Origin of the sequence: Pseudomonas sp. P135, from assembly GCF_020312125.1 — a bacterium.
Taxonomy (GTDB): Bacteria; Pseudomonadota; Gammaproteobacteria; order Pseudomonadales; family Pseudomonadaceae; genus Aquipseudomonas; species Aquipseudomonas fragariae.
Window position 1 is genome coordinate 1 of the sequence record NZ_JAGPYR010000013.1, and the last position, 57,671, is coordinate 57,671.

The 57,671-nt window shown below is 60.1% G+C and carries 46 protein-coding genes, 1 tRNA gene, 1 pseudogene and 1 riboswitch (1 of these 49 running past the window's edge); of the genes and pseudogenes, 21 read left to right on the forward strand and 27 right to left on the reverse strand.

The window, feature by feature from the left end:
• Window positions 1-268 precede the first annotated feature (268 nt).
• The 6 genes from KBY08_RS18295 to KBY08_RS18320 form a co-directional block, all read right to left on the reverse strand.
• Window positions 269-1,744 (reverse strand): TolC family outer membrane protein, encoded by a 1,476-nt coding sequence (locus KBY08_RS18295; protein ID WP_225651234.1) that lies wholly within the window; start codon window positions 1,742-1,744, stop codon window positions 269-271.
• A 469-nt stretch (window positions 1,745-2,213) separates the two neighbouring features.
• Window positions 2,214-3,455 (reverse strand): M20/M25/M40 family metallo-hydrolase, encoded by a 1,242-nt coding sequence (locus KBY08_RS18300; protein WP_003407399.1) that lies wholly within the window; start codon window positions 3,453-3,455, stop codon window positions 2,214-2,216.
• A gap of 73 nt (window positions 3,456-3,528) precedes the next feature.
• On the reverse strand, window positions 3,529-6,600 hold the full coding sequence (locus KBY08_RS18305; protein WP_111522759.1) for an efflux RND transporter permease subunit: 3,072 nt from the start codon (window positions 6,598-6,600) through the stop codon (window positions 3,529-3,531).
• Window positions 6,597-7,730: an efflux RND transporter periplasmic adaptor subunit gene (locus KBY08_RS18310; protein ID WP_111522760.1), complete on the reverse strand. Its 1,134-nt coding sequence runs from the start codon at window positions 7,728-7,730 to the stop codon at window positions 6,597-6,599. The genes KBY08_RS18305 and KBY08_RS18310 overlap by 4 nt, the downstream gene beginning before the upstream one ends.
• Before the next feature lie 16 nt (window positions 7,731-7,746).
• Entirely contained in the window at window positions 7,747-8,595 is an 849-nt protein-coding gene (locus KBY08_RS18315; RefSeq protein ID WP_111522761.1) for a MipA/OmpV family protein, read from the reverse strand.
• Between the two features lie 19 nt (window positions 8,596-8,614).
• Window positions 8,615-10,087: an efflux transporter outer membrane subunit gene (locus KBY08_RS18320; protein ID WP_110392542.1), complete on the reverse strand. Its 1,473-nt coding sequence runs from the start codon at window positions 10,085-10,087 to the stop codon at window positions 8,615-8,617.
• 98 nt (window positions 10,088-10,185) lie between these two features.
• Here KBY08_RS18320 and KBY08_RS18325 point away from each other — a divergent pair, with 98 nt between their 5' ends.
• Together KBY08_RS18325 and KBY08_RS18330 are read left to right on the forward strand one after the other, a co-directional pair.
• On the forward strand, window positions 10,186-10,875 hold the full coding sequence (locus KBY08_RS18325) for a response regulator (RefSeq protein ID WP_003435879.1): 690 nt from the start codon (window positions 10,186-10,188) through the stop codon (window positions 10,873-10,875).
• Between the two features lie 5 nt (window positions 10,876-10,880).
• Complete coding sequence (locus tag KBY08_RS18330; RefSeq protein WP_110392543.1) at window positions 10,881-12,056, forward strand: sensor histidine kinase; 1,176 nt, start codon at window positions 10,881-10,883, stop codon at window positions 12,054-12,056.
• 23 nt (window positions 12,057-12,079) lie between these two features.
• On the opposite strand, the gene KBY08_RS18335 is transcribed toward KBY08_RS18330, so the two are convergent.
• Window positions 12,080-13,567, reverse strand: a complete 1,488-nt coding sequence (locus tag KBY08_RS18335) for a SulP family inorganic anion transporter (protein WP_024641967.1) — start codon at window positions 13,565-13,567, stop codon at window positions 12,080-12,082.
• A 427-nt stretch (window positions 13,568-13,994) separates the two neighbouring features.
• Here KBY08_RS18335 and mapR point away from each other — a divergent pair, with 427 nt between their 5' ends.
• Window positions 13,995-15,404 (forward strand): GntR family transcriptional regulator MpaR, encoded by a 1,410-nt coding sequence (gene mapR, locus KBY08_RS18340; RefSeq protein WP_003407421.1) that lies wholly within the window; start codon window positions 13,995-13,997, stop codon window positions 15,402-15,404.
• A gap of 371 nt (window positions 15,405-15,775) precedes the next feature.
• Here mapR and KBY08_RS18345 read toward each other — a convergent pair.
• The 4 genes from KBY08_RS18345 to KBY08_RS18360 all read right to left on the reverse strand — a co-directional run bounded on the left by KBY08_RS18345 (window position 15,776) and on the right by KBY08_RS18360 (window position 18,317).
• A tRNA-Asn gene (locus KBY08_RS18345) sits at window positions 15,776-15,851 on the reverse strand.
• Between the two features lie 206 nt (window positions 15,852-16,057).
• A complete protein-coding gene (locus tag KBY08_RS18350; RefSeq protein ID WP_058823058.1) occupies window positions 16,058-16,732 on the reverse strand; it encodes a response regulator transcription factor in 675 nt (224 codons plus the stop codon).
• Between the two features lie 20 nt (window positions 16,733-16,752).
• Window positions 16,753-17,655, reverse strand: coding sequence for a phosphatase PAP2 family protein (locus tag KBY08_RS18355; protein WP_058823059.1), 903 nt, complete (start codon window positions 17,653-17,655; stop codon window positions 16,753-16,755).
• Window positions 17,622-18,317 carry a histidine phosphatase family protein gene (locus KBY08_RS18360; protein WP_011268213.1) on the reverse strand — a complete coding sequence of 232 codons (696 nt, stop codon included), beginning with the start codon at window positions 18,315-18,317 and terminating at the stop codon, window positions 17,622-17,624. Before KBY08_RS18360 ends, KBY08_RS18355 begins: the two co-directional genes overlap by 34 nt.
• A gap of 316 nt (window positions 18,318-18,633) precedes the next feature.
• Window positions 18,634-18,833, forward strand: a riboswitch (cobalamin riboswitch).
• Window positions 18,834-18,962: 129 nt separating this feature from the next.
• Here KBY08_RS18360 and KBY08_RS18365 point away from each other — a divergent pair.
• From KBY08_RS18365 to KBY08_RS18380, 4 genes are all read left to right on the forward strand, one after another.
• On the forward strand, window positions 18,963-19,976 hold the full coding sequence (locus KBY08_RS18365; protein ID WP_024639623.1) for an ABC transporter substrate-binding protein: 1,014 nt from the start codon (window positions 18,963-18,965) through the stop codon (window positions 19,974-19,976).
• Window positions 19,973-20,995, forward strand: coding sequence for a FecCD family ABC transporter permease (locus KBY08_RS18370; protein ID WP_024641701.1), 1,023 nt, complete (start codon window positions 19,973-19,975; stop codon window positions 20,993-20,995). Before KBY08_RS18365 ends, KBY08_RS18370 begins: the two co-directional genes overlap by 4 nt.
• The gene (locus KBY08_RS18375) at window positions 20,992-21,783 is read left to right on the forward strand and encodes an ABC transporter ATP-binding protein (RefSeq protein WP_060406429.1); all 792 of its coding nucleotides are present in this window, start codon (window positions 20,992-20,994) and stop codon (window positions 21,781-21,783) included. Before KBY08_RS18370 ends, KBY08_RS18375 begins: the two co-directional genes overlap by 4 nt.
• 106 nt (window positions 21,784-21,889) lie before the next feature.
• On the forward strand, window positions 21,890-23,896 hold the full coding sequence (locus KBY08_RS18380; RefSeq protein ID WP_011268217.1) for a peptidase U32 family protein: 2,007 nt from the start codon (window positions 21,890-21,892) through the stop codon (window positions 23,894-23,896).
• 57 nt (window positions 23,897-23,953) lie between these two features.
• On the opposite strand, the gene KBY08_RS18385 is transcribed toward KBY08_RS18380, so the two are convergent.
• Both KBY08_RS18385 and KBY08_RS18390 read right to left on the reverse strand, forming a co-directional pair.
• On the reverse strand, window positions 23,954-24,448 hold the full coding sequence (locus tag KBY08_RS18385; RefSeq protein ID WP_032657184.1) for a GNAT family N-acetyltransferase: 495 nt from the start codon (window positions 24,446-24,448) through the stop codon (window positions 23,954-23,956).
• A 230-nt stretch (window positions 24,449-24,678) separates the two neighbouring features.
• Window positions 24,679-24,831, reverse strand: a complete 153-nt coding sequence (locus KBY08_RS18390) for a hypothetical protein (protein ID WP_158527660.1) — start codon at window positions 24,829-24,831, stop codon at window positions 24,679-24,681.
• Between the two features lie 216 nt (window positions 24,832-25,047).
• Here KBY08_RS18390 and nirB point away from each other — a divergent pair, with 216 nt between their 5' ends.
• Complete coding sequence (gene nirB, locus KBY08_RS18395) at window positions 25,048-27,609, forward strand: nitrite reductase large subunit NirB (RefSeq protein WP_060409101.1); 2,562 nt, start codon at window positions 25,048-25,050, stop codon at window positions 27,607-27,609.
• Window positions 27,609-27,995 carry a nitrite reductase small subunit NirD gene (gene nirD / locus KBY08_RS18400; protein WP_003407457.1) on the forward strand — a complete coding sequence of 129 codons (387 nt, stop codon included), beginning with the start codon at window positions 27,609-27,611 and terminating at the stop codon, window positions 27,993-27,995. The genes nirB and nirD overlap by 1 nt, the downstream gene beginning before the upstream one ends.
• Before the next feature lie 68 nt (window positions 27,996-28,063).
• On the opposite strand, the gene KBY08_RS18405 is transcribed toward nirD, so the two are convergent.
• A complete protein-coding gene (locus tag KBY08_RS18405; RefSeq protein ID WP_024642827.1) occupies window positions 28,064-29,062 on the reverse strand; it encodes an alpha/beta fold hydrolase in 999 nt (332 codons plus the stop codon).
• A gap of 247 nt (window positions 29,063-29,309) precedes the next feature.
• On the opposite strand from KBY08_RS18405, the gene KBY08_RS18410 reads away from it, so the two are divergent.
• The gene (locus KBY08_RS18410; protein ID WP_011268222.1) at window positions 29,310-30,239 is read left to right on the forward strand and encodes a LysR family transcriptional regulator; all 930 of its coding nucleotides are present in this window, start codon (window positions 29,310-29,312) and stop codon (window positions 30,237-30,239) included.
• Here the strand turns inward: KBY08_RS18410 and pstB are convergent, their stop codons facing one another.
• The 4 genes from pstB to pstS all read right to left on the reverse strand — a co-directional run bounded on the left by pstB (window position 30,240) and on the right by pstS (window position 33,996).
• On the reverse strand, window positions 30,240-31,019 hold the full coding sequence (gene pstB / locus KBY08_RS18415; RefSeq protein ID WP_002553918.1) for a phosphate ABC transporter ATP-binding protein PstB: 780 nt from the start codon (window positions 31,017-31,019) through the stop codon (window positions 30,240-30,242). It abuts the gene before it with no gap.
• Entirely contained in the window at window positions 31,019-31,903 is an 885-nt protein-coding gene (gene pstA, locus KBY08_RS18420; RefSeq protein ID WP_003407464.1) for a phosphate ABC transporter permease PstA, read from the reverse strand. The genes pstB and pstA overlap by 1 nt, the downstream gene beginning before the upstream one ends.
• Window positions 31,900-32,895: a phosphate ABC transporter permease subunit PstC gene (gene pstC, locus KBY08_RS18425; protein ID WP_003371940.1), complete on the reverse strand. Its 996-nt coding sequence runs from the start codon at window positions 32,893-32,895 to the stop codon at window positions 31,900-31,902. The genes pstA and pstC overlap by 4 nt, the downstream gene beginning before the upstream one ends.
• An 81-nt stretch (window positions 32,896-32,976) precedes the next feature.
• Window positions 32,977-33,996, reverse strand: a complete 1,020-nt coding sequence (gene pstS / locus KBY08_RS18430) for a phosphate ABC transporter substrate-binding protein PstS (RefSeq protein WP_003407468.1) — start codon at window positions 33,994-33,996, stop codon at window positions 32,977-32,979.
• Between the two features lie 518 nt (window positions 33,997-34,514).
• Here pstS and KBY08_RS18435 point away from each other — a divergent pair.
• Together KBY08_RS18435 and KBY08_RS18440 are read left to right on the forward strand one after the other, a co-directional pair.
• Entirely contained in the window at window positions 34,515-34,799 is a 285-nt protein-coding gene (locus KBY08_RS18435) for a hypothetical protein (RefSeq protein ID WP_003407470.1), read from the forward strand.
• Between the two features lie 93 nt (window positions 34,800-34,892).
• Window positions 34,893-35,195 carry a hypothetical protein gene (locus tag KBY08_RS18440; RefSeq protein WP_011268223.1) on the forward strand — a complete coding sequence of 101 codons (303 nt, stop codon included), beginning with the start codon at window positions 34,893-34,895 and terminating at the stop codon, window positions 35,193-35,195.
• Here the strand turns inward: KBY08_RS18440 and KBY08_RS18445 are convergent.
• Window positions 35,171-36,874, reverse strand: coding sequence for a VRR-NUC domain-containing protein (locus KBY08_RS18445; protein ID WP_011268224.1), 1,704 nt, complete (start codon window positions 36,872-36,874; stop codon window positions 35,171-35,173). The two genes, KBY08_RS18440 and KBY08_RS18445, sit on opposite strands and share 25 nt — an antisense overlap.
• A 168-nt stretch (window positions 36,875-37,042) precedes the next feature.
• Between KBY08_RS18445 and KBY08_RS18450 the strand changes: the two genes are divergently transcribed.
• Entirely contained in the window at window positions 37,043-37,561 is a 519-nt protein-coding gene (locus KBY08_RS18450; RefSeq protein WP_003407474.1) for a nucleoside 2-deoxyribosyltransferase, read from the forward strand.
• Between the two features lie 10 nt (window positions 37,562-37,571).
• Here the strand turns inward: KBY08_RS18450 and KBY08_RS18455 are convergent, their stop codons facing one another.
• Window positions 37,572-38,474, reverse strand: coding sequence for a LysR family transcriptional regulator (locus KBY08_RS18455; protein ID WP_003407478.1), 903 nt, complete (start codon window positions 38,472-38,474; stop codon window positions 37,572-37,574).
• Between the two features lie 106 nt (window positions 38,475-38,580).
• Here KBY08_RS18455 and KBY08_RS18460 point away from each other — a divergent pair, with 106 nt between their 5' ends.
• The gene (locus KBY08_RS18460; RefSeq protein WP_024639633.1) at window positions 38,581-39,669 is read left to right on the forward strand and encodes an AbrB family transcriptional regulator; all 1,089 of its coding nucleotides are present in this window, start codon (window positions 38,581-38,583) and stop codon (window positions 39,667-39,669) included.
• Window positions 39,670-39,702: 33 nt separating this feature from the next.
• On the opposite strand, the gene KBY08_RS18465 is transcribed toward KBY08_RS18460, so the two are convergent.
• The 5 genes and pseudogenes from KBY08_RS18465 to KBY08_RS18480 all read right to left on the reverse strand — a co-directional run bounded on the left by KBY08_RS18465 (window position 39,703) and on the right by KBY08_RS18480 (window position 45,213).
• Window positions 39,703-40,947, reverse strand: a complete 1,245-nt coding sequence (locus KBY08_RS18465) for an AGE family epimerase/isomerase (protein ID WP_111522762.1) — start codon at window positions 40,945-40,947, stop codon at window positions 39,703-39,705.
• A 125-nt stretch (window positions 40,948-41,072) separates the two neighbouring features.
• Entirely contained in the window at window positions 41,073-41,939 is an 867-nt protein-coding gene (locus tag KBY08_RS26870; protein ID WP_412548562.1) for a methyl-accepting chemotaxis protein, read from the reverse strand.
• Window positions 41,928-42,698 (reverse strand): annotated as a pseudogene (locus tag KBY08_RS26875) (HAMP domain-containing protein); the annotation flags it as partial. The pseudogene KBY08_RS26875 and the gene KBY08_RS26870, both read right to left, overlap by 12 nt.
• Before the next feature lie 172 nt (window positions 42,699-42,870).
• A complete protein-coding gene (locus tag KBY08_RS18475; RefSeq protein WP_032657193.1) occupies window positions 42,871-44,010 on the reverse strand; it encodes a glycerate kinase in 1,140 nt (379 codons plus the stop codon).
• Between the two features lie 111 nt (window positions 44,011-44,121).
• Window positions 44,122-45,213 (reverse strand): sugar diacid recognition domain-containing protein, encoded by a 1,092-nt coding sequence (locus tag KBY08_RS18480; protein ID WP_060400265.1) that lies wholly within the window; start codon window positions 45,211-45,213, stop codon window positions 44,122-44,124.
• Between the two features lie 230 nt (window positions 45,214-45,443).
• On the opposite strand from KBY08_RS18480, the gene KBY08_RS18485 reads away from it, so the two are divergent.
• Window positions 45,444-46,535 carry an alpha/beta hydrolase gene (locus KBY08_RS18485; protein WP_024651521.1) on the forward strand — a complete coding sequence of 364 codons (1,092 nt, stop codon included), beginning with the start codon at window positions 45,444-45,446 and terminating at the stop codon, window positions 46,533-46,535.
• A gap of 1,084 nt (window positions 46,536-47,619) precedes the next feature.
• Here the strand turns inward: KBY08_RS18485 and KBY08_RS18490 are convergent.
• Window positions 47,620-48,333 (reverse strand): FadR/GntR family transcriptional regulator, encoded by a 714-nt coding sequence (locus KBY08_RS18490; protein ID WP_003411521.1) that lies wholly within the window; start codon window positions 48,331-48,333, stop codon window positions 47,620-47,622.
• A gap of 459 nt (window positions 48,334-48,792) precedes the next feature.
• Between KBY08_RS18490 and KBY08_RS18495 the strand changes: the two genes are divergently transcribed.
• The 5 genes from KBY08_RS18495 (at window position 48,793) to KBY08_RS18515 (ending at window position 54,904) form a co-directional block, all read left to right on the forward strand.
• Window positions 48,793-50,118, forward strand: a complete 1,326-nt coding sequence (locus tag KBY08_RS18495; protein WP_024642089.1) for an MFS transporter — start codon at window positions 48,793-48,795, stop codon at window positions 50,116-50,118.
• Window positions 50,119-50,182: 64 nt separating this feature from the next.
• Window positions 50,183-51,535 (forward strand): glucarate dehydratase, encoded by a 1,353-nt coding sequence (gene gudD / locus KBY08_RS18500; RefSeq protein ID WP_003404971.1) that lies wholly within the window; start codon window positions 50,183-50,185, stop codon window positions 51,533-51,535.
• Window positions 51,536-51,687: 152 nt separating this feature from the next.
• Window positions 51,688-52,341 carry a DUF1345 domain-containing protein gene (locus KBY08_RS18505; protein ID WP_003404973.1) on the forward strand — a complete coding sequence of 218 codons (654 nt, stop codon included), beginning with the start codon at window positions 51,688-51,690 and terminating at the stop codon, window positions 52,339-52,341.
• Between the two features lie 42 nt (window positions 52,342-52,383).
• Window positions 52,384-53,340 carry a D-2-hydroxyacid dehydrogenase family protein gene (locus KBY08_RS18510; RefSeq protein WP_024660430.1) on the forward strand — a complete coding sequence of 319 codons (957 nt, stop codon included), beginning with the start codon at window positions 52,384-52,386 and terminating at the stop codon, window positions 53,338-53,340.
• A 421-nt stretch (window positions 53,341-53,761) separates the two neighbouring features.
• Window positions 53,762-54,904 carry a cellulase family glycosylhydrolase gene (locus KBY08_RS18515; protein WP_032620435.1) on the forward strand — a complete coding sequence of 381 codons (1,143 nt, stop codon included), beginning with the start codon at window positions 53,762-53,764 and terminating at the stop codon, window positions 54,902-54,904.
• Between the two features lie 110 nt (window positions 54,905-55,014).
• Here the strand turns inward: KBY08_RS18515 and KBY08_RS18520 are convergent, their stop codons facing one another.
• Complete coding sequence (locus tag KBY08_RS18520) at window positions 55,015-57,141, reverse strand: TonB-dependent siderophore receptor (RefSeq protein WP_024652436.1); 2,127 nt, start codon at window positions 57,139-57,141, stop codon at window positions 55,015-55,017.
• A gap of 192 nt (window positions 57,142-57,333) precedes the next feature.
• Between KBY08_RS18520 and pncA the strand changes: the two genes are divergently transcribed.
• Window positions 57,334-57,671, forward strand: the 5' portion of a protein-coding gene (pncA, locus tag KBY08_RS18525; protein ID WP_011268238.1) for a bifunctional nicotinamidase/pyrazinamidase. 307 nt of this gene lie beyond the right edge of the window; 338 of the gene's 645 nt are visible here — the first part of the coding sequence; the start codon lies at window positions 57,334-57,336; its stop codon lies off the right edge, out of view.

The window sequence follows — 57,671 nt, forward strand, 5'->3', positions numbered from 1 at the left end:
ATGGGCAAGTTGCTCTGGCGAAGCCGCCACCTGATGAAAGCGCGCAAGCATGACCAGCGAGGCAAGGCCGGTGTCCAGGCGAGGGGCATTGTCAGGCATTTGAGTGCCCATTTCCGAATCATTCATAGCGCGTCCCTGCCGATCTGCCACTGATGGGCAAATCTGATCAATTTACTAATTAGCTGTAAGCATTCACTTTATTGGATATGCGATTTGCATAACCGACGGGTTCAGTTCGCTACTGCGTTAACTACCGATGTGACGAATATCAGACTCCTGGCGGCAGAAAATCGCGAGCAGGGTCGTAGTCTTGCTTGAGATATAACGCAAGTGCTTTCAGGTCATCAGGACTGAGGATGCCAGCAGACTGTTTGAGCTTGAGGTTATCGAGAATGTAGTCATACCGGGCATCGTTATAATCGCGCACGGCAGCGTACAACTGACGCTGAGCATTGAGTACATCGGCAATATTGCGAGAGCCAACGTCCACGCCCACCTGATTGGCTTCCACGGATTTCTGACCGGAAATGATGCTTTGGCGTCGGGCTGCAATCTGCTCTATGCCCGTATTGATGCCGCGAAACGCATTGCGTGTATTGAGCACCACTTCGCGGCGGCGGTCTTCCTGTTCGTCCTGGCTCTGATACAGACGCTCGGTGGACTCCTTGATCTGGGAGTTGGTCATTCCGCCCGAGTAAAGAGGGATATTGAGCTCAATGCCAATGCTGCTTTGCGCGACCTGGTCGCGATAACCGTTACTGCCGAAGTCAGTCGGGTTACTGTAGCCAAAGCTGTCGTTATCACCTTTGCGATAAGAAGCAACAGCGTCAACAGTGGGGGCATGCCCGGCTTTACGCTGATTAAGCGTTTGCTCGGCAGCACTGACTGCACGCTCGCTGGCTTGCAGCTCAAGATTTTGCCGCAGGGCAATATCGACCCAGGCACGGGCATCATTGGGTATGGGCGCCTCTACCGGCATCTGGTGTCTTATGCCTGCAATTGACGTGTAGCTGTGCTTGGTCAGGCGCTCCAGCGCTTCATAGGCATCATCTACTTTTCGCTGCACCAGTTGCCGGTTGGCCCGGGCATTGTCATAGGCCGCCTGGGCGTCATGCACGTCCGTGATGCTTGAAGCACCATCCTCCAGACGCCCTTGAGCCTGGTCGCGCTGACGCAATAGCGCAGCTTCTTCAGCCTGGGCGGCTGCGAACGCGTCCAGTTGGCGCAGTGTTTCAAAGTAGGCCTGGGCAGCGGTCAGCAGCAAGTTTTGCTCTTTGGCCGACAGCTCAAGCCCGGCTTGATCCAGGCTCGATTGCGCAGCCTTCAATTGAAACCAGCGATCAATGCGGAACAACGGCTGACTGAGGTTGGCACGAAACGTTGTGCCACTTCGCTCTCGGCTTAGGGAAGGCTCGTCTCGCTCCAGACGGGTTACTTCTGACGTTGCCCCGGCGGTCAGATTCGGCAGCAGGCCTGCACGCGCCTGAGGCACGCCTTCGCGTTGTGCCCTGTAAGCATGACGCGCTGCGGACAATCGCGCATCGTTGAAAAAGGCGGCTTTATAAACATCTAAAAGATCCGCGTGGCGCTTTAGCAGATCCCGGCGGTCATGAACAACGCCCTGATCGCCTGGCAAATTGACGGTGGCAGGCGCTGCAAACGAGGGAGCCAACGCGATGGTGAGCAGGAACAGCAAAGCCAGTTTGAGGGCATGAGGATACACGGCGCGTCCTTGCGGTAGCATATTGATATCAAAAAGGTGGGCAATACTAGAACGCCATTATGGCGGCGTCAATTATTTGTATCGACCTTGTATCCGATTTGTTGAACTTTTTTTGAGTTTAATTTTGGGGCTACTGACCTCTAGCCCGTGCCCAAGGCTCATCTGCTTAGTATTGATAGGGGGCAGCGTATCTTTTCGATATAGCATTAAGGTCATAATTAAATATATGCAGAAATGCTAATCGGCTATTACGCAAAAACCGGCTCGGCTCAAGGCCGCAGACACACTAATAAAATGACTATGGGTTAAGGAAACAGGCGAAATCATGCTGACCTTCCAGGGCTCTGGATCCGCGACGACGGTCCGTTTTGCATGGCCAGGGTGTAAAACAGAGTCAGCAGGTTCGGGGGGGGGGGGCAGCCCTGTATTTGTTTAAAAGCGAGTCATCGACTCTACAGCCTCCCGCGCCACGCACGGGAGGCCTGTCGAATCACTGTTGCCCGGACAACTTCATGATCATTCGCGACAGCAAGTAGATCCGCGGCGCCACGCTGCCCACTTCGGCATACTCTTCAGGCGTATGGATATTGCCGCCGACAATACCGAAGCCGTCCAGCGTCGGTGTGCCCACGCTGGCAGACAGACTTGAATCAGCCGCCCCGCCGCTGCCCTCGATGGTCAGGGTGCGGCCCAGTTCGCCGTAGATGCCTTGTGCCATCGCGACCAATGCATCGGACTGCGCGGTCTGCGGCATCGGTGGCAGGCCACGGACCAGACTGGTCTTGACCTCGGTATCAGGCACCAACCTGTTGGCCGACACCCTGGCCAGATCCTGCTCGACGCGGTCAAACTCCTCCGGTACGGCAGCACGCACATCGGCCTTGGCGCTGGCCTGATCAGGAATCACGTTGGTGCGGTCTCCCGCCTTGAGCACGGTGAAGTTGATGGTGGTTTTCTTCTCCTCGTCACCCAGCTTGCCGAGTTGCAGGATCTGATGGGCAACTTCGGTCGCGGCGTTACGTCCCAACTCAGGCGCAACGCCTGCATGCGAGGCCTTGCCCTTGACTTCGACCAGTGCGGTTGCCGAGCCTTTGCGCCACACCACCAGACCGTCGGCCGGACGTCCCGGCTCCAGGTTGAGCGTGACGTCATGCTCCTTCGCGGTTTTCTTGATCAGCTCGGTAGCGACGCCTGAGCCAGTCTCCTCACTGGCGTCGAGCAGCACCGTGATCTGCGCGTAGTCGGTGAACTTCAGGTTGTGCAAGACTTTCAGCGCATAGATAGCCGCAACGATGCCGCCCTTGTCATCCATCACGCCTGGGCCGTAGGCACGCCCGTCCTTGATATGAAATGGACGCTCGGCCGCGGAGCCTTCCTTGAACACGGTGTCCATGTGCGCCATCAGCAGAATCTTCGCCTTGCCGGTGCCTTTCAGGGTGGCGATGACGTGGTTGCTGGCTTCTGGCGTATTTGGAACGAGCTCGATAGTGGCACCGAGCTTTTTCAGTTCTTCGATCGCGATGTCGCTGACCTTGGTCAGGCCCGGTACATACCCGGAACCCGAGTCGATGTTCACCAGACGCTCCAGCAACTTCAAGGCTTCGTCCTTGTATTGCTCGGCATCGGCCTGGATGGCCTTGTGCGGTTCGGCCATGGCCGCCGGTGCCAGAGCTGTCAACGCAAGCGCCAGAGCGAGATGAGCAGCCAGTGGCGAGCGGGAAAATGAGCGCATGTGTTCCATCCTTGTGTTCGGTTCGTCGAGGTTTTTCAGGACCATACCTTACACAGGCACCGGCCGTCATGGCTCACCTCGCCTTGCGCCAGCGCTCGAAGCGGTCGAAAAGCAGCGCGTAGAGGATCGGAATCAGGCCCAGTGTCACCAGCGTGCCCAATGCAAGGCCACCCATGATGGTGATCGCCATGCCCTCCCAGAGCGGACCGGCAAACAGCATCAGCGGCACCAGCCCGATGATGCAGGTCAGTTTGGTCATCACGATCGGCCGCAAGCGCTTGATCGCGGCATGGACCACTGCGTCACGCACCGCCAGGCCTTGCTCGCGCTCAGCCTCGATACGTTCGAGCAGCAGCACGGCATTGTTGACGATGATGCCGGCCAGCGACAGCAGCCCGAAGGTGGCCATGAAGCCGAACGGATAGCCAGTGAGCACCAATGCCAGCGCCACGCCGATCAGCACGAAGGGCACGCTGGAGATGACGATCAGCAGCTTGCGGAACGAATTGAACTGCCAGACGAACAACAACAGCATCGCGACCAGCGCGTGTGGCATGTACTGCAGCAGCGCCTGATTGGCCTCGGCCGAGTCTTCTATTTCGCCACCCGGTTCGATGTGGTAACCCGCCGGCAGGCTGATTGCAGCCATCTGCGGGGCCAACTGCTCGACGATCGAGGTCGCTGTCATTGACGGATTGTGTCCGACCACCGTGATCGCGCGTTGCAGATTACGCCGCTGGATGGTCGATGCCTCGGCCCTGGGCTCGACAGTGGCAATGGCCGACAACATCAACGGCGCGCCCCCGGAAGCCGGGTAAATCAATGTGCTGTCCAGATCATTGCCCGGTTTGCTCAGCGTGCTCTGCTCGCGCGCCACAACGGCGACAGCAGTATCGCCATCCTGCAGCGACGACACGGACAGCCCGCTGTTTCTCAGTTGCAGGGCCTGGGCGATGTCCTGAGTGGCAACACCGGCCTGCAAGGCCTTGTACGGATCGACGACAACGTCGTAACGCAGCAATCGGGTCCGCCAGTCATCGTGGACGTCCAGGGTTCCGGGCAACGCCGATAACGCCTGCTCGATCTGCCGGCTAATACCGCGCAGCACGTTCTCGTCAGGACCGATGACCCGGTAGACCGCAATCCCCGCCTCGGTGGTGCCCATCGAGAATCGTTTGGGCTGCGCTTCGATTTCGGGGTGCTGCGCGAGGATGAAATGCCGTGTGCGCTCGATCACCGCATCGAGATTCGCGCCTTCGCGCACGCTGACAGTGAAGTACGCGATATTCGGCGCGGGCAACGGGGGATTGAGGCCAAGCACGATACGCGGCCCGCCACTGGCGACATAGCCAATGCTGTGTTCCACATCCTGATCGCTGCTCAGCCACTGGCTGATATCACGCACCGCCTGCGACGTGTCACGCGAGCTGCTGCCGGGCTCCAGCACCAGCGGGATCTGGAACTGCATGCGGTCCGACTTCGGCAGAAAATCGTACGGCACCCGGGTCAGCACCACGACCGCCAACGCCAGCAACCCCATCATGCAGGCAATGAAGAGCAGCGAGTGATTCAGCAACCCCTCGATGACCTTGCGATAGCCACGGTAGAACACCGAGGCATACTCATCAGCCTCATCAGCCTCATCAGCCTCATCCGCCGACGCCGTGACGGCCGGCACCCTGGCGAAATAGAAGCACAACAGAGGCGTCACCGTGACGCTGAGCAGCCAGGAGCTGATCAGCGTCGTGGCGAGCACAACCGCCAGCGACCGCAGGTATTCGTTGGTGCTGGTCTGCCCCAGAAAGAAGGGCGAAAACGCCAGCACGATGACCAGTGAAGAGGTCAGCAGAGGGACCATCAAGGTGCGCCCTGCCTCCTCACAGGCGCGCCGTCGATCCTCTCCCGCATGCAGGCGTCGCTCGATGTCTTCGGCGATGACAATGCCGTTATCCACCAGCAACCCCAGGGCCAGGATGATCGCGGCAATCGACACCGTCTGCAGCTCGATCCCCAGGGCGCGCATGACCAGCAGCGTACTGAGGATGGTCAAGGGCACAATTACCCCGACCACCAGCCCGGTGCGCCAGCCCAGAAACAGCATGACCACGCACATCACGATCACCACCGTCTCGGCCATGACGTGATACATCTTGTTCATCTCGTGCTCGACCACGCTGGACTGGAAGGTCACCACGTGTAAGGTAAAGCCCGTCGGAAGTTGCTGCTCCAGCTCACCGAGTCGCTTGCGCAAGGCATCACCGAACGTTTGCACATTGAGGCCTGGCTGCATCGAAACGGCCAATACCACGGCGTCCTGTCCCTGATAGATCGCTTCGGTTTCAGGCGGGTCGACAGGGCTCACCGATACCCTGCTCAGGTTCTGCAACACGACCTTCTGACCACTGGGCAACTGCACCGGGAACTGCCGAAGTTGCTCCGGCGAAAGCACCTCGCCACTGATCGAAAGCGTGGTGCTCTGCTGGCCGATGACCGGGTTGCCTCCCGTTGCGATCAGGTTGCGGGCCTGCAGTTGCTGAAGCAGCTGTTGCGGGGAAAGTCCGGCGGCGGCCAGCGTCTGGTGATTGAAGTCGAGGTAAATGCGTTCATCCTGCAGCCCATACAGCTGGACCTGATCGACGCCCTTGAGCGCATACAGCTGATCGCGCAAGCGTTTGATCGGCCCGCGCATCTCGCTCATGGTGAAACCCGGCGCGGTCAGCGCGACCGAAGCCACGGCGACGCGACCGAAATCATCATCGACGAAAGGCCCTTGGGTGCCAGGCGGAAAACCACCGCTCGTTTCGCTCACCTTCGCCCGGAGCCGTTGCCACAGCAGCCCGAGATCCTTGACGTTGTCATACGCCGTGACCTGCACGATCACTCGGCCAGGCTGGACCGTGGTGAGCACGTTCTTGATCTCGGCCAGTTCACGGATACGCTCTTCGAGCGGCCTGGCGAGCAGTTCCTCGGTGCGCTCTGCGGACAGCCCTTCCAGAGATACGCTGACCAGTGCGTCGCGAACGGTCACCGACGGCTCTTCCTGAGAAGGAAAGCTCAAAAAAGTCGCGACACCGGCCAGCAAAATCAGCAAGGCGGCAAACAGGGTCAGGCGGCTTGCGCCCATGGCGCGGGAAGTAAGGTTCATTGCGCGGCACCGCTCAGGCGAGTGTCTGAGTGAAACAGCGTGACGGGCTGACCGTCCTGCAGAAAGGCGGCGCCGGCAGTGACCACCTGCTCACCTGCGACCAGCCCGCTGACGATCAGTGCACGGCCTTCTCTGACTGTACCCAGCGTGACAGAGCGGACGGCGACTGTTCCTCCCGACTGGTAGACGAAGACTTCGGCAAGGTGGCTGCTGGTCCCCATCCATAACGCTTGCAGCGGAACCGACAGCGCCTGTGCGTCGGCAGCGGGATGCATTTGCACAAGCAGCGTGACGCCACTGGGCAGCCTGCCGGCAGGCCGCAGCACTCGGAACACGGCCGTTCTGACCAGCCCGTCATCGGCTCGGGGCGAAATGCCTTCCAGGGCGAGATCAAACCCTGCCGTACCGTCTGCACTATTCGAGGCCATGGCGAGGTCGCCAGGCTGAAGCGAATCGGCAAGTGCCAGCGGAACAGCTGCCACCACTTGTTGCTCTGCAGCGGATTCGACATCCAGCAGCACCTGCCCGGCGGGTAACAAGTTCTGCGGTTGTGCATGGCGGGCCACCACGCGCCCGGCAAAGGGGGCGATCAAGCGGGTGCGATCCAGTTCGCGACGGGCCAGGTCCAGCTCGGCTTGCGTGCGGATCAGCTCGGCGCTGGCTTGTTCACTGGACGACTGGGCCGACTCGACCACGCTCTGGGCGACACTGCCCGCTGCGAGCAGGTTTTGCTGACGCTGGTAGTTACGCTGGCGCTCCAGCGCCTGAGCCCGAGCCAGCCGCAAAGCGGCCTGCGCCTCCTGCAGACGCAATTGCGCAGGCTGCGGATCAAGGCGGGCGAGCACCTGGCCCGGCTTGACGCTATCGCCAATGTCGACCCGCAGCTCTGTCAGGGTGCCTGCCGATTCAAACGCCAGACTGGCGCGCTCCTGCTCTCGAACAGTGCCGATGAAGCGCAGCGCAGCGCCCTCTCCTGCCCGCACCGTCTCAACCTTGACCGCCCGGACAGGCGGAGCACTGGCCGTCTGTTTATCACCGCAACCACTGATCATCAGAGTGATCAGCACCACGCCGCAAGCGCGTGACACACACCGCCGTAGAGCCAGAAACGCATCAGGATTCAATCGCATGGCAGGCTTCAACCCTTCAGAAAGCGTAATTCAAGACAATCAGGCCACTGCCTTCGGCATCGGTCTCGACCAACGGGCTGCCCCGGGTCTGGTCGGTGTAGTGCGTCACCCCGACGCTTGCGACGGTTGACCAGTGGGCGTCGAAGGTATGCTGCCAGGCGAGCGCCGCCGAGTACGCGTAAATGCCGCTGTCTGCGTTGAAACGGGAGAAGCCGGTGCGCTGACTCTGAATCGGACTCACGCCGAAATAGGTCTGGTTGTAACGACCGTCACCGGCGTGCGCATCAATGTCGAGGGTCACCGTGTCGGTCTGGCTGTGATAAGCGATGCCCTCGAAGCCCAACCGATAGCGATTGCCACGTTGTTCGCCAGCCACCCGCAGTTCGGCCTCGGCACTGACGGACAGCCACGGCATGAGTTGCTGAGAAACCATGAAGTCGCCAACGGTCGCGCCCTTGACGGTACCCATCCCTATCAGCTCGTTGGAACCAGGCCGATTCGTACTGTTTTTCTCGGTACGACCGAAATCGTAATTGAGTGCAGCGCTGGCACCGAACCCGGAATCCGACTGCCATTGCAGCCCCAGACCGCGCGTGGTGTCGGCGAAGAAGATGCCACGCTGGACCGTCAGCATGGGCACCACCTGACTGCGGTATTCATCAGCCCCCATGTAGCGCGGCAGCACGGCCATGCCGAGTCCGAAATTGACGTTGAACCTGTCACCCAGCATCGATTGGCCTTGAGCAGTGCTGTCCTGCGCGCAGGCCTGACCGGCCAGGGTCATGGCCGCAGAGGTGATCAACACGGTCAGCACAGGTTTAAGCAGCGCAGAGCGCAGGTGAGTACGAGAGATTGCAGGGCTCATGGGGATACTCCGGTTTCATTCAGGATTGGGGTGGGGTTGTCGGTTCTGCTCCGTGCAGCACTCGAAACACATCGATGCGGTTTTGCTGCAGCGCATCGAGGGACTTGCGAGCGGCTGCGTCGGCTTCGGCAATACGGAGAGTGGAAACCAGCAATGCCGTGCGCTCGACGGCGCCCGCATTGAGTTCAAAGGACAGGCGCCGCACTTTTTCCTGGACCAGCGCCACCCGCTCGACCTCGTTGCGGACCTGGTTCAGGGCCTGCTGACGGCGGGTCAGCACGGCGGACATTTCACGGAAGGCGTTCTGCACGGCCTTTTCATACTCGGCCACCGCGATCTGCTGACGCACCTTGGCAAGATCCAGGTTGGCCTGATTACGCCCGCCGTCGAACAGCGGCAGATTCAATTGCGGGGTGAACAGCCAGGCACCGCTGCCGTTGCTGAACAAGGTGCGCAGGCTGTCGCTCTGCAAGCCCACGCCGGTACTGAGTTTTATCGACGGAAAGAACGCCGCACGGGCAGCACCAATGTTGGCATTGCTGGCCTTGAGCGCTTCTTCGCGCTGGCGGATGTCAAAACGCTCCAGCAGACGCTGAGACGGCAGATTCGACAGCCAGGCCGGCGTCTCTACCAGCGCGGCGGTCAGCGCAGGGGTATCTGGCTTAGTCGCGGGCAACGCTGTCGAATAGCCGGTAAGCAACAACAAGGCCTGCGACGCGTTGGCGTGATCGCTTGCCGCATCCTGTACCTGCTGTTGCGCGGTCAGAGTGTCGAGGCGCTGAACCATCAGATCGTCCAGCGAAAGTGCACCTTGACGCTGCTGCTCTTCGGCCGCCTTGACCAGCATCAGCCGCGCCTCGTGAACCGCCTGCGCATCCTGCTGCACGGCGGCGGCCAGACGCTCGGCCAGCCAGGCGCGGGCGACTTCCGCAACCAGCGCACTGCGTGCCGCCTGCTGGCCGTAGGTGCTGGCCAGATAATCGTGCCGCGCCGCCTCTGACAGGCTGCGCACGCGCCCGAAAAAATCCAGTTCGAAGTCAGAGACGCCCACCGACGCGATGGAAATGTCCTGACCATAACGCTCGTCGGCGGCCGCATTATCGAAGTGCTGACGATCGCGCTCGACACCTGCAGCAAGGGTCGGAACGCGATCGGCGCGGGTAATGCCGCGCATTGCCCTGGCCTCCTCCACACGCAGCACCGCCACACGAAAATCGCGATTGAACGCCAGCGCCGATTGCAGCAGCCCGCGCAGCTCGACCTTTGGCGACAACTCGGCAGCGAGCGCTTCTTCGTCGGCAGTGAGCGTCAGGTCGGCGGAAGTACTCGAGGCCGGGACAACAGCAGACACCTGATCGACAGGGACCGGCAACGCTGGACGCTGATAGGCCGGTATCAACGAGCAGCCCGAAAGAACCAGGCTCGCCAGCATGGCCAGGCAATACCGGCGGCGGTTGCGGATACGCTTGGACAGCGGTGTACTCATCGGCATAGGATCTGTCCGCGACAGTGGGCTCTGGGCAGCATCCTGAACGTCGACTTTCAACAAACCGTTCGTGAATTATCAAGATTTGATCAAGAGGCGCGCTCGTGTCAGGAAAACGCATTCTTATCGTTGAAGACGATGCCGACAGTGCCAGCATTCTTGAGGCTTACCTGCGTCGTGACGGCTTCAACGTCGGGCTGGCCGAAAACGGTCAGCGCGGTATCGATATGCACCGTCAGTGGAAACCCGACCTGATTCTGCTGGACGTCATGCTGCCGCTTGTCAGTGGCACGGACGTGCTTTCAGCAGTCCGGCGCTGCAGCGACACGCCGGTGATCATGGTCACCGCCATGGGCGACGAACCGGAAAAGCTCGGTGCCTTGCGCTATGGGGCCGACGATTATGTGGTCAAGCCCTACAATCCGCGGGAAGTGGTGGCCCGCGTGCACGCGGTTCTGCGGCGCTCCCAGCAGAACGGCAATAACGAGCGTCATTTGCGCTACCAGAACCTGCTGGTGGAGCTGGATGCGGTCACCGCGATCATTGAAGGTCAGGATGGCGCAGAGACCGTACTCGACCTGACACCTACCGAGTTCAAGATCCTTTCAACGCTGCTGAAAACGCCGTCCAAGGCCTTCACTCGCGAAGAACTGCTGGAAATCTGCCTGCCCGACAGCGAGGCGCTGGCCAGGGTTGTCGATGCGCATGTGCATAACCTGCGGCGCAAGCTGGAGATCCATGGCGTGGAAAACGTGCTGGTCACCGTCCGTTCGGTCGGCTATCGATTCAGGTAATCCTCATGCGACATTTTTTCAGGCACAGACAAAAACCGTTGTGGCACTGGGTCGGCATGCGCATGAGCATGCTCGCCGTCGGTGCGGTCATCGTCATCGCGTTTTGCATGTGGCTGCACGTCACGGTCTCTGACTGGCTCACCCTGCAGGCAATGCCGGCCGACGTGCGCATGGAATTCCTGCGACTGCAGGCCGAGCCCACCCTGGACATGGCCAAGCTGCGCGAACTGTTCGTCGAGTATTACCCGATCGAAAACCTGCTGCCGGGCATTGCCAACAAGGAATGGTGGGTACTGGCAGCGCTGGTGTCGATCGCGATCCCGATCATCATATTCTTCGGCTTTCTGTTTTCCCGTCCGCTTTCAAGCCAGTTTTCCTCGATTGCCAGAGGCGCACGTCAGGTCGCCCAGGGTGATTTCAAGACACGCCTGCCGATGAGCACCAACGGCCCGGACGAACTACAGGCACTGGTCAGCGACTTCAACACCATGACCACCCAGCTCGGCCGTTACGAACTGGAAGTCAGCGAATCCAGCGCCATGATTGCCCACGAGCTGCGTACGCCTCTGAATGCCGCCATGGGGCGCATACAAGGCATGATCGACGAGGTGTTCCCGCGTGACCTGGCACAACTGGAAATGGTCCACCGCCAGCTCGGCCAGTTGAACAAACTGGTGAGTGATCTGCACCTGCTCTCGCTCGCCAGCGCGGGTCAGCTGACCCTGGACAAGACGGAGTTTTCCCTTGAGAAACTGGTGGTCGAACGGCTGGGCTGGTTTGCCGCACCGCTCGATGAGGCCGGTGTCGTCGTGACGATCGATATCCCGCGGAAATTGACCGTCAACGCCGACCGTGACCGGATCGGTCAGGTGGTGAATATTCTCGTCGATAATGCGCTGCGCTATTCGGCAATGGGCGGAGAACTGCTGATTGTCGGCAGAGCCAGCGCAGGGCGCATGGAACTGAGCGTCTCGGACCGCGGCCCCGGTTTCGGCCCGGAGAACCTCGAACAGGTGTTCGACCGTTTCTGGCGTGCCGAACGTTCGCGGGCGCGCTATTCGGGAGGCAGCGGCCTTGGCCTGTCCATCGCCAGAGCCATTTGCCTCGAGCATGGCGGCACTATCGAGGTCCGCAACAGACCAGGCGGAGGATCCGTCATCCGCTTGGAGATTCCGGGCTGAGCCTGTCTGCCCGGCCCCGCAGATCAGTGCCCCATCAACGAGTCGATACCGTCCGGCTTGTCATGCACACCAAACCGGTCCACCAGCGTGGCGGTGGCGCGGTTCATGCCGATAACGTCCACAATGATACCTGCTTTTCTCAGTTTCAAAACCACCTTGTCTAGTGCGGCAATAGCGGTGATGTCCCAGAAATGCGCCTCGCGCAGATCGATGACCAGTGTATCGAGGCTTTCGCGCAGGTCGAACGAGGCCATGAAACGGTCAGCGGAGGCGAAGAATACCTGGCCGGTCACGTAGTAGGTGCGATGGCTGTGCAACGGATCACGATGCGACGTGACTTCCAGGAAATGAGCGATCTTGCTGGCAAAGAACATCGAGGCAAGCAGAGACCCGACCAGCACCCCATAGGCAAGGTTGTGGGTCGCCACGACCACCACCACGGTGACCACCATCACGATGTTGGTCGAGAGCGGGTATTCCTTGAGGTTGCGGATCGATCCCCAACTGAAGGTACTGATCGACACCATGATCATCACCGCCACCAGCGCCGCCATCGGAATACGCGCCAGCCATTCACCCAGAAACAGCATCATGATCAACAGCAGCAAACCTGCGCTGAGGGTTGAAAGACGTGTTCTGCCGCCAGACTTCACGTTGATCATCGACTGGCCGATCATGGCGCAGCCAGCCATGCCACCGATCAGCCCCGTGGCGATATTGGCAATGCCCTGCCCTTTGCACTCACGGTTTCGGTCACTGGTGGTATCGGTCAGGTCATCGACGATGGTCGCGGTCATCATCGACTCCAGCAGGCCCACCACGGCCAGCGCGGCGGAATACGGCAGAATGATCAACAGCGTGTCGAGGTTGAGCGCGACGTCCGGCCACATGAAGGTCGGCAGGCTGTCGGGCATTGCGCCCATGTCACCCACGGTTCGTACATCAAGCCCCATGTAAATGGAAATCGCGGTGAGCACCAGAATGCACACCAGCGGCGAAGGCAGCAGCTTTCCCAGCACCGGCACACGCGGGAACAGGTAGATGATTGCCAGGCCCGCTGCGGTCATGGCGTACACCGGCCAGGTCACATGGGTCAATTCCGGCAACTGGGCCATGAAGATCAGAATTGCCAGTGCATTCACGAACCCGGTAACCACCGAGCGTGAAACGAAGCGCATCAATTCACCCAGGCGCAGATAGCCGGCGATGATCTGCAGTACGCCGCAGAGCAAGGTGGCGGCCAGTAAATACTGAAGCCCGTGCTCTTTGACCAGATTCACCATCAGCAAGGCCATCGCACCGGTGGCCGCAGAAATCATCGCCGGGCGCCCGCCCACGAAAGCGATGACCACGCAGATACAGAACGACGCGTAAAGCCCGACTTTCGGGTCTACCCCGGTAATGATGGAGAACGCGATGGCCTCTGGAATCAGGGCCAATGCAACAACAAGCCCGGCCAATACATCGGCACGAACGTTGGAAAACCACGTAGCTTTGATTTTTTCTAACATGGGAATACCTGTGACAGACGCAGCAAGACGCACGGCAGCGATTGCCGGACGAGCAGGAGCATCGGTTTTCGATTGAGTAGTCAGATTGGGAGTGGCGGCGACCAAAAAACGGGCGCAGCAACGGGCGACTGCAGCAAGAAGGCAGTCAGGTGTTGCGAGGGGGGCGTAGCGCTAAGGCGGCGTAGGCAGCCAGTTGGAACGGGGCACGTCTATTTCCTTCGATGGGTCGTAAGGCGCTGGCATCATAGACCTATCCGTTTGAGGGGTTCAAGCATAAGTCATCTCTCCGAACGACCTGAGTGACGGATGGCGCAACCCCCTGAAACACGTGAACAAGCCATCTGATACTGTTTTTTACAGCTGTTGTGTCTCTGTTCGTTATGGCCGGTTTCGCTCATGATGCAGCCTTGTCGATTCGATGCCGCTTATGAAACGCTACGAAAAATTCGCCGCCGACATCTCGGAAATGATTCGCAGCGGCGTCCTGCCCGCCGGGGAAAAAGTCCCGTCCGTACGGGTCGCGAGTCGCACCTGGTCCGTCAGCCCGGCAACGGTCTTCAAGGCCTATTACCTGCTGGAAGACAAGGGACTGATTCAGGCCCGCGCACGCTCCGGGTATTACGTGCGTGAGCATGCCGCCAACGCACTGACCGAACCTGAACTGGTCAGACATACCAGCGAAGGTACCGAACTGGGCGTCAGCGACCTGATCTTTTCAGTGCTCGGCTCGCTCAAGGACCCGGACACCGTACCGTTCGGCTCGGCGTTTCCCAGCCCGCACCTGTATCCGCTGGCGAGCCTGGCGAAGTCGATGGCGTCAGCTGTGCGTGCGCTGACGCCTGCAGGCATCGTCAGCGACATGACCACCGGGAATCCCGAGCTGCGCCGACAGATCGCCCTGCGCTACATGATCAGTGGCGTGCGCTTGCCGGCGGACGAACTGGTCATTACCAATGGCGCGATGGAAGCCCTGAACCTGTGCCTGCAGTGCGTCACCGAGCCCGGCGACCTGGTCGCCATCGAAGCCCCGGCGTTCTATGCCTGCCTTCAAGTGCTGGAGCGTCTGAAGCTGAAAGCCGTCGAAATCCCCGTGCATCCGCGTGACGGCGTGGACCTCGACTCGCTGCAGGACAGCCTGACACGCCTGCCGATCAAGGCTTGCTGGTTCATGAGCAGCTTTCAGAACCCATTGGGCGCGAGCATGACTCAGGCGAACAGGATCAGGCTCTACGACCTGCTGGAACAGCAGCAGATCCCGCTGATCGAGGACGATGTGTACGCCGAACTGTATTACGGCGCCAACGCGCCTCACCCGGTGAAAAGCCTGGATCGCAGCGGACTGGTGATGCACTGCAGCTCGTTTTCCAAGACCCTCGCGCCCGGCTATCGGGTCGGCTGGGTGGCAGGCGGTCGTTACACCGAACAGATTGACCGCCTCAAGCTCATGACCACCCTCTCCCCTTCGGTCCCCGCCCAGGCCGCGCTCGCCGACTACCTCAAGCACGGTGGCTATGACCGCCATCTGCGCAAACTGCGTGACACCCTCGAACTGCAACAAGGCGCGATGCTCGCTGCTGCCGCCCGCTATTTCCCGGCGGCGACACGCGTCACCCGCCCCGTCGGCGGCTACTTTCTGTGGTTCGAATTCCCCGAGCAGGTTGATTCGCTGCAGCTCTTTCAACTCGCACTCGCGCAGGGCATCAGCCTGGCACCCGGCCCGATCTTTTCCGCGTCCAGGCGCTTCAAGAACTGCGCGCGTCTCAACTACGGCACACCCTGGGATGAACGCAGCGAGCAGGCCATGGCGATGCTGGGGCGTATCCTCGCGTCGTTCTGAGCATTTTCATGCCTTCACAAAGGCAACTGATCCGTATTTTTAAGCCGTTTCTGAATCTGTACCAGAATCAGTCCGAGCACGATAATGGCAGCGCTTTCAAACGCGCAGGATGACCGCCAAGAGCGACGCCTGCGGCTCGTTACAGACGGATCGATCAGCAGGAGACGCTCATGGGCAAGCTCGGACTTTCTTTGATAGGTTTTTTATTGTTGGCAATCGCGGTGGGTTTGTTGGGGACTATTTCGCCATATTGAGGCGCCGCGAGCCAGGAATACTGAAGCCGCGTTGCATTACCGCCAAAACGAAAAAACCCGCCATTAGGCGGGTTTTTCTTGTTCAAAGGCCTTATACATTGCCTTTGAAGTATTGTCTGGCTCCACGACCTGGACTCGAACCAGGGACCCAGTGATTAACAGTCACTTGCTCTACCAACTGAGCTATCGCGGAATGAGCGCTATGTTACTGATTCGGAAAAGGAAGTCAAGCAGAGCAGAAAAAAATCCTGCTCGTTCATCCGGATGTCATTTCCGGCCAGACAGGGGCACAGTTCATAACACACGCTCACCTGCTTGATCCGGTAGTGAAAGGTATTCTTCACCCCGAACCCTGATCGCAATGAGTCAGGCGCCTGTTCAACGCCTACTGAACGCGCCTCAGCGCTGCACGCACAGCTTGTAACCCAGGCCATGGGCGGTGTGCAGCAACGGCGTGTCGTGCCCGCCATCCAGTACCCGCCTGAGCACATGAATGTTGCTGCGCAGGCTGCTGCTGTTCGGGGCATCACGGCCCCAAAGCGCCTCTTCCAGTTCGGAGCGCTTGACGATATGCGGGCTCTTGCGCATCAACAGTTCCAACAGCTTCATGTTGGTCGGGTTGAGCTTCAAGGGCACGCCTTTGCGGGTGATTTCAAGGGTGTCCAGATCGAACTGCAGGTCGGCGACCACCATCATCCGGTTGTCCTGGCGCTGCCGTCGGCTGACGATCGCTTCGACTCTGGCGAGCACTTCGGACATCGCGAACGGCTTGGTGATGTAGTCGTCGGCCCCCACCTTGAAACCGGTGAGCCGATCATCCAGTTCATCGCGCGCGCTGAGCATCACAATCGCGACTTCCGACTTCGAATACTGGCGCAGGCTGTGGCAGATCTGATTGCCGTCGATGCCGGGCAGCATGATGTCGAGAATGATCGCATCGAAGCGTTTCGAGGCGGCCAGGTGCAGCCCGCTCAGGCCGTCCAGCGCCCCTTCTACCGCATGCCCCCTGAGTTCGAAGAATTCCAGCAGGTTATCGTGAATATCACGGTGGTCTTCAATAACCAGAATGTTCATTGCCGCGCCTTCTTGTCTTTCTACCCGGCCGACCGGGATCCTGTTACCAATGTGTCTGCAGGCTGCGTGACGAATGCATCAGGTCTGTTGACGGCCACCGCCTGGTGAATCGGCTGTTGCAACCTTGATCGACCATAGAAGCACAAGGCGACCAACAGTGTACTCAGCCACACCACGATACCCGCCCAGAAGGTGTGTGACATGAAGTGCCAGCCTTGCAGTACCCGCGTGGTGCCGTAAATCATCCCGAGCAGGAGAATGCCCGCCAGCAGGATGTTCGAATGCCGCCAGCAATAGCGACGAGCCACGAAGTACAGGGCGAGCAGACTGAACGCGCTTGACGCATGACCGCCCGGCCAGCATCGCCCGGCGCCAGCCTCATGCAGCAGGTTGAAGTTCCTGAACCACTCGATGTGCGCCTGGCTGCCACCGTACAAGGTGGTCTCGACGGGGCAGTAAACGCTGGTGTGGCTTTTCAGGTAATGGATCATGGCGGTGCTCAGCGCAAAGGCAACGATGACGAAAAAGAAGTCCAGCCGGTGCCTGCGTGCAAAGCGCAGGAAGGTGCCCAACCGAGAGCCCGTCAGCCGTCTCGCGAGGCGCGAATCATCATATTTTTCCAGCAACGGCCAGACAAAGGACAGCATCGCACCGATGATCGCCAGTTCCCCGGTCCAGTTCGGAAGAATCCGCGCCCATCTGTGCGTGATGTTCTCGAACAGATGACTCTGGCCGACGGGAAACACCCCGGCCGTCGAATCAAAAAACAGATCAGTCAGTTGCCGGTCGATCGTGGTCAGGTCGAAAGTAACGAAGACCAGTAGAGCGAAAAACACCGGTACACCCAAGTTGATGCCGTAAAACCGCAGCCTGGCGCTGGAAGAGGTCGTCAATTGAATTGCTCGCTGTTGAGGTTTGCCCATTGCCCGGCATTCAGGGAGCCGAGGATTTTCGGCGGGTGGCTGCCGTCTATTTGTACGAAAAACGCCTGGGCGTACTCACTCGAGCGCTCGCCGCCAGGTACGCCGGCCTTGCGTTCGAACTGGTCGATGCAGCCACTGTGGGTCACCAGCACCATGTTCTCGCCGCTGACCTTGTGAGCCTGCACAGCCTTCATGAAGCCGCTGTCACAGTCGTTGATCCAGTCTTGGCCAGCCACCGCGTGCCCGGCCAACAGTTGCGCAGTCTGTTGCGTGCGGGTCTTGGGGCTGGCGATCAGGCGCGCGTGGTCCATGCCCATTTTCTGCAACCCGGCGCCCACCGCCAGAGCGGCGTCGCGGCCGTTGGAGGTAATGCCGTCGGCGTCGCTCATGCACGGGTTGTTCGAGCGGTCACAGCGTTCGGCATGGCGAATCATCACCACCACATCGCCTTGTCGCCAGTGCTCGCGGAGGCCGGAAACGCTCAGGTTGCTGCCCACCCCCAGGTCCACCACGTGCACGCCCGAGAAGGCCGAGTAGAACCACGCGCAGATAGCCGTCAGCACGACGGCAACAGACATCGATACGATGTGCCGATGCAATTTGTAGCGCTGACTGATGCCCGAACGGGGCAGTACATTCTTGTTGATTATCGTGTCGGTCAAGGGACCACTCCTGCCATGAACCTATGTCTGGCGTTGACCCAGGGAGTGCCCGAGGTCTGCGCCGCTCCCATGCAGGCAAGATAGGTTCAGCATCGTCCCGATGCAGTGAAGAAGATGTGAAAAACGTGTTGTGGCCCAGCGCCACATTTTTCACGCGAGCCCTCTGGAATGGGGCTTTGCGGTTTTACGGGCGTGAACATGAAGATAATTTAAGCGTTTTTCCGGAAAGTTCCGTGTCCATCCGGACAATTTTGACCTGGCCGACCGTCTGCTGCAGCTGCGGCGTGCAAAGGATTAGCCACTAAAACGCTTATCGTTTACCATGCCGCGCGTCGGTTTCCGAGAGGAACTAACAGGGAATTCGCACGCCTTTCTCACCAGGCGAAAAACGAAACTGCCCCCGCAACTGTAGGCACCGAGCCTGCTCCATGACTGCCACTGGATCGTGATCCGGGAAGGCCGGAGCCTGGCGATGACGTGTCAGTCAGGAGACCTGCCGACCCGCTTCAACCCACTAACCGGCGGGGTGTCCGGGAAGGACATCCGCACGCGTCGGCATTTCCCGCCGTGCCCGGTCATCATCCGGGGATGTGTTTCCTGATGTGCATTGCGCCCTGGCACCTGCTCCAACGGAGACCGCATTCCATGTCGCTGCCCCGCCTCGCCGCACTCGCTGCCAGCCTGACGCTGTCCACCCTGGCCCTCGCCGCCCCCACTCAGTACCCGCTGACCCTTGAAAACTGTGGCGCGACCCTGACCTTCACGCATGCGCCAACCAAGGCTGTGACCATTGGCCAGGCCGGCACCGAAATGCTCTACGAACTGGGCTTGGGCGACAGACTGGTCGGCACTTCGCTGTGGTTCAACAATGTATTGCCACGCTTCAAGGCGCAGAACGACAAGGTCGAACGCCTGGCCGACAACGAGCCCAGTTTCGAGGCAGTGATCGGCAAGCGTCCGGAACTGGTGGCCGTGCAGCTGGAGTGGATGGTCGGCAAACAGGGCGCGGTCGGCACCCGCGAGCAGTTCCATGACCTGAAGATACCCACTTACATCCTGCCGTCCGACTGCGAAGGCAAGGACAATCTGGTCGGCGCCGATGGCACACGCCTGGAGCCGTTCCGCATCGAGACCATCTACAAGAGCATCGAGCAACTGGCGCAGATCTTCGATGTGCAGGATCGCGGCGACGCGCTGGTCACCGACCTCAAGGCCCGCCTGAGCGCGGCGATTGCCAACGTCAGGCAGAACAAGGCCAACGACGTCTCGGCGCTGTTCTGGTTCTCCAGCTCCGACCTTGCCAGCGACCCTTTCGTGGCAGGCCGCAAAGGCATTCCGGACTTCATGCTCAACAGCCTGGGCATGCGCAATATCGTCCAGTCCGACGAAGAGTGGCCAACCGTGGGCTGGGAAACCATCGCCAAGGCCAACCCAAGCATTCTGGTCATCGCGCGCATGGATCGCCGCCGCTTCCCGGCCGACGATTACCTGAAAAAAATCGAATTCCTCAAGACCGACCCGGTGACCCGCAACATGGACGCGGTCAAGCATGACCGGATCGTGATCATCGACGCCGAGGGCATGCAGGCTGGCCTGCGTCTGTTCACCGGGTTCGAGGAACTGGCTGACGCCGCCAACCGTTTCAACGCTGCCAAATGAGATTGCCGATAGCATTGAGTCATGTGCTCTGGGTTTCGGCGGTGCTGGTGCTGGCGATCATGATCGGGGCCGCGATCGGCGAAACCTCGATCAGCCTGAACGTGGTCTTTCAGGTGCTGGCCAACAAACTCTGGGCTGCCGGCTATGTGCTCGACCCTATCGACGAAGGCATCGTCTGGAACTACCGGCTGACCCGCGCCATTGTCGCAGCCGCCTGCGGGGCCGGGCTGGCGATCTGTGGTGTGGTGTTGCAATCGTTATTGCGCAACCCGCTGGCAGACCCGTATCTGCTGGGGATTTCCGCAGGGGCCTCGACCGGCGCGGTACTGGTCGCCATTCTGGGCTTCGGTGCAGGCGCAATCTCGATGTCGGCCGGCGCCTTTGTCGGTGCCGTGGCGGCATTTTCGCTGGTCGCCCTGCTGGCGCACTCTTCACGCGGCACCACGGCAGCCGGGCAGATCATTCTGGCCGGGATCGCCGGTTCGCAACTGTTCAATGCCCTGACCTCGTTTCTGATCACCAAATCGGCAAGCTCCGAGCAGGCACGCGGCATCATGTTCTGGCTGCTGGGTAACCTCAGCGGCGTGCGCTGGCACTCGGTCTGGCTGGCAGTGCCGACAGTGCTGGTCGGTCTGCTGGTGTGCCTCTGGCACAGGCGAGCGCTGGACGCGTTCACCTTCGGCAGCGACTCGGCGGCGTCACTGGGGATCGCGGTACGCCGCGTGCAGATCATATTGATCACTACCGCCGCGCTGGTCACCGCAGTGATGGTCTCGATTGTCGGCTCCATCGGTTTTGTCGGGCTGGTGATCCCGCACGCGGTACGCATGCTGGTCGGTGTCCGGCATGCTCGGCTGGTGCCGCTGAGTGCCTTGAGCGGCGCACTGTTTCTGATCGCTGCCGATATCCTCTCGCGCACGCTGATCAAGGGGCAGGCGCTGCCGATCGGGGTGATTACCGCACTGATCGGCGCACCGGTCTTCGCTTTGATTCTTATCCGGGGCAACAGCACGCGATGAACGCCTTACCTCATCCGCTCAATGCACCGGTGCTCGGTTGTGCCGGTCTGGGTTATTCGGTACGTGGCGCAGCGCTGCTGCGCGATGTCGACCTGAGCATTGCCGCCGGTGAAACCCTGGCCGTGGTCGGTCCCAACGGCTCGGGCAAATCCACCCTGCTCAAGCTGTTGGCCGGTATTCAGAAGCCGGTCAGCGGCTCGGTCAGCCTGGGCGGGCAAGCACTTGAAGCGTTGAGCCGCAGGGACGTGGCGCGCCTGCTGGCGGTGGTCGAGCAGCAGGCTGAAACCAGCGACGCCGTGACCGTGCTGGATGCCGTCGAACTGGGCCGCACGCCCTGGCTGTCGGCGCTGGAGCCGTGGAGCGCAACGGACGACGCGATCGTTCGCCAGGCGTTGCAGGATGTGGACATGCTGCACCTGCAAAAACGCGCCTGGCACACTTTGTCCGGTGGCGAGCGGCAGCGCGTTCACATCGCCCGGGCGCTGGCGCAACGGCCGCAGATCCTTCTGCTGGACGAACCGACCAATCATCTGGACATCCAGCACCAACTGACCATCCTCGGCCTGGTCAGGGCCTTGCCGGTGACCACCGTGATTGCCCTGCACGACCTGAATCAGGCGCTGGACTGCGACCGTGTGGCCGTCATGGAAAAGGGTCGGCTGGTCGCGCTGGGTGCGCCGCTCGAGGTGCTGACCCCGGAACGCCTGCTGGGCACCTTCGGCGTGGTGGCGCACTGGCTGACCGACCCCAGTGACGGGGCGAAGATTCTGCGCCTGCGCTCGCGCTGAAACCACGCCGATGGTCAGTCCGGCACCTGCTGCAATCTGCAACAGGTGCACCGCGCGGTCTCTGCCACTACAATGCGCGCTTTGCCCGCAGCCGGATCCCGTTGCCATGTCGTTACCCAAGCACCACCTGGAATTGCTCAGCCCTGCACGGGATGTGACCATCGCCCGTGAAGCCATCCTGCATGGTGCCGATGCGGTCTATATCGGCGGGCCGAGCTTTGGTGCGCGGCACAACGCCTGCAATGAGGTCAGTGACATTGCCGAGCTGGTCAAATTCGCGCACCGCTATCACGCGCGGATCTTCACCACCATTAATACCATCCTCCATGACGACGAACTGGAGCCTGCGCGCAAGCTGATTCACCAGCTCTACGACGCCGGCGTTGACGCGTTGATCGTGCAGGACCTCGGGGTGATGGAGATGGACATTCCGCCCATCGAACTGCATGCCAGTACGCAAACCGATATTCGCACCCTGAGCAGGGCGAAGTTTCTCGATCAGGCCGGTTTCTCGCAACTGGTGCTGGCCCGGGAACTGAACCTTCAGGAAATCCGCGCAATCGCCGACGAAACCGACGCGGCCATCGAATTCTTCATCCACGGCGCGCTGTGTGTGGCGTTCTCCGGGCAGTGCAATATTTCCCACGCGCAAAACGGCCGCAGCGCCAACCGTGGCGACTGCTCGCAGGCCTGCCGCCTGCCGTACACGCTAAAGGATGATCAGGGTCGCGTTGTAGCCTTCGAGAAGCATCTGTTGTCCATGAAAGACAACAACCAGAGCGCCAACCTGCGTGCGCTGGTGGACGCCGGCGTGCGCTCGTTCAAGATCGAAGGCCGTTACAAGGATGCGGGCTACGTGAAAAACATCACGGCCTATTATCGCCAGCGTCTGGACGAGATTCTCGAAGACCGCACGGACCTCGCACCTGCTTCCAGCGGCCGTACCGCGCACTTTTTCGTGCCGGACCCGGAAAAGACCTTTCATCGCGGCAGCACCGATTATTTCGTCAGCGACCGCAAGATCGACATCGGCGCGTTCGATACGCCGACCTTCACCGGTCTGGCGGTGGGCACCGTTGAAAAGCTCGGCAAGCGCGACCTGATAGCCGTGACCCATGAGCCGCTGTCCAACGGCGATGGCCTCAATGTGCAGATCAAGCGTGAAGTAGTGGGCTTCCGTGCCAACATCGCCGAGCTCAAGGGCGAGTTCGAAGAGGACGGCCAGAAGCGCTGGCGCTATCGCGTAGAGCCCAACGAGATGCCCGCGGGCCTTTCCGGCCTACGCCCTAATCATCCGCTGAACCGCAACCTGGACCACAACTGGCAACAGGCGCTGCTCAAGACCTCGGCCGAGCGTCGTATCGGCGTTCAGTGGCAGGTCACGCTGCGCGAAGATCATTTGAGCCTGAGAGCCACTAGCGAAGAAAGCGTGAGCGTCACCGTCGGCCTCGATGGGCCATTCGGTGCGGCCAACAAGCCCGAGCAGGCGCTGGATCAGTTGCGTGACCTGCTCACTCAACTGGGCACCACGATCTATCATGCCCAGGATGTCAGGCTTGACGCGCCACAGGCGTTCTTCGTACCCAACTCGCAGCTCAAGACCCTGCGCCGCGACGCCATCGAGGCGCTGACCGAAGCCCGTATCAAGGCTCACCCACGTGGTGGCCGCAAGGCCGAGACCACCCCGCCACCGGTGTACCCGGAGTCGCATCTGTCTTTTCTGGCCAACGTCTACAACCAGAAGGCCCGCGACTTCTATCATCGCCACGGCGTACAGCTGATCGACGCGGCCTACGAGGCCCACGAAGAGACCGGCGAAGTACCGGTGATGATCACCAAGCATTGCCTGCGCTTCTCGTTCAACCTGTGCCCGAAACAGGCCAAAGGTGTGACAGGCGTGCGCACCAAGGTCGCGCCGATGCAACTGGTGCACGGTGATGAAGTGCTGACCCTCAAGTTCGATTGCAAGCCTTGCGAAATGCACGTGATCGGCAAGATGAAAGGTCACATTCTCGACTTGCCGCTCCCCGGCAGCGCGGCGGCCAAATCGGTGGTCGGCCACATCACCCCGGAAGACCTGCTCAAGACTGCGCGCCAGCGTTCTCCGCACTGATCGGCACAAGGGGGTTGGTGCCCTGCCAGCCCCTTTCTGTCTTCTGATAAAGCCCTCTTAAAGAGCGCGCTCCATATGAGTGGTGTTCCACACCGGATCGCTCTCCACATCGGTTACGGCAAAGCCCTGTTTCTCCCAGAAACGAATCGCGCCGGGCAGAAACGGATGGGTATGCAGGTACAGAACCTCGATGCCACCCGCCTCGGCATATTCCCAGAGCGCCTGACATAAGCGGCTGGCCAGCCCGTCGCCACGAAACTCCGGCGTGACGAATAGACGTACGATCTCGACGGTTCTGCGCCCGCGGTAATCGAACTGCGGGAAACGATGATCGTATGGCAGGTAGCCCACAGCCGCGATGATCTGCCCTTCACAGCGGGCGATCAGAAACTTGCCGTCCTCACCGTTCAGATACACCTGCTCGAAGCCGGCCAGATCGGGCGGAACGGTGACGGTGTCGAGCAAGGGAAAGATCCCGGCGCGGGCACGCATGACGAAATCGACGGTGTGCGGGATCTCGGCGGGGTGTACTTCAGTGATAGTGATGTTCATGAGCACTGACTTATAGAGGAGTTGCAGGGTGATACAAATGTTACGCCAGACCTGGGCTTCTGGACGCACGGCTTAACTATAGAGCAGGCGGTGCGGCGCAGAATTGTGACGCGGAGCGTCACGACAGGCATTCCCACGCGGAGCGTGAGGAACGATATGTGCCTGGAGCGACTGGGGCGCCCACAGGCAAAAACGCCGATTATCGTGAGCGGTCAATACGGCGCACAGCTTTACAGCGTAATCCCCTTGATGCGCACCAATGCAAGGCAGAAAAAATCATGCGCCTGACGCCATCGTAAACGCTGCGCAGCCTTGCGGGTATTGCCAATTAGGGCTTGAAGCGCTGCCGGCGCAAGCTGGCACAGGCCCTGCATATTACTCAACAACCCCACCATGAATGTGGTCGGGCCGCCCCGGTTGATCGACGTGGATCGCCAGTCTCGCAGAGACCAGAGGGCTATCAGGGCGCCTCCGGCAACGTGGCTCGATGGCCCCCCAGAACACCCATAAGAGAACAGGCAAAGGCGCCTGGAACCGAAAGGTTCCGGGCGCTTTTTTTTTGCTTTGAAAAACCTGATTGGCCTCGGCCGGGACTCGCTATGAACACCACAGTCTTCCCCCTCAACGATGTAAAAACCCTGATCGTCGTCGGTAATGGCATGGTCGGGCATCATTGCGTCGAGCAGTTGATCGCAGGCGGCGCACTCGAGCGTTATCGCATCCACGTCTTTGGCGAGGAAACACAGCGCGCCTACGACCGCGTGCACCTGTCCGAATACTTCACCGGCCGCGACGCCGAATCGCTGGCCATGAGCGAGATGTCTGTCTACGAACAACCCGGCCTGACGCTGCACCTCGGCGTACCGGTGCTGGAGATTGATCGTGATCGTCACGAAATCATTACCGCCGAGGGCTGCTTCAGTTACGACAAGCTGATCCTGGCCACCGGCTCCTACCCGTTCGTACCGCCTATCGAGGGCGCGCGGGGCAACTCCCGGCTGGTCTATCGCACACTCGAGGACCTGGACAGCATTCGCTATGCCGCGACGAAAGCCCGCCGTGGCGTAGTGGTCGGCGGCGGTCTGCTGGGGCTGGAAGCGGCCAATGCGCTTAAATCGCTGGGGCTGGAAGCCCATGTCGTCGAGTTCGCGCCGCGTCTCATGCCGGTGCAACTGGATGACCTCGGTGGCGCTGCGTTGAAGGCGCGTATCGAAGCGCTGGGCGTCGGCGTGCATCTGTCGCGCGCCACGCAGTCGATCAGCGACGGCAAGCAGTACCGCTACCGCATGAACTTCGCCAATGACGAGTTTCTCGAGACCGACCTGATCGTGTTCTCCGCAGGCATTCGCCCGCAAGACGCCCTGGCCCGCCAATGCGAGCTGGCGCTCGGCCCACGCGGAGGCATCGCAATCGACGAGCACTGCCGCACCAGCGACGCCGACATCTATGCAATCGGCGAATGCGCAGCCTGGAACGGCAGTGTGTTCGGCCTGGTGGCGCCCGGTTACCAAATGGCCCGTGGCGTAGCAGCGCAATTGTGCGAACAGGATACTGACGCATTCTTCGGCGCCGACATGTCCACCAAGCTCAAACTGCTGGGCGTGGATGTCGGCTCCATCGGTGATGCGCACGGTGCGCTGGCCGGGGCCGTCAGTTATCGCTTCATTGACGAAGCCACCGCCAGCTACCGTCGCCTGGTGGTGTCGGCCGATGGCAAGCAGGTGCTCGGCGCTGTGCTGGTTGGCGATAACAGCTATTACGACACGCTGCTGCAATACGCGCAGAACGGCATCCCGCTGCCCGCCGATCCATCGAGCCTGATTCTGCCGCGTGGCGAAGGCGCGCCGACGCTGGGCGCCGACGCCCTGCCCGCCACAGCGACTATCTGCTCCTGCCATAACGTCAGCAAAGGCGCGGTGTGCTCGGCCATCGACAATGGCTGCACCGATCTGGCCGCAATCAAGTCCTGCACCAAGGCGGCCACCGGTTGCGGCGGTTGCACGGCATTGCTCAAACAGGTTTTCGAGCATGAACTGATCGCTCGCGGTGTGGCGGTCGACAAAAGCCTCTGTGAACACTTTGCTTATACCCGGCAGGAGTTGTACTCGATGGTGCGCGTCGAAGGCATCGAGACCTTTGACGAACTGCTGACTCGGCATGGCAAAGGCGCGCATGGCTGCGACATCTGCAAGCCCGCAGTCGGCTCGATCCTGGCGTCGTGCTGGAACCGCCCCATCACCGAGCCTTCACTGGTGCCGCTGCAGGACACCAACGATACCTTCATGGCCAACATGCAGAAAAACGGCACCTACTCGGTGGTGCCGCGTATTCCGGGTGGCGAAATCACCCCGGACGGCCTGATTGCGATTGGCGCGGTGGCAAAAAAATACGACTTGTACACCAAGATCACCGGCGGCCAGCGCATCGACCTGTTCGGCGCACAACTGCACGAGTTGCCGGATATCTGGAGCGAGCTGATCGAGGCAGGCTTCGAAACCGGCCATGCCTACGGCAAGTCGACCCGCACGGTCAAATCCTGCGTCGGCAGCACCTGGTGCCGCTACGGCGTGCAGGACAGCGTCGCCATGGCGCTGCGCATCGAAGACCGTTACAAGGGCCTGCGCTCGCCGCACAAGCTCAAGTTCGCCGTGTCCGGCTGCACCCGCGAATGCGCCGAAGCGCAGAGCAAGGACGTCGGTGTGATTGCCACCGAGAACGGCTGGAACCTTTACCTGTGCGGTAACGGCGGCATGCGTCCGCGTCACGCCGAGCTGTTCGCCACCGACCTGGATGACCAAACCCTGATTCGTTACATCGACCGTTTCCTGATGCTCTACATCCGCACCGCCGACAAGCTGCAGCGCACCTCGGTCTGGCGTGAGTCGCTGGAAGGCGGCCTCGACTATCTCAAGGCGGTCATTATCGACGACAGCCTGGGCCTGGCCGCCGAGCTGGAGTCGCAGATGCAACTGGTGGTCGACCGCTACGAATGCGAATGGGCCAACGCCCTCAAGGACCCGGAAAAACTCAAGCGCTTCCGCACCTTCGTCAACGACGGGCGTGCTGACCCCGACGTGCAGTTCGTCAAGGAGCGCGCCCAGCGGCGTCCGGCAAGACCCGAAGAGCTGGCTCTTATTCCGCTGTTCAAGGAGGTGGTGTGATGAACGCGTCTCAGACAATACGCACCGGCGACAATGCGCCAGCGGCAGCGCAGCAGCACTGGCAGACCCTGTGCGGACGTGCGGATCTGGTCGCCAATTCAGGCGTCGTGGCGTGGCTGGACGGCGCGCAGGTCGCACTGTTCTACCTGCCCGAAACTGCACAGGGCGAGCAGCTCTTTGCCATTGATAACCGCGATCCCAAATCGGGGGCCAACGTGATCGGGCGTGGTCTGATCGGGCAGATCGCGGGCGAACTGGTCATCGCCTCGCCGTTGTACAAGCAGCACTTTCGCCTGCACGACGGCAGCTGCATCGAATACCCGGAACAGCGGCTCGACGTCTGGCCGGTAAGGCTCAAAGGTGATCAGGTAGAGATTGCCGTTTAATCGGTAATGCCGGTCGCAGACAACCTGGTCGCTATCGGACCAGGTTGCCGCGTGGCATGACGTGCAGCTTATTGAAGTTCGGAGACCAGTGCCTTGTTGAAGCCCTGCGGGTCTTCCATCTGCGGGGCATGGCCCTTGCCCTTGAATTCCACCAGCCTGGCGCCCGGGATCATCTGCGCCACCTGCTTGCCCAGTACCTTGTAATTGCCGATCTTCGCCTTGACCTCAGGCGGGGCGATGTCGCTGCCGATGGCAGTGGTATCGGCATCGCCAATCATCAGCACCGTCGGCACCTGCAACCTGGGGAACTCGTAGAACACCGGCTGGGTGAAAATCATGTCGTAGATCAACGCCGAGTTCCAGGCCACGACCTTGTGACCCGGCCCTTTGTTCAGACCGGCCAGCATGTCGACCCACTTGTCATACTCAGGCTTCCAGCGGCCGTCGTAGTAAGTCTTCTGCTCGTAGGCGCGAATGCCTTCGGCGGTGGTCTTCAGCTCTCGCTCATACCACTGGTCGACGCTGCGGTAAGGCACGCCGAGTGCTTTCCAGTCTTCCAGACCGATCGGGTTGACCATCACCAGCTTCTCGGTCTGCTTCGGGTACATCAACGCATAACGCGTGGCCAGCATGCCGCCCGTGGAGTGACCGACCACCGACACCTTGTCGAGGCCCAGTTTTTCCAGCAGCGCGTGGGTGTTCATCGACAACTGCTGGAAGCTGTACTGGTAGTGCTCCGGCTTGGTCGAGGTGCAGAAGCCGATCTGATCCGCTGCGACGACGCGATAGCCCGCGGCACTCAGTCCCTTGATGGTGTCTTCCCAGGTCGCAGCGCAAAAATTCTTGCCATGCATCAGCACCGCCGTGCGGCCGTTGGCTTTGCCACTGGGCGCGACGTCCATATAACCCATTTCCAGCGTCTGGCCCTGGGACTGGAAACTGAATTTGTGCAGCGCATGGGGGTACGTGAAACCTTCCAGTTGCTGGCCATAACCGGGCGTCTCAGCCAGTGCTGCGCCTGACAGCGTCAACGACATCAACATGCCGGCAATCTTTGCAGCCCGCATAAGGGGCACCTCCTGTAAATAGAGTCGAATTCTCGAACCGCTGAACTGCACGCGGCGGACCTGCAAGTAGACCCTGTTTCCCACAACAGATTCGCCCTTTTCCTGCCAACAGAACCGTAAGCAGACGTTTCTTCACGCTGATTTCCGACGATGGCAAAATGCTGGACGCCTCCTGCCGTGCCTGCCTAGACTGGGCCGTCCGTTACAGGCCGTCGTGGCCATCCGGGTCTGACGCCAAGGAACAGCAATGAATCGAAATGAACTGCGCAAGGCCGACATCAACCTGATGGTGGTATTCGAAACATTGATGCAGGAGCGTAACGTCACCCGCGCAGCCGAAAAACTGTTTCTCGGCCAACCCACGATAAGCGCCGCCCTGAATCGCCTGCGCAGTCTGCTCAACGACCCGCTGTTCATCCGCGTCGGCCATCGTATGGAACCCACCGCACGCGCTCACGAGATTCTCAAGCACCTGACGCCCGCGCTGGACGCCATGTCCACGGCGCTCAGCCTGACCACCGACTTCGATCCGTCAGTCAGCAAAATGACCTTTCGCATCGGCCTGACCGATGACGTCGAGTTCGGCCTGCTGCCGGCGATGCTCAAGGCCATCCGCGAAGAGGCGCCCGGCGTGGTGATCGTGGTCAAGCATGTCGACTACCTGAATATCTCCGAGGTGCTGATGTCCGGCGACATCACCGTCGGCGTCTGCCTGACCCGTGAACTGCCGGCCAACGCCAAGCGCAAGACCCTGCGTAACGTACAGCCAAGGCTGGTGCGCGCCGACAAGCCTGCCGGTCCCATGAGCCTGGACGAATACTGCTCGCGCCCACACGTTGTGGTCTCGCACGTCGCGAGTGTCAGCAGTTTCGCCGATGAGTGGCTGACCGCGCTGGGACGCAAGCGTCAGGTGGTGTTGTCGGTGCCGCAGTTCGCCACCCTGCCCGCTTTGATGGCCGGCACCGACATGATTTCGGGGCTGTCCGACTACGCGGCAAAGGCCATGAGCGCACTGGGTCTGCTGTATGACGAGCCACTGCCCTTCCCAACGCCGGGGCTGGACCTGTCGATGACGTGGCTGAGTGTGATGGACAGCGACCCTGCCGAGCGTTGGCTGCGCAGCAGGATCGAGGCGTTCATGGGCGAGCGCCAGGAAGCGCCCGCCCTGGCCGAATGATCAGCCGAAACGACCGGTGATGTAATCTTCGGTCTGGGTCTTGGAGGGCTTGGTGAAGATGGTGTCGGTGTCGCCGTGCTCGATCAGTTCACCCATGAACATGAAGGCAGTGTAGTCGGAGCAACGCGCCGCCTGCTGCATGTTGTGAGTCACGATGATCACGGTGAACTGCTCTTTTAGTTCGGTGATCAGCTGTTCGATACGTCCTGTGGAAATCGGGTCAAGTGCCGACGTCGGCTCGTCGAGCAGCAGGACCTGAGGACGCAGCGCGATGGTACGGGCGATGCACAGACGCTGCTGCTGACCACCGGACAGACCGGTCGCGCTCTGCTTGAGCTTGTCCTTGACCTCGTCCCACAAGGCCGCGCCGCGCAGGGCCTGCTCGACGCGATCTTCCATTTCCCGACGCGACAGTTTTTCGTGGTGCTTGATGGCGTAGGAAATGTTGTCGTAGATCGACATCGGGAACGGCACCGGCTTCTGAAACACCATGCCCACATGACTGCGCAGGCGGTTCATCGAATAGCCTGGCGCCAGGATGTTTTCGCCATTGAGCAGCACTTCACCGCGCGCTTCCTGCTTCGGGTACATCGCGTAGATGCGGTTGAAGACGCGCAGCAGGGTCGATTTACCGCAACCCGACGGGCCGATGATCGCAGTGATGCGCTTCTCGGGGATGGTCATGTCGATGGACTTCAACGACTTCTGGTTGTTGTAGAAAAACTCCAGACCGCGTACTTGGATCTTGGTTTTTTCGTTGGCCAGGGAAAGGTTGTTCATCAGGACGCCCTATTGCGCAGAAGAATTAAGCGAGACAGCAGACTCAGTATCAGTACGAACAACGTCATGACCAGCGCACCGGCCCATGCCAGGGAGTGCCAGTCATCGAACGGGCTCATGGCGTACTGGAAAACCACCACCGGAACACTGGCGATGGGTTTGAGCAGATCGCTGCTCCAGAACTGATTGCCGAAAGCGGTGAACAGCAGCGGCGCGGTTTCGCCGGTGATGCGTGCCAATGCGAGCAATACGCCGGTTACCACACCGGCCTTGGCTGCGCGCAGGACGATTTGCAGGGTCAGCTTCCATTGCGGCACACCCAGCGCCAGCGCAGCTTCACGCATGGTCGAGGGTTGCAATTGCATCATTTCGTCAGTGGTACGCACCACCACCGGGATCACCAGCAATGCCAGCGCCAGCGCGCCGGCAATCGCCGAAAAGCCCACCTGATGGCCTGTCACCGCGTTGAGTGGCAGAACCACGACGGTGTAGACGAACAGGCCGAGCACGATGGAAGGTGCCGAGAGCAGGATGTCGTTGATGAAGCGAACCGTGTTGCCCAGTTTGGTGTAGCGGGCAAACTCGGCCAGCCAGATGCCGGCCATCAGGCCGATCGGCGTACCGATCAGCAGGCCGATGCCGGACATCAGCACGCTGCCGTAGAACGCGTTGGCCAGACCACCCTCGGTGCCCGGCGGCGGAGTCATGCCGGTGAACAGTTGCAGGTTGAGCGCGTCGATACCCTTGATGATGGTGGTCAGCAGAATCCACACCAGCCACAGCAGGCCGAAGGCGGTGGCGCCACAGCTGAGTACCATCGCAATCTTGTTCTTGATACTGCGAACCCGATACAGGTGCTCGCTGCCGGTCACATCCTTACTCATAACCCCTCCTTACGCGAAAGGCGCGACAGCATCAGGCGTGCAAGGGCCAGCACGATGAAGGTGACGACAAACAACAGGAAGCCAAGGGCAATCAGTGCCGAACGGTGCAAGTCGGTATAGGCCTCGTTGAACTCGTTGGCAATCACCGAAGCGATCGAACTGCTCGGCATCATCAGCGAAGCCGAGAACTGATGCGCGTTGCCCAGTACGAAGGTTACCGCCATGGTTTCGCCGAGCGCGCGTCCCAACCCCAGGAACACACCGCCGACCACGGCCGAACGGGTGTAAGGCAGCACGATGTCCCAGACCACTTCCCAGGTCGTACCGCCCAGTGCATAGGCCGACTCCTTGAGGGCCACGGGCACGGTACGGAAGACTTCCTGCATCACCGAGGTAATGAACGGGGTGATCATGATCGCCAGCACGATGCCGGCGGTCAGCATGCCGATACCCAGCGGCGGCCCTTGGAACATCGGACCGATCAGCGGCAGTGCGCCAAGGTTTTCGGTGATCCACGGCGACAGGTGTTCAGCCATGAACGGGCCGAAGACAAACAGCCCCCACATGCCGTAGATGATCGAAGGGATACCGGCCAACAGCTCGATGGCCGAGGCGATCGGCATGCGCAACCACGGTGGTGCCACTTCGGTGAGAAAGATTGCAATGCCGAAACTCACCGGTACGGCGATCAGCAAAGCCAGAAAAGAGGTGACCAGGGTGCCGTAAATCGGAACCAGCGCGCCGAACTTGCCGGCGTTCACGTCCCACTCGGTGCTGGTCAGAAAGCCAAACCCGAAAGTCTGGAATGCCAGACTGCCGCCCCACAGGGTCGACAAGGCAATACAACCCAGCAAAGCAAGCACCAGCATCGCTGCAGCCTGCAATGAACGCTTGAACCACAGGTCATGACGATGATCCCGTTTGGCGCGCTTCTCGCCCTCGGACTCACCAGCGGAGACGTTAGCGGACAGGTATTGGGTGTTTTCAGTCATGTTGAGGCCACTCGCAAGGAAAAGCCCCTGTCACCGAGCCGATATCGCGGCTGATGACAGGGGTGGTACGGGTTGAATCACTTACTTGGTGAATTCCGTTTTCCAGTAGCTTTCCACGCGATCAACCAGCGATTTAGGCAATGCTACGTATTCCAGTTTCTCGGCCTGCTTCTGGCCGTTTTCCAGGGACCACTTGAAGAAGTCGAAAGCCGCGGTGCTTTTCTCTTCGTTCTTGGCTTTCTTGTACATGATGATCCAGGTGGTCGCGGTGATCGGCCATGCAGCCTCACCCGGCGCGTTGGTCATGATCAGGTTGAAGTCTTTGGCGCTCGCCCAGTCGGCGGTGTCAGCAGCTGCTGCGAAAGCCTTGGCGTCTGGTTTGATAAATTTGCCAGCCGCGTTTTTCAGCTGAGTGTAGGACAGCTTGTTGGTGGTCGCGTAGGAGTATTCGACATAGCCGATCGAACCCTTGATCTGCTTCACGTAGGCCGAAACACCTTCGTTACCCTTGCCGCCCACGCCTGCTGGCCACTGTACGGTCGAACCGAACTTCAGCTTCTCGTTCCACTCGGGGCTGACTTTGCTCAGGTAGTTGGTGAAGTTGTACGTGGTGCCCGAACCGTCCGAACGGTGAACGACGGTGATGGCGGTATCAGGCAGTTTGACGCCCGAGTTCAGCGCAGTGATTGCCGGGTCGTTCCACTTCTTGATCTCGCCCATGAAGATCTTGGCGATGGTTGGACCGTCCAGCTTCAGCTCGCCGCTTTCGACGCCTTCGACGTTGACGATCGGCACGATACCGCCGATCACGCTCGGAAACTGACCCAGACCGCCGGCCTGCAGGTCTTCTGCGGACATCGGAGCATCGGATGCACCGAAGTCAACGGTCGCAGCCTTGATCTGGGCAATACCACCACCCGAACCGATGGACTGATAGTTGATACGGTTATCCTTGCTCTTGCTGTAGTCCTGGGACCACGCCGAAATAACCGGGTAGACGAAACTCGAACCAGCGCCTGTTACATCAGTCGCGTGAGCCACACCGCTAAGGCACAGCGATGCGATCAGAAGCGACAAGCGTTTTTTAGTCAGCAGAATCACGGTAATACCTCAGTCCAGGAGATTGTGTGGTGGTCCACTTAAGGAGGCCCGAGGCGGATTTAAAACCTCAAATGTTGCTGTTTAATGACAATCCAACGAATCGTGTCCGGAGGGGAACTTTTTTGTAAGTGATTTCCTACGTCACTGGCGATGAAAACCCCTTTAAAAGCCAATGTTTACGGGCTATTCACGCTACATCAAGCCAAATAGCGTTCTGCCACCACCCATCGGATAGCGAAATGCCATTGGCGTTATAAAAATGTAAGAAAGTGTGATTTTAAGAATCGTTGTAAATGACCGAGCGGTCACGTTATAGCTAAATCAACTTAAAACTCCGCTGTTGACGGTGTTCAGGGGTGCATGAATGACCGAAAAAAGCGCGCGATCACTCTCAAGGTGGATAGCAACGGCGTAAGGCTTGATGCATGGAAGATATCTACCGTTCGTCGGGTTCGACGGCACCTATGGCCACTGGCCAATGACCAACGTGAGTACTTTAAAACAACGGAGTTAGCATCATGATCAAGACCAAACTGACTGCCCTGACCCTTGCTGGCCTGATGGCTGTAGCTTCAGGCGCCGCCTTCGCCGAGTCGACCACTACCCCTGAAACCCCGATCAACAAGAATGCGACCAAACTGCCGGGCACCAATACCCAGCCGATGGACCGCACCTCGTCCGAGACCCCAGGTGTGCAGACTGAAAGCAAGGAAGCGGCAGCCGAGCGTTCGATGAAGCACGACAAGACGACACACGGCACGCACGACAAGAGCACCCCCACTGAAAAGACCAAGACTCAGTAATCAGGCGTCTTACGCGGGCAGGACCATGCCCTGCCCGCGGGTCCACCCTTCTAGCGGCACCGTTTCAGTCCCTGTACTTACGGAGGTTGCATCATGATCAGGAATAGATTGGGGGCCATAAGCCTCGCAGCATTTTTGGCCCTCTCGGGCACCAGCGCATTTGCAGGGTCGACCGGCCCGACCAACCCGGCAGGCGACAGCCCTAAGGTCCCAGGCACCGGTACGGAAAAGAACGTCGATGGAACCAGCCCCGGCGCACCAGGCACAAGCCCCGGCACCAAAGGCATGGATCCCTTGCCCGGAAAGAACGGCAGTGCAGATGACAAGCCTCATGACTCGAAACACCCGCATGATGCAGATCACCAGGACAGTCAGGACGGGCACAAGGCCCCTTGATGGTCTGACAGGTCGCTACTGACACAAGCACTGTCGTCAGTTGCCCATTGCACGTAACACACCTCCACCGGCATGCCATGCTCGGCACAGAAGTCCAGCCAGCGCAGTTGGTTGTCCTGGAGGCGATCACCCGGCCCCTTGACCTCGATCATTCGATAACGACGCTGTTGCGGAAAGAACTGGATCAGGTCGGGCATCCCTGTCCGGTTGGCTTTTATGTCCTGCAACAGGCGACGAAACCAGCGAAGCAAGTGCGCTGCCGGCAGGCAATAGAGCGCCTGCTCCAGAAGCTCCGGCGTCAGCGCTCCCCAGAATACGAAGGGTGATTGCAGGCCGTATTTGCTTTCAAAATGCTCACGAATGGTCGCCAGGTATTCATCCGACTCCAGTTGCACCAGACAGGCATCGAATAACGCAGCCCTGCGCTGATAGAAGTCAGGGCTGTACAGGTCACTCGGCGCACTGTGAAACGGATGAAAGAATGCACCCGGCAACGGCGCAAAAATGGCTCGCCAGCACAGCAGCCCGAACAGTGAATTGATCAGCGCATTCTCGACGTAATGCACTTCCCCGCCCTGCTCGGCTTCGAGGTGCAGGCGTATCAGACGCTCGACACTCATCCCCGACACCGGCGTGACCTGCACGTCCAGCCGTGCAATGGCCCGCACCGTGCGCTTGCGCGCCGCCGCCAGGCCGAGCTTGCGTTGCAGGCGTGGCAAGACGCGTGACAGGTGCTGGACCTCCGCATCACTTTCCGGTGCAAGACGGGCCTGCTCCGCCAGCGTCAGCGCCGCTGCATACTCGGCATTGCGCTCCAGCACGCGGATTTGCCTTGAACGCGCGCCGGGGTAGCTCGACTGACGATACACCGCCATCGCCAGAGGCCAGTCCTGGATGCGCTCGGCCTGTTGCCCGATACGGAACAGCAGTTTGCCACGACGCATCAGCAACCACGGATTGCCGCACTCGATGGCAATGACACGCTCGGCCAGCGCATGCAGCTCCAGGCAGGTTTCCAGTGCTTCCCGGCAGGCATGCAATTGCAGGCACACATCAATGTCGGCACGCTGGTTGATGCCGCGCGACTCCAGCGAGAACTCGACCTTTTCGTAGCGGTAGATACCCAGGTCAGCCAGCACGAATTCAGACCATTCCTGGTACAGATTGCCGAAGTACAGCAAGCGCAGGCGATCACACAGCGGCATGATCTTCAGGCCGAACACAGCGTCGGACAACGTCGGGTACCATTGTTCAAGGGACTGCGGCGACGGGTACATCGGCTGCAGGCGCTCGAACCATTCCTGCTTGCGCTCAGGGCCCTTGACCGCGTGGTCTTTGAAGCAGTGGCTCAACTCATCCCGACGCAGCAGCTGGAACAGCTCGCTCAAGCCCAGTGGCGGAGCGCTGTCGACCCACTCCCGCGCCAGTAGCGGCAGCACGGCGTCATGAGGATCGCCAATCTCGACATAACCGAGTTTGCTGGCCCGAAACAACACACCCTTGCGCATCACCATGCGCACCAGCAAACCCTGGGCGGGCACCGGCAATTCGGCAAACTCGCTGATGAAGCGGCGCTCGGTTGCATCGAGCAGGTCATCGTAGCGCCGGGCAATCCAGCCAAGGACCTGACGGAAGTTTTCCAGGTAATAAAACGGATTGTCGAGGGGCGAAGTATTCAAGGCCAGCGTTCACATACAAATGAGCAGACTGAACAAGGATACTGGTTATCCGTACAGATTCCAGCGCAAACGCCTGCTGAACGTGTTTCGGCCGATCAATGGCATGTATCGCGGGCTGACGGCCGGCTTTAGAATCGGCGGGATAATATCTGCAGCCGAGAGACGAATATGCACGCGCCACTGGTTTATCTCGCAGGCTTCGACGTGTTCAGGACCGACGCCGTGGAACATGGACGCTATCTCAAGGCATTGTGCGCGGCACACGGGCTTGAGGGGTTGTATCCGTTTGACAATGAGGTCACGCAGGGACGGACCGCGCATGAAACCGCGCAGCAGATTTACTCGATGAACGTCGCGATGATTCATCGCTGCTCTGCCATGCTGGTCAACCTGAACGTGTTCCGCGGCCTGGAGCCGGATTCAGGCACGGCCTTTGAAGTCGGTATGGCGGTCGCACTGAACAAGCCGGTGTGGGCGTACTTTGAACCGGTCGCGTCGCTGCGCGAGCTGGTTCCTCACGATGAAGACGGTCTCGACGCCAATGGGTTTACGGTTGAAGACTTCGACTTGCCGCGCAACTTGATGCTGGCCTGCAGTTGGGCGGGTACCAGCTCGACCGTGGAACTGGGCGCAGAGGCGCTGGCAAGGTACCTGAGTGGCTTTCAGGCCCTGCCGGGGAGCGGCTGAACGCAGGCTGTCAGCCCCAACCCAGAAAGTCCCCGCCGTTGTCGCGCAGCATCTGCAACATGCCTTCTGCCGCAGGAGACAGATAACCGCCCTTGCGCAACGTCACACCAATGGTGCGTTTGAGGGTGGTCTGCTCGAGCGGCACCTCGCGCAGGTGCTGCATGGTCTTGCCGAACTCCAGCGACTCGCGGGCAATGAAGCTCAACAGGTTGCTGCGGGCAATCAGCCCCGGCAGCAGCGAGATCGAATTCGCTTCGATCTGCACCGTCGGCAGCGGCAGGCCGTGAGCGGCGAAGGTCGCGTCGAGCCATTTGCGCGATGAAACACTCACCGGCGGCAGTACCCAGCGATACGCGCACAGGTCACTCATCTTCAACGACGGCTTGAAAATCGGATGATTCTTGCTGGCTACCACCACAGCTTCGTCCTGCAGTATGGCGAAGCTGGTGACGTCTTCGCTGTCGGGCGCCAGCGCGCAAATGATCATGTCCAGCTGACCGGAGCGCAACGATTCGCGCAGCAGGTCATCCTGACCTATCACCAGCTTCAAGGTGACGTCCGGGGTACGCTGCAACAAGGCCGAAGTCAGTTTCGGCATCAGATACTCCGCCATGGTCGCGGCGCAGCCGACACGAATGTTACCCACCATGCCACTGGCGAAATCCCGGATCTCGCGCTGGGTCTGGGCAATGCTTTGCTGCAATTCCTTGCCACGCGCCTGCAGCAGCTCGCCCACGGGCGTCAACTTGATGCGTCGGCCGTCACGCTGAAACAGTCGCGTGCCGAATGATTCCTCGAGGCGCTGAATGCTTTTGGTCAGTGCTGGCTGGCTGCGATTGAGCTTCTGCGCAGCGCGTCCGAGATGCCCCAGTTCGGCAATGGTTTCGAAATAGGTGAGATCACGCAGGTCCATATCTATCAACCAAAGTTATCAATTCATGATTATTAGAAAATAGACTTGATGAGTTGCGAAGTCGATACTGTGCGTATGTGATTTACCCCAATCAAGGAGAACGTCCTTGTCAAACGCTTCACGCTTTTCGCTTTCCTCCCTTTCCCCGCTGACTCAATGGGCGGGTCTGATCCTGATGGCCGGCATTGCCGGGCAACTGCTCAAACTGTTCGATATGCCTGCTGCGATGTTCCTCGGGCCCATGCTGGTCGCCATCGGCTTTGGTGTTTCAGGCGCCAGCATCCGTATGCCCAAGCGGGCCTTTCAACTCGGTCAGGGCACGGTCGGCGTGCTGATCGCGCATGCCATGTCGGTCAGCGTGCTGCTCACCGCCCTTCATTCATGGCACGTCATGCTCCTGGCGACGATCCTCACGGTGGTGCTGAGCGCGGCGGTTGGACTGGTGCTGGTGCGGTTTGCCGGTATCCCGAGCAACACCGCAGCCTGGGGTACTTCACCGGGCGCGGCCTCGGCAATGGTCGCGATGTCCGAGGATTACGGTGCCGACTCGCGCATCGTCGCCACCATGCAATATGTACGCGTTGTCTGCGTGGTGACTATCGGCGCGCTGGTCAGCCATTTCATCGGCATACCGGATTCAGCTGCGGCGCTGCACAGCAGTGCAGCGGCATTGCCCAGCCTGAACGTTGTCGACCTGGCGCTGAGCCTGGCAGTCATTGTCGCTGGCGTGGCAGTCGGTTCGCGTCTTCCGGCAGGTGCCTTGCTGGTGCCACTGATGCTGGGCGGCGCGCTGCAACTGAGTGGGGTAATGCAGATCACCGTCCCGGCGTGGTTGCTGCCCATCGCTTACGGTGCCATAGGCTGCTACGTCGGGCTGCGTTTCGACCGGCCGACGGTACAATACGTCTGGAGACGGCTGCCGATGATGATTCTGGCCTCATTGCTGTTGATCGTGCTCTGCGCCGTGTCGGCCTGGCTGATTGCCGTGATGATGGGCAAGGATTATCTCTCGGTGTACCTGGCGACCAGCCCGGGCGGCCTGGACACCATGGCCATTATTGCCATCGATACGCACGCCGACGTCGGTTTCGTATTGGCCATGCAGACCCTGCGCCTGTTCGGCGTGATCCTGACCGGCAGCTTCCTGGCCCGGCAGATCATTCGCCTGACCGACAAACGCATCCCTGCGCTTTGACCCCGGATTTCAGGCCCAACTGACGCTAGCCGTTCATTCCAGCCCCGCCAGGGCGCTGGCCAGGCTTGGCGCCAGGGGCAACACCGGCAATAACGTGGCCTGATAGGCGTGGTAAAGGTCCGGCTTGCCGGGCCATATGTCTGCGCTGGGCTCGTTGCGTTCGTTCAGTTCATGGCGCCAGCTGCCATGCTCGTGATCGATGAACAGGGTCTCGTTGAACTCCCAGAAACAGCGATACCAGTCTTCATACTGCTGCTCGCCGGTACGTTGCAGCAATGCGGCGGCAGCGGCGGCCGCTTCGCAATGAGTCCAGTGCAGACGGTGACGGACCACCGGTTCGTTCTGCCAGTCGAGGGTGTAGACGATACCCGCGGCACCGTCGACATCCCAACCGTACCGGCAGGCATTGGCAAACAGTTGGCGGGCATCGTCCAGCAACCATTCGGGGTTGGCGCGTCCAGCCTGACGGCGCGCAGCCTCCAGATGCAACACCAGCCGCGCCCATTCAAAAGCATGCCCCGGCGTGGTGCCGAAGGGCCGGAAACCGTCGGCCGGGTTTTCCCGGTTGTAATCGGCCAGCGGCTGCCAATCCTGGGTGAAATGCTCGATGACCTGAAAGTCGTTGGCGCCGGCATGCTCATGGATAACCCGCTCGACAATGCTCAGCGCCCGGTCGAGCCATTGCGCGTCACCCGTCACATCGGCGAGCGCAAGGAAGGCTTCGGTGCTGTGCATGTTGCTGTTGGCACCGCGATACGACTCTTCACTGCTCCAGTCCCGCGCGAATGACTCACGCATGGCGCCTTCCTGCTCGCTCCAGAAATGCGTCTGGATCAACTGGATGGCGTCTGACAGCAATGCCTGCGCACCAGGCCGCCCCGCCACCACGGCAGAGCTGGCCGCCAATGCCACGAACGCATGCAGATAAGCCTGTTTGTCAGTCTTGCCGCCGTCTTCTAGCGCGGCACTGAACCAGCCGCCGTGTTCAGCATCGTGCAACGGTCCGCGCAGTGCGGCGATACCGTGATCGACCAGCGCAGCACAGCCGGGAATGCCCTGCGCATGCGCCATGGCAAAACAGTGGGTCATGCGCGCCGTGTTCATGGTTCCTGCGGTGGCACCGACCATCAGCCGACCGTAGTCATCCAGACTGCCAAAGCCGTTGTCCAGCCTGGAAGCCTTGGCGAAGGTCAACAGACGATTGCCTTCCAGTGCCAGCCACTGGTGATGGGCTGGCGAGCGCAGCCAACTGCTGAAGGTTTGATTATTGTTATTCATGAAGCGATGCCGCCCCCTTCGATAAGGTTGTGCCCAGACTGTACCGGAGGTCATTTCGACCGAGGGCATAATGCGCGTCCGGTCGATCGTCGGCAAGCGGACACAACCTGTATCAATGTAGGGTTTTACACCTTGAAGCGTGAGACCACCTGATTCAGATCGGCCGCCAGACGCGACAATTCATGGCTCGACGCACTGATCTGGTTGGCACCCTGAGTCGACTGCATGGACAGATCGCGAATGTTGACGATGTTGCGGTCGACTTCACGCGAGACCTGCGCCTGCTCTTCCGCCGCGCTGGCAATCACCAGATTGCGCTCGGAGATCTGATTGATCGACGAGGTGATTTCGTTCAAGGACTCGCCCGCGCCCTTGGCCAGTGCCAATGTCGAGTCGGCCCGAGCGCGGCTGGTGTTCATCGAGTCGAGCGCCTGCGCTGAACCGCTGCGCATGGCGCTGACCATCGAATCGATTTCCAGCGTCGACTGCTGGGTGCGATGCGCCAATGCGCGGACTTCGTCCGCCACCACCGCAAAACCACGGCCCGACTCGCCTGCACGTGCCGCTTCGATAGCGGCGTTGAGTGCCAACAGGTTGGTCTGCTCGGCAATCGAGCGGATCACGTCCAGCACCTTGCCGATGTCCTGCGACTGATTGGCAAGGTTTTGCACCAGCGTCGAGGTGGCCTGCACGTTGTCGGTCAGCGTCTGGATCGACTGCACCGTCTCGATCACCCGCGTCTGGCCCGCCAACGCCGAAGTGCTGGACTGGTTGGAGGCGTCCGACGTGGACACGGCGTTACGCGCAACTTCCTCGACTGCCGAGGTCATTTCGTTGATCGCTGTGGCGGCCTGGTCGATCTCCGCATTCTGCTGGTTCAGCCCGCGGTAGCTGTCTTCGGTGACCGAGTTGAGTTCGGTGGCGGCCGATGCCAGTTGAGTGGCCGAACTGCCGATGTGGCGCATGGCTTCACGCAGATTGACCTGCATCATCGCCAGGGCACGCAACAGTCGGGTGACTTCGTCTTCGCCATCGACTTCGATGGTATGGGTCAGGTCGCCGTTGGCAACCTGCTCGGCGGCGGTTACTGCACGTTGCAGCGGGCCGACGATGCTGCGGGTCAGCCAGAGTGCCAGGCCGATGGTGCACAGCGCGGCAATGATCACAAAGATAATGACGATGTCGCGCGACTTGTCGTACTGGGCCCCGGCCGACTTGCCTTCCGCATCGACCTGGGTGAGATAGAAGTCGGCCAGGTCACCGAGTTGCTTGCCGGAACCGTCGACGATCTGCTTCATGTCGACCAGCAGCAGCTTGTTCAGCCCGACGCTGTCGCCCTGGCCGGCCAGTACAAAGGAACGGTCCAGCGCACTGCGGTATTGGCCCATGGTCACCATGAACTGGTCGGTCAGCGACTTCTCTTCCGGGGTGTCGACAAAGGTCTTGAGAATGGCCAGCTTCTTGTCCAGATCGCCCAGACGTACGTCCAGCTGGCCACGGTAGGTCGGAATGCTCGCAGGATCGGTGTCCAGTGCCATGCGCAAGGAAATGGTCCGAATACGCAGCATGATTTCGCGGATATCGTTGACCACTCGCATGCTGGGCAGCCAGTTGGTCTCCACCGCCACTTCGCTCTGGCGGATGGTCGACATCTGCGCCAGCGCAAACCACCCCAGCAATGCCACCAGCAGGGAAATAAGGGTAAAACCCAGACCGGCACGACGAGCGATAGTGAGTTTGCGTAGATTCATGACCAGGGCTCTTTATATTTTTTGAGGGCAGTGCCCGACACGAAGTTGTCAAACAACCGACAGCGTATCGCCCTGATCAAATAATTCTTTAGGACGCCCAGTGATCATTTGCAGGGTTACTTAAAATAACGGCCAATCGCTCGTCCGGTGCCCGCTGATCACAGCGCAGTCATCAACCGCCCGAAGCCATTTGCCAGAGCCGCGCCACGTCGCGCGCACGCTCGTGCAGCAGGCGGCGGGTCTCGCGGCAGGCCTGCTCGAGGCTCATTGGGCCGCTGACCAGAGCAAAGGCTGCGCCGATGCCGTGCGCATACATCTGCTCATAGCCGTCGCCAAGGGTTCCCGCCAGCACAATCACCGGCACTTGCCGACGCTGGGCGACTCGCGCAACACCAAGCGGTGTCTTGCCACGCAGGGTTTGCGCGTCGAAACGGCCTTCGCCGGTGATGACCAGATCGGCACCGATCAGCGCCTGTTCCAGCCCGGTCAGTTCGGCCACCACTTCCACGCCGGCACGAAACGAGGCCTTCAGGTAGGCCTTGGCGGCAAAGCCCATGCCCCCCGCTGCACCGCTGCCAGGGCTGTCGCGCAAGTCCTGGCCGAGAACCTGAGCCGTTTGGTCGGCAAAACAGCCGAGTGCGGCGTCCAGCGCCACGACCTGCTCGGGCGATGCGCCTTTTTGCGGGCCGAAGATAGATGAGGCGCCATTCGGCCCGCAGAGGGGGTTATCGACGTCGGCGGCGATCTCGACGCGCACGTCAGACAAGCGTGGATCGAAACCGCTCAGGTCGATACGCGCCAGGTTCGCAAGCGCAAGCCCGCCCGGCGCCAGCGGTTGATCGTCGGCATCCAGAAAGCGTGCACCCAAGGCTGAAAGCATGCCGCTGCCGCCGTCATTGGTTGCGCTGCCGCCGATGGCCAGGATCACCCGACGGGCTCCCGCATCCAGTGCCGCCGAGATCAACTGGCCGGTGCCTTCCGTGCTGGTCACGCAGGCGTCGCGTTGTGCCAGGGTCAGCAGTTGCAGACCGCTGGCCATGGCCATTTCGATGATTGCGGTCCTGCTGTCCGCCAGCCAGCCCCACTGGGCATTGACCGGGGCGCCCAGCGGGCCGCTGACGCTGGCGCTCATCAGTTCGCCATTGCAGGCAGCCAGCAGCGCCTCGATGGTGCCCTCCCCGCCGTCTGCCATCGGGCATTTGATCAACTCGGCGTGCGGCCAGACTTCGGCCAGACCACTGGCGATCGCGTCGGCAACTGCCTGGGCGCTGAGGCTGTCCTTGAACGAGTCGGGGGCGATGACTATTTTCATTGTTGTTCTCCAGATCCGGTGCTCGAATGCTCTCATTCAAGACCGTGCTTGCCGCCTGCCGCTCGCACAATGATCCGTCGCCATTATCGGGCGTTTGAACAAAACCCGGCTTCAGGTCTGACGAGTGATCATCTGCGCGCCCAGGTAGAGTTGCAGCAGGTCGTCGGTCTTGTAAGGGTCGCAGCCCGTCAACTCACCAATCTTCTCCAGCCGGTAGCGCAGGCTGTTGCGATGGATACCCAGCGCTTCGGCGCAGGCCTGACTTTCGCCGCTGTACTCGAACCATTTGCACAAGGTGTCGAGCAGTTGCGCATGCGCGTGCAGACGCTCCATTGGCTCGGCGACGTGTTCAGCCAGCCAGTCATGCCGGTAGCGCCAGAACAGCAACGGCAGCCGATAGGCTTCAAGACGCAGCAGGCGCTGCGCCGGCCTTGCCTGACGGGCGTAGTCGAGCAGATCCCGCGCTGCCGCGCAGGCCTGGCGCAGGGTGGGCAGGTCCGCCGATTGCGCCACGGTGGCCATACGCAGCACTGGCCAGTGGTGCTCATCGAACTGCTTGAGCAGCAGCGCATCGTCACGCTCCTTGCCCGTCGCGCGGCACCAGTACAGCAAGGTCGGCTCACGCAGCACGCACCAGCTGTCGGCATAGCGCGTGCCAAGCCATTTGGCAACCTGGCTGGCAGCCAGCCCCTCCTCGGCAAACTGCAGCAGTACCACCTGGCGCGCAATGTGCGGCTGCAAACCCAACTGTCGTGCTTCATCCACCAGACTATCGGGACAATCCGGCAACAGCAGGCGAGCCAGCAGGTCTTCGCTGCGTTGCGCCCGCCACTGAAGGTCAGCCTGCTGACGACGCTGTTCCATGAGCATCTCGGCAGTCATCTTGACCAATTCGCCATACACCCGCACCTCGTCCGGCTCGCCGGTGATACCGAGCACGCCCACCAGTTGATGATCGAGCATCAGCGGTAGATTGACGCCCGGCTTGACACCCCCGAGCTGCGACGCTGCCAGAGAATCGATTTCCACCACCTGCCGGTTGGCCAGCACTCGCTGCGCACCCTCATGACGGGTACACAAGCGCTCGGCATCACCGCTGCCGATGATGATGCCCAGGTAGTCCATGACATTGACGTTGTAAGGCAGGATGGCCATGGCCCGGTCGACGATGTCCTGGGCCAGCGCTCGGTCAAGGGCGAACATGAACGACTCCTGACGCGTGGCGAGGCTTGCAATGGTTGGGCATATGGATACATTTTGTTGAAGTTATAGAACGCCCGAGTGTGCCTGAAAGTAGTCACGGGCGCGACGTACATGGCAGAGTGCCCGCGTCGACCTTTTGAACCCTCGAATATGTGTGCACAGGCGCCCCTTTGATCAAATTCCGACTCGCCAGCCTGCTGTCGCTGCTGACCCTGCAAGCCTGCACGTCAATGGCAGAGAGCGAAGAGCCGAAACAGCGCTTTGAAGACTACCGTCAGCAGACCCTCGAGCTGATCCGCAACCAGCGCAACTTCCAGACCGCCGACCACCAGGCCGAGCTGGACTGGAACGCGCCGCGCCAGTGGACGCCGAGCGGGACACCCAAGGGCGGTGTGCTGCTGGTGCACGGTCTGGGGGATTCGGCGTGGTCGTTTCATGACGTGGCACAGACGCTCGCTGCTCAGGGCTATCTGGTCCGAACCGTGCTGTTGCCGGGGCACGGCACCAAGCCCGAAGACATGCTCGACGTGCGCCTCGAACAGTGGCAGCAAGTGGTACGCGAACAGGCGCAACTGCTCGCTCGTGAAGTGCCGAAGGTCTATCTGGGCGGCTTTTCCACCGGTGCCAATCTGGTACTCGATTACGCCTATGGGCACGACGAAATCTCCGGGCTGCTCTTGTTCTCGCCGGCATTTCGCTCCAACAGCGGCTATGCCTGGCTGACTCCGTGGATCGGCTGGGCACGACCCTGGCTTGCCGCGCCGAATCAAGGCCTGCGCCCAATGCAGACGCCGGTTCGCTACATGAACATGCCCACCAATGGTTTTGCCCAGTTCTATCGCAGCAGCGCGCTGGCCCAGGACCGCCTGCATCAGCGGCGCTATGCAAAGCCGGTGTTCATCGCCATCGCCGAGCACGACTCGGTACTCGACACTGATTACGTGCTGGATAATTTCAGCCAGCGCTTCAGCAGCCCCGCCAGTCGCCTGATCTGGTACGGCGACCTTCCGGCCCGGGCTGCCGATACGCCGCGCGTCGAGGTGCGCAAGGACTACCTGCCGGAATACCGCATCAGCCGCTTCTCACACATGGGCCTGCTTTTTTCAGCGGACAATCCGCTTTACGGCGTATCCGGCAGCCAGCGTATCTGCTGGAACGGCCAGAGCACGGCGGACACCGCCAGGTGCATGGCCGGCGAGCCGGTGTGGTATTCGGACTGGGGCTATACCGAGCCAGGCAAGATCCATGCGCGACTGACTTTCAACCCGTATTTCGAGTGGCAGAGCCACGTGATGCTCGGCGTGCTGAACGCAACACCGTAGTACGCAACCGCCTCCCTTGTATCGTCGATACCGTGGGGCCAGGCTTTTGCAGGAGCGAACTTGTTCGCGAAGGCGGTGTTTTGAACGCCAAATCTTCTGCGGCTGTGCGGGCCCTTTCGCGAACAAGTTCGCTCCTACATTTCTGCCGTACGCTCAAGCATGGGATGCTTTTGTAGGAGCGAACTTGTTCGCGAAGGCGGTGTTTGAACACCAAATCTTCTGCGGCTATACGGCCCCTTTCGCGAACAAGTTCGCTCCTACATTTCTGCCGTACGCTCAAGCATGGGGGCTTTTGTAGGAGCGAACTTGTTCGCGAAGGCGGTGTTTTGAATGCCGAATATTCTGCGGCTGTACGGGCCCTTTCGCGAACAAGCGAAGCGTCGCCCGGTTCGCTCCTACATTTTTGCCGTACGCTCAAGCATGGGGGCTTTTGTAGGAGCGAACTTGTTCGCGAAGGCAGCGTTTTGAACGCCAAATCTTCTGCGGCTGTACGGGCCCTTTCGCGAACAAGTTCGCTCCTACATTTCTGCCGTACGCTCAAGCATGGGGGCTTTTGTAGGAGCGAACTTGTTCGCGAAGGGGTGGTGTTGAACACCAAATTTTCTGCGGCTGTACGACCCATTTCGCGAACAAGTTCGCTCCTACATTTCTGCCGTACGCTCAAGCATGGGGGCTTTTGTAGGAGCGAACTTGTTCGCGAAGGCAGTGTTTTGAACGCCAAATCTTCTGCGGCTGTACGGGCCCTTTCGCGAACAAGTTCGCTCCTACATTTCTGCCGTACGCTCAAGCATGGGGGCTTTTGTAGGAGCGAACTTGTTCGCGAAGGCAGCGTTTTGATGACCTTGCCCCCGAGAAACGTATCCCTTAACCCGGCGTCGGGGTTGAGTNACATTTCTGCCGTACGCTCAAGCATGGGGGCTTTTGTAGGAGCGAACTTGTTCGCGAAGGCGGTGTTTTGAACGCCGAATCTTCTGCGGCTATACGGCCCCTTTCGCGAACAAGCGAAGCGTCGCCCGGTTCGCTCCTACATTTTTGCCGTACGCTCGAGTATGGAGGGCTCTTGTGGGAGCAAACACGTTCGCGCCTACTCCAGTGGAACCAGCCGTTCACGGCTGTTGCTCAGATGCGTCCACATCGCCGCGCGCGCGGCATCCGGATCCTTGCGGCGAATGGCGCTGAGCAGCGCTTCGTGTTCCAGGTTGGCCAGGTAGCCCTGATGCGCAAGGTTGTTACCTGCCCGCTCGCTCGATGCAATGCGGCTGCGCGGAATGACCGCACTGCCCAGGTGTTGCATGATCTCCAGAAAATACGGGTTGCCGGTGGCTTCGGCGATCAGCATGTGAAAGCGCTTGTCAGCCTCGACGCAGCTGTCGTCGTTGGCCAGCAGGTCCTGATAATCATCCAGCGCCTGACGCATGGCCGCCAGTTGCTCATCGGTACGGCGCACAGCCGCCAGCGCCACGGCCTGGGTTTCCAGGCCGATGCGCAGTTCGATGATATCGCGCACTCTGGAAACGGTCTCGACCTTGAGGCGCAGCCCCGTCTGATCACTGCGCTCGAGCACGAAGGTGCCGATGCCGTGATGGGTCACCACCAGCCCGGACGCCTGCAATTTGGAAATCGCTTCACGTACCACGGTACGGCTAACGCCGTGCTCGCGGACGATCTGGTTCTCGGACGGCAGCTTCTGACCGGGTGCGATCTTGCCGAGCAGGATGCGCTGGCTCAGTTCGGTGACCAGATCGGTGGCCAGGCTGTGCTGACGGCGTTTGGGCGCTGTGCTGGCAGGCTCTTGCATGGTGAATGAATCCTGACTTGTCTGTTTATGCTGCCGTATCACGGCCATGGCAGCGCGAATACCGGGCTGAGAGCGGCCGGAAGCCGGGTTTGACAGCCCGGCGCAGTTGTCTTACTTGTATTACAAGTCTTTCCCGGATGTCAAAGCTCCTGTTTCCACCCACCCTGCCTCCCATCGGCCATTGCGTTCAAGTCACCGGTCAGGTCCAGCTGATGTACACAAGCAAAAACCTCAGCATTTACTGGTAAAAACTTTAAATTAACGCCGTCACACAGGCTCGACACACCCGCACAACGGCAAATGCCTCGAGGTTGATAATCTTGCAGATCATCACCGCCAAGGGATTGCACAACGGCTTTTTACTTGTATGATGACCGACAATGCGAGGGACAGACTTCGCACATACCCGCATAAAAACAACGAGTGGGAGATTCAACTGTGAGCACATCCAATTCCAGGATGGCCGACGGCACAGGTTCGGTTCTGAATTCAGCCGTATCGAAGGTCAAACGTCACGTCCTGCCGCTTTTCGTCATCATGTTCATCGTCAACTACATCGACCGGGTCAACATCGGCTTCGTGCGTTCGCACATGGAGCATGACCTGGGTATCGGCGCTGCTGCCTATGGCCTGGGTGCCGGACTGTTTTTCATCGGCTATGCCCTCTTCGAAGTCCCTTCCAACATCCTGTTGCAGAAAGTCGGCGCACGTATCTGGCTGACGCGGATCATGCTGACCTGGGGCATCGTTGCGGCCTGCATGGCCTTTATCCAGACCGAAACCCACTTCTACATTTTGCGGTTTCTGCTCGGCGTGGCCGAGGCCGGTTTCTTTCCAGGCGTGATCTACTACTTCACCCGCTGGCTTCCCGGCGTCGAGCGTGGCAAGGCGATTGCCATCTTCCTCAGCGGTTCGGCCATCGCCTCGTTGATCTCGGGCCCGTTGTCCGGCCTGCTGCTGCAAATCACCGGTTTCGGCCTGAAGGGCTGGCAGTGGATGTACTTCATCGAAGGCATGTTCTCGGTCGGCCTGTGCTTCTTCGTCTGGTTCTGGCTGGACTCAAAGCCGCACGATGCCAAGTGGCTGACCCGCGAAGAACAGGATGCACTGGTCAACGCCATCGATGCCGAGCAGGCTGCCCGTGAAGCGGCGACGCCGGTCAAGGCGTCCATCGGCAAGCTGCTCAAAGACGGTCAGATCATTCTGTTCTGCCTGATCTACTTCTTCATCCAGCTGACGATTTACGCAGCGACGTTCTGGCTGCCGAGCATCATCCGCAAGATGGGCAGCCTGACTGACTTCGAAGTCGGCATGTTCAACTCGATTCCGTGGCTGCTGTCGATCATCGGCATGTACGTGTTCGCCTCGCTGTCCGCCAAGTGGAAACGCCAGCAAGCCTGGGTAGCCATTGCCCTGCTGATTGCCGCTGCCGGAATGTTCATGTCGACCACCGGCAGCCCGATCTTCGCTTTCGTTGCCATCTGCTTTGCCGCACTGGGTTTCAAGTCGGCTTCTTCGCTGTTCTGGCCGATCCCGCAGGCCTATCTGGACGCGCGGATCGCCGCTGCGGTCATCGCGCTGATCAATTCGGTGGGCAACCTCGGCGGCTTCGTGGCACCGACCACCTTCGGCCTGCTGGAAGAACACACCGGCTCGATCCAGGGCGGACTGTACGGCCTGACAGCCACTTCGATCATCGCCGCGATCATCGTTTTCGCCGCGCGCAATACCCCCAAGCCTGGCGCGACGCCAGTGGCCGCCATTCAGACCCCGGCGACCCACTGATGCACGTGCGCAGCCGCTTTTTCATCGGTCATATTTTCAAGGCCTTACGTTTAAAGGACCCGTCATGAATATTCAGCAATCCAATATCACCAGCAAGGCCCCCGTCATTACCGAGATGCAGGTTGTGCCCGTGGCCGGCCATGACGACATGCTGCTCAACTTGAGCGGCGCGCATGGCCCCTACTTCACCCGCAACGTGGTCATTCTCAAGGACAATGCCGGGCATGTCGGTGTGGGCGAAGTGCCTGGCGGCGAGCTGATTCGCCAGACGCTGGAAGACGCGCGATCGCTGGTCGTCGGCAGCAGCATTGGCACCTACCAGAAAATCCTCAACCAGGCACGCAAGGCGTTTGCCGATCGGGACTCCGGTGGCCGTGGCTTGCAGACGTTCGACCTGCGCATTGCCATTCATGCGGTCACCGCGCTGGAAGCGGCGCTCCTCGACCTGCTCGGCCAGCATCTGGAAGTACCGGTTGCGGCATTGCTGGGCGAAGGTCAGCAACGCGATCAGGTTGAAATGCTCGGTTACCTGTTTTATGTCGGCGACCAGCGCAAGACCGATCTGGCCTACCGCAGCGAACCCGAGGCCGACAACGACTGGTTCCGTATCCGCCATGAAGAAGCACTGACGCCGCAGGCCGTGGTGCGCCTGGCCGAAGCTGCACATCAGCGTTACGGCTTTCAGGACTTCAAGCTCAAGGGCGGCGTGTTGAGCGGCGACCAGGAAATCGAAGCGGTGACGGCGCTCGCCGAACGCTTCCCCGACGCGCGCATTACGCTGGACCCGAACGGCGCCTGGTCGCTCAAGGAAGCGATCCGCCTGTGCCGCGATCAGCATCATGTGCTGGCCTACGCCGAAGACCCGTGCGGCGCGGAAAACGGTTATTCCGGTCGTGAAGTGATGGCCGAGTTCCGCCGCGCTACCGGCCTCAAGACGGCCACCAACATGATCGCCACCGACTGGCGGGAAATGGGTCACGCCATTCAGTTGCAGTCGGTGGACATTCCACTGGCCGACCCGCATTTCTGGACCATGCAGGGCTCGGTACGGGTGGCGCAGATGTGCAACGAGTGGGGCCTGACCTGGGGCTCGCACTCCAACAACCATTTTGATATTTCCCTGGCGATGTTCACCCACGTGGCCGCTGCAGCGCCGGGCACTATCACGGCGATCGATACCCACTGGATCTGGCAGGACGGACAGCGTCTGACCAAGGCGCCGCTGCAAATCGTCGGTGGCAAGGTCGAGGTCCCGAACAAACCGGGGCTCGGTGTCGAGCTGGACATGGACCAGCTGGCCAAGGCTCATGAACTGTACAAAGGCATGGGCCTGGGCGCTCGCAATGACGCAGTGGCCATGCAGTTTCTGATCCCGGACTGGACATTCAACAACAAGCAGCCTTGCCTGGTGCGTTGAATCGGTCCGACATTCGCAGTTGACTCGCCGCCTGTTCAACCTCTGGCTGGCACACGGCGCGCAACCCCCTTGCGCGCCGTTTTTTTTAATCGAATTAGGCTTCCAGAAGCGGCATGCTAATGTCCCGTACTGTCCAGTGACGATTAGACCGCATGCGCCACCTCGCCCGCACCCGCCCTCGCCTTACCCTTGCCGCTCTGGTCGGCCTGACCGCCGGCATCGCCTGGTCCTGGCTCATCCCTCACTCGACACTGACCCAGAGCCTGCTGACTGGCTGGGACACGGGAGTATGGCTTTATCTGATCATGATTTTCATCCGCACGTTGCGCAGCGACGCTGAGGATGTGCGGCGAGTCGCCATGAGGGAAGACGAAAACGCAGGCGTCATTCTGGTCACGGTCTGCGTTGCGGCACTGGCCAGTCTGGCCGCCATCATTTTTGAAATCGCCGGCAGCAAAGGCCTTTCCAACGACGCCAGAATGCTTCACCACGCCTTCACCGGCCTGACAGTCATCGGTTCCTGGCTGATGATCGGCGTGATCTTCAGCCTGCATTACGCACGCATGTTCTACACCTGGAAAGGCAAGGAGCCCGCACTGGCGTTTGTGGGCGGTGAAAAGAACCCCGATTACTGGGACTTTCTGTACTTTTCGTTCACCATCAGCGTCGCGGTGCAAACCTCCGACGTCGGCGTAGCGACGCGCGAAATGCGCAAGGTCGTGCTCGGCCAGTCGTTGATCTGCTTTGTGTTCAACACCGCGATTCTGGGCTTTTCGATCAATATCGCCGCCAGCCTGTTCAATTAGCGTTTGCCTTGAAAAACAATCCCATCAAGAGGCCTTCAGACAATGACCCCATTGAAAATCGCGGTACTCGATGACTGGCAAAACGTCGCCAGCACTGTAGTGGACTGGTCCGTGCTCGGCTCAATGGGCGAGATCAGTTTTCTGCATGACTACCCTGCCGATACATCGACCATGGCGCGGCGCCTGCGAGACTTCGACATCATTTGCGTGATGCGCGAGCGAACCCTGTTCGATGCGACATTGCTCAGCCAGCTGCCGGCGCTGAAACTGCTGGTCACCGGCGGCATGCGCAATGCGGCGATTGATACCGCTGCGGCCAAGCGTCAGGGCATTGTCGTGTGTGGAACAGAAAGCTATAAGCATGCGGCACCGGAGCTGACCTGGGCGCTGATCATGGGCATCACCCGCAATCTGGTGGCCGAGGCCAACGCGTTGCGTGCCGGCAATTGGCAGGTCGGGCTGGGCAGCGATCTGCATGGCAAAACCCTGGGTATTCTCGGCCTGGGCAGTATCGGTAAGTGGATTGCCCGCTACGGGCAGGCATTCGGCATGAAGGTCATTGCCTGGAGCCAGAACCTGACACCAGAGGCTGCTGCCGAGTCCGGCGTCACTTATGTCAGCAAACAGCAATTGTTCGAACAGGCCGATGTGCTGTCGGTGCACCTGGTGCTCAGCGATCGCAGCCGCGGCCTGGTGGATACAGAAGCACTGAACTGGATGAAGCCGGGCGCTTATCTGATCAACTCGTCACGCGGCCCGATCATCGATCAGGCCGCGCTGATCGAAACATTGCAACAGCGCAGAATCGCCGGCGCAGCGCTGGACGTCTTCGACCTCGAACCGCTGCCGGCCGACCACCCGTTCCGCACCCTGGACAACGTGCTGGCGACCCCGCACATCGGGTACGTCACCGAGAACAACTACCGGACTTTCTACGGGCAGATGATCGAAGACATCCAGGCGTGGCATGCGGGGTCGCCCATTCGGGTGTTTGGCTGACGGGCCCTGCAACATCAGCCTGTAACCTATGGATGCCACGCTGCTCCTGGGCGTTGCGTATCAGCCGCTTTAAAGCCTGATCAAGGGCCGCGCTGTCGGCCCTCGCTTCCAGGCCAGTAAACGACCAGTGCTTCGGACAGAAAAAGGCCATAACCGAATTAACCGGCCAGACTTTTGCTGCACGGGAAATGAGTTCTATACGAACCTGCTCGTCCAGTGGACAATGTCCGGGATATAGTTGCACGCTGAGCCCGAGCATCAATAAACAACAGAAACATGGAAACAGTCGCACAATCGCTCAATTAAGTTTCCGACATGTTTATATGAACACTGTCATTCCATAAGTTATCGCCTGCCTCGAGATTCATTCTCCTGCTTCATCAGGCGCAGCCATTTTTCGCACAGACTACTGAGACACCCGATGAATATCCGCTCAGCCAGGCCACATGACAGCCTCATGGCAGCTAACGAGAAACCTGTCACGGCAGACAGGACCCCACAGCCGGCGAGCGCTGGCACGACGGCTGCAACTTCGGATACGCAGACGAAACTCGATACCTACACCCCCTCCGACAGGCGCTCCGCTGAAGCAGCGGAAACGTCGCCGGTCTATACCAAGGCCATGCTCAATGACGTGGCCACTGTCAAAGACAACACGACCTCTGCCGAGCCAGATACAAAAGTCCAAGACAAAGACAAGGTTTCCGCTTCCGAGCCCGTCAAAACCGCCGAGCCCGTCTTGCGCGGGGGAGCCAACGTCAATCCTGATGATATCGCCACACCTGCCGCTGCCACGAAGATGATTCAGGACCTGAAAGCGATTGGAGGCGGAACCTTGCGCTTTCAGATGACGCACGATCAGATCAAGGACAGCAGGCAGTTGGATAAGCTCAGAGCATTGCTCAGTGAAGGGGGCAAACAGGGTGTAAAAGTTCAGTTCACGTTCCGCGACGATGCGAACCAGGGCAGCGGAAACGTGCTGACGGGGGACAAATTGAAGGAGGCCGCGGCCGACATCAGTACCATTGTCAAACGGTTTGGCAGCCGCACCGGGTTTGTGCTGGATACTTTCCATCAGGGCGGTAAAAGCGCAAGTCAGGAATGGGCTGACATGCAGACCACGTTAATTAAATCCGCACGCGATGCCGGTTATAAAGGAAGTATTATTGTCGAGGACAGCAATTGGGGAGGTGGCCTGACCGCAGGTCCGCAAAGCGGCCTGGTCAAGTTTGCTGTTCAATTAAAAGCTGCCAATGGCGACGACAACCCTGCCCTGATTGGCAGTTTTCATGTGTACGCCAGAGAAAGCGAAGCCTCTTCGCGACTCGCCAGCCAGATCAAGGCATTGAAAGAGGCTGGCTATAAATTCCAGATTGGCGAAGTGGGTAATGCCAACCTGACAGCAAACAATACCTTCCAGCAAAAGGACGCCGCCACCAACGCCTTGCGGGATAATATGAGCGCTCTCAAAGCCGCCGGAGCGGATATTTTGCCCGGCAAGGAACAGTTCCAAGGGGGCAAACTTCGCCATCGTGCCGGTTTTTCAACGGCCGATCAGTACTGATGATGCACGGCCGCGTGTGCGCAAGGGCCGGTGCCCATGACACACGCTGCTGAACCTGCCCTTGAAAGGGTCAAGCTTTCTCCATCAGAACCCGATACCGGCACACGGCATCACAACGTATAGGCAATCCCCACCTGCACTGTCCGTGGAGCCCCCGGATAGGCATAGACATTGCCGAAAGAGCCTTCCTCATAGTCTGTGTCGAACACATTCTTCAGGTCCAGATTGAGCTTCACGTGCGGGTTGACCTTGTAATAGGCCAACAGGTCAAACACTGTATAGCTGTCCATCGAGAAAGAGGTGTTGGCTGTCCGCCCGGCGCGCTGGTCGACATAGCGACCGCCGCCGCCCAGGCCCAGACCACGCAGGGCGCCGTCCTGAAACTCGTAGACGTTGAGCAGGCTGAACGTTTGCTCGGGAATGTTCATCAACCGTGTACCGGAGCGTAGCGTGTTGTCCTTGGTGACCTCGGCGTCCACGTAGGCGTAGCTGCCCATTACCCGCCATTGCGGAGTCAGGTTGCCGACCACGTTCAGGTCCAGGCCGCGACTGCGCACCTCGCCCGCCGCCACACTGAACGTTGAATCGAGCGGATCGGTGGTCAGCACGTTACGCTTTTCGATCTGATAGATCGCCGTGTCGACACTCAGCTGCCCGTCCAGCGCTTCCCACTTGGTTCCGACTTCATAGGACTTGCCCTCCTCCGGCTTGAACCCGCCACCCAGTCGGCTGGCACCGCTGTTGGGCTTGAACGAGCGAGCGGTGGTGGCGTAGACGGCAAGGTCGTCGGTCAGGTCGTAGCTCAGGCCGAGGCGCGGTGTGACCGCGTTATCGCTGGCAGTCCAGCTGCTGGTGCCGGGCAGGAAAGAATCGTAATCATGTTCGAAACGCTCCAGACGCACACCGCCCAGCAGCTTCAGGCGCTCGGTCAGGGCCACCTGGTCCTGTACGAAGGCAGCCCAGGTCTTGAGGTTTTCCTTGTCATGGGTGGTCGTTCGGGTCAGTGCCGGACGAGCCTGGCCGTAGACCGGATTGAAGAGGTCGATCGGGTAGGCAGCTACTGCACCGCTGGAACGTTGAATGATCGACTTGTAGTCATAATCTTCGTACTCGACACCGGTCAGCAGCGTGTGCTCGAAACCGCCCGCTGAAAAATGCCCGGTCAGATTCAGCTGCACATCGCGATCGGTCCATTCCAGCTTGCGATAGTTGAAGTTGCGCCCGAGCGTGCGACCGTCCGCCGCCAGCCCGTTGGCCTCGATGGCATCGCCCTGCAGGGAGCCGTCAAGGATCTGTAAGCCACCGCCCAGCGTCCAGTCCGGGTTGAGGTCATGCTCGAAGCGCAGCTGTGCCATGTTGTTATCGTTATGCAGCTTGCCCACACTCTTCTCGCCGAAGAACGTGTCGCGGGAAGCGGTGCCCGTCTGGTTGGCATACCGCGTCAAACCGCGATCCAGCGGCGCGTTGTTGCGCATGAAGTCGCCTTCGAAGGTGATGCGCGTGGCGTCGTTGACCTGCCAGCTCAATACTGGCGCCACGCCATAGCGCTCGGTTTCGACGTGGTCACGGAACGTATCGCCGCCCTCACCCACCACATTCAGGCGATAGGCAAACCGGCCTTCGTCATCCAGTGGCCCGGAGGCATCCAGCGTTCCGCGCTTCATGCCCTGATCATTGAGCTGACTGCCCAGCGTCACGGAAGGCTCGGCCAGCGGCTGTTTGGAAAGCACATTGAAGGTGCCGCCCGGATCGCCGCGACCATAGAGCGTGGTGGCCGGACCACGCAGCACCTCAAGACGCTCGATGGTGTTGGCGTCCGGCATGTTCGGATAACCACGATTGATCGGGAAGCCGTTGCGATAGAACTCGCCGGTGGTAAAGCCGCGCACCGTAAAGGTGGTCAGCCCCTGGCCGCCGAAGTTGTTGGCTCGCCCGACGCCACCCGCGTAGTCGAGAGCATCCTGCAAACGTGTGGAACCGATGTCCTCGACCGCTTCGCGGGTCACGACGCTGACCGATTGCGGGGTTTCGTGCAACGAGGTATCGGTACGCGTTGCGCTGGCGGAGCGTGTGGCCCGATAACCATCGACCGGCCCTTGTGCCGTTTCGGCATTGGCGGCGCCCTGGATATCGATATTCTGCAGCTCCATGGCAGGCTGGACGCCAGGCACCTGATCGGCCCAGGCAGTTTGAGAGATAGCCTGGATAACGCAAAGTGAAACGAGAGTACGACGCATCGACATACAGCCCTTGGCAAGAAACCAGGCCTCTTGGGACCTGGCAGGATTTTTTTGCGAATAGTACAGATTCGTATTAACGCCTGATACAAATTCCCAAAAAATACTCTTGCCAAGGCCAGGTATGCCGCTTAGCCAACGTGGCGATAAACAGGCAAACTGAGCTCATTACTCCTTACCAGAGAACCCACGATGCCCCTTTCCCACAAGCCTGCCGATCCTCGTTGCGCCTTGCTGGTGATCGACATGCAGTACGACTTCATGCCCGGCGGGCAACTGGCGGTGGCTGACGGCGATGCGCTGCTGCCGTTGATCAATCGCCTGGGTGCGCGCTTTTCCCAAGTGGTCATCACGCAGGACTGGCACCCTGCCGGGCACATTTCCTTTGCTTCCAGCCATGCGCAGCGCCTGCCGTTCGAGAGCATCACCCTGCCCTACGGTCCGCAGACGCTGTGGCCGGATCATTGCGTACAAGGCAGTCACGGTGCGCAGTTGCATGCCGACCTCGACCTGCCTCACGCGCAACTGGT

Bases quoted from the DNA above. Each gene is read 5' to 3' on its own strand.
- KBY08_RS18295 (WP_225651234.1), bottom strand. From the start codon at position 1,744: ATGCTACCGCAAGGACGCGCCGTGTATCCTCATGCCCTCAAACTGGCT.
- KBY08_RS18300 (WP_003407399.1), bottom strand. From the start codon at position 3,455: ATGCGCTCATTTTCCCGCTCGCCACTGGCTGCTCATCTCGCTCTGGCG.
- KBY08_RS18305 (WP_111522759.1), bottom strand. From the start codon at position 6,600: ATGAACCTTACTTCCCGCGCCATGGGCGCAAGCCGCCTGACCCTGTTT.
- KBY08_RS18310 (WP_111522760.1), bottom strand. From the start codon at position 7,730: ATGCGATTGAATCCTGATGCGTTTCTGGCTCTACGGCGGTGTGTGTCA.
- KBY08_RS18315 (WP_111522761.1), bottom strand. From the start codon at position 8,595: ATGAGCCCTGCAATCTCTCGTACTCACCTGCGCTCTGCGCTGCTTAAA.
- KBY08_RS18320 (WP_110392542.1), bottom strand. From the start codon at position 10,087: ATGCCGATGAGTACACCGCTGTCCAAGCGTATCCGCAACCGCCGCCGG.
- KBY08_RS18330 (WP_110392543.1), top strand. From the start codon at position 10,881: ATGCGACATTTTTTCAGGCACAGACAAAAACCGTTGTGGCACTGGGTC.
- KBY08_RS18335 (WP_024641967.1), bottom strand. From the start codon at position 13,567: ATGTTAGAAAAAATCAAAGCTACGTGGTTTTCCAACGTTCGTGCCGAT.
- mapR (WP_003407421.1), top strand. From the start codon at position 13,995: ATGAAACGCTACGAAAAATTCGCCGCCGACATCTCGGAAATGATTCGC.
- KBY08_RS18350 (WP_058823058.1), bottom strand. From the start codon at position 16,732: ATGAACATTCTGGTTATTGAAGACCACCGTGATATTCACGATAACCTG.
- KBY08_RS18355 (WP_058823059.1), bottom strand. From the start codon at position 17,655: ATGGGCAAACCTCAACAGCGAGCAATTCAATTGACGACCTCTTCCAGC.
- KBY08_RS18365 (WP_024639623.1), top strand. From the start codon at position 18,963: ATGTCGCTGCCCCGCCTCGCCGCACTCGCTGCCAGCCTGACGCTGTCC.
- KBY08_RS18370 (WP_024641701.1), top strand. From the start codon at position 19,973: ATGAGATTGCCGATAGCATTGAGTCATGTGCTCTGGGTTTCGGCGGTG.
- KBY08_RS18375 (WP_060406429.1), top strand. From the start codon at position 20,992: ATGAACGCCTTACCTCATCCGCTCAATGCACCGGTGCTCGGTTGTGCC.
- KBY08_RS18380 (WP_011268217.1), top strand. From the start codon at position 21,890: ATGTCGTTACCCAAGCACCACCTGGAATTGCTCAGCCCTGCACGGGAT.
- KBY08_RS18385 (WP_032657184.1), bottom strand. From the start codon at position 24,448: ATGAACATCACTATCACTGAAGTACACCCCGCCGAGATCCCGCACACC.
- nirB (WP_060409101.1), top strand. From the start codon at position 25,048: ATGAACACCACAGTCTTCCCCCTCAACGATGTAAAAACCCTGATCGTC.
- nirD (WP_003407457.1), top strand. From the start codon at position 27,609: ATGAACGCGTCTCAGACAATACGCACCGGCGACAATGCGCCAGCGGCA.
- KBY08_RS18405 (WP_024642827.1), bottom strand. From the start codon at position 29,062: ATGCGGGCTGCAAAGATTGCCGGCATGTTGATGTCGTTGACGCTGTCA.
- KBY08_RS18410 (WP_011268222.1), top strand. From the start codon at position 29,310: ATGAATCGAAATGAACTGCGCAAGGCCGACATCAACCTGATGGTGGTA.
- pstB (WP_002553918.1), bottom strand. From the start codon at position 31,019: ATGAACAACCTTTCCCTGGCCAACGAAAAAACCAAGATCCAAGTACGC.
- pstA (WP_003407464.1), bottom strand. From the start codon at position 31,903: ATGAGTAAGGATGTGACCGGCAGCGAGCACCTGTATCGGGTTCGCAGT.
- pstC (WP_003371940.1), bottom strand. From the start codon at position 32,895: ATGACTGAAAACACCCAATACCTGTCCGCTAACGTCTCCGCTGGTGAG.
- KBY08_RS18435 (WP_003407470.1), top strand. From the start codon at position 34,515: ATGATCAAGACCAAACTGACTGCCCTGACCCTTGCTGGCCTGATGGCT.
- KBY08_RS18440 (WP_011268223.1), top strand. From the start codon at position 34,893: ATGATCAGGAATAGATTGGGGGCCATAAGCCTCGCAGCATTTTTGGCC.
- KBY08_RS18450 (WP_003407474.1), top strand. From the start codon at position 37,043: ATGCACGCGCCACTGGTTTATCTCGCAGGCTTCGACGTGTTCAGGACC.
- KBY08_RS18455 (WP_003407478.1), bottom strand. From the start codon at position 38,474: ATGGACCTGCGTGATCTCACCTATTTCGAAACCATTGCCGAACTGGGG.
- KBY08_RS18465 (WP_111522762.1), bottom strand. From the start codon at position 40,947: ATGAATAACAATAATCAAACCTTCAGCAGTTGGCTGCGCTCGCCAGCC.
- KBY08_RS26870 (WP_412548562.1), bottom strand. From the start codon at position 41,939: ATGATGCAGGTCAATCTGCGTGAAGCCATGCGCCACATCGGCAGTTCG.
- KBY08_RS18475 (WP_032657193.1), bottom strand. From the start codon at position 44,010: ATGAAAATAGTCATCGCCCCCGACTCGTTCAAGGACAGCCTCAGCGCC.
- KBY08_RS18480 (WP_060400265.1), bottom strand. From the start codon at position 45,213: ATGTTCGCCCTTGACCGAGCGCTGGCCCAGGACATCGTCGACCGGGCC.
- KBY08_RS18485 (WP_024651521.1), top strand. From the start codon at position 45,444: ATGGCAGAGAGCGAAGAGCCGAAACAGCGCTTTGAAGACTACCGTCAG.
- KBY08_RS18490 (WP_003411521.1), bottom strand. From the start codon at position 48,333: ATGCAAGAGCCTGCCAGCACAGCGCCCAAACGCCGTCAGCACAGCCTG.
- KBY08_RS18495 (WP_024642089.1), top strand. From the start codon at position 48,793: ATGGCCGACGGCACAGGTTCGGTTCTGAATTCAGCCGTATCGAAGGTC.
- gudD (WP_003404971.1), top strand. From the start codon at position 50,183: ATGAATATTCAGCAATCCAATATCACCAGCAAGGCCCCCGTCATTACC.
- KBY08_RS18505 (WP_003404973.1), top strand. From the start codon at position 51,688: ATGCGCCACCTCGCCCGCACCCGCCCTCGCCTTACCCTTGCCGCTCTG.
- KBY08_RS18510 (WP_024660430.1), top strand. From the start codon at position 52,384: ATGACCCCATTGAAAATCGCGGTACTCGATGACTGGCAAAACGTCGCC.
- KBY08_RS18515 (WP_032620435.1), top strand. From the start codon at position 53,762: ATGAATATCCGCTCAGCCAGGCCACATGACAGCCTCATGGCAGCTAAC.
- KBY08_RS18520 (WP_024652436.1), bottom strand. From the start codon at position 57,141: ATGCGTCGTACTCTCGTTTCACTTTGCGTTATCCAGGCTATCTCTCAA.